Below are 57,671 nucleotides of genomic sequence, written 5' to 3' on the forward strand. Positions count from 1 at the left end.
CCGAAGAGGTTTTCGAGAACGTAATTCCAGTGGCAGTACATGTCGAGAGTCATGCCCCCGCCGTCTTCTGCGCGGTAATTCCAGCTGGGGCGTTGCGCGGGGATCAGGTCGCCTTCGAAAACCCAGTAGCCGAACTCGCCACGAATGCTCAGCACTCGCCCAAAGAATCCAGAATCGATGAGGCGCTTGAGCTTGACGAGCCCTGGTAGGTAGAGCTTGTCGTGCACGACGCCGTTGATGACACCCGCTTCTTGGGCGGCGCGAGCGAGGTCGAAACCATCCTCGACAGATTCGGCAATGGGTTTTTCGGTGTAAACGTGTTTTCCGGCGGCAACCGCTTTGAGGATGCCCTGCTTGCGAGCGCTGGTGAGCGCAGCATCGAAATAGATTGTTGCGGTCGGGTCTGCGAGAGCCGCATCGAGGTCTGTCGTGTATTCAGCTACGTCATGCAGCTTGGCGAGCTCGGCAATTTTTTCGAGGTTGCGGCCGACCAAGATCGGTTCCACTTGAATACGGTCGCCATTGGGCAGGAGAACACCGCCATCGGCGCGGATGGCGAGTAGCGACCGAACCAGATGTTGGCGGTAGCCCATTCGGCCGGTGATTCCATTGGCGATTATTCGCACGGTTCGAGTGGTCAAGGTCATCCTCTTCTCTGGGAATGCCGAGCAAATGCGGCAACGTAAGCGCTTACGAAAGCGCTTACGTTAACCTATAGTGCTTGGTAAGGGATGCGCAAGCAGAAAGGGCGAAACATGCCAGAAGCAGGGTTGCCGATCAGGCTTTCCGACGTCGCAGCACGGGCGGGAGTGTCGTTAGCCACAGTTTCACGCTCCCTCACCAACACGTCTGGTGTGAGTCCCGCGCTAGCGGAACGCGTTCGCGGGATTGCCGCAGACATGGGCTACGTGACGAATATGAACGCTCGGTCGCTAGCCGGGGGACTCGCGTCATCCATAGGCCTCGTTCTGACCAACATCGCTGACCCGTATTTCGCTGAAATTGCAAGCAGCCTCATAGCTGTTGCGGCAGACGATTCACGATCAGTACAAATTGCTCACGCGGTCACTCCCGAAGATGTGTTGGCCCAGATCAAGATTTTTAGGTCGTACCGAGTCGGCGCCATAGTTCTCGCAGGGTCGGGCTATTCAGACCCCGCTACCGAAATCGCGACCGGCAAAGAACTAGCAGCCTACGAACAATCAGGCGGACGGATCGCGGTCGTGGGCCGCCACGCGCTCGACGCGAGCGCCGTGCTTCCTGACAATATCGGAGCCGGGCGAGCAATCGCCGAACACCTCGTAGCCCTCGGCCACTCCAAGATTGCCGTTCTCTCGGGCCCGGAACAACTGAACGCCGTAGGCGACCGAATGCGCGGCCTCACCGAGGTTCTCGGTTCCCGCATGGTTCACATAAGTCAGCATGCGTTTAGCCGCGAGGGCGGAGCCGAAGGCGTGCGCGAGCTCTACGGCGACACGCTGGTCGCAGGCCCGAGGCGCCGGGACATCACCGCGATCGTGGCGCTCAGTGATGTTATGGCGGTCGGAGCCTTCAGCGAGCTGCGTGCCCTGGGCGTCACGATACCGACCGACATCTCGCTTACCGGCTTCGACGATATTTCTGTTGCAGATGTCATTTCTGACGGACTGACCACAGCGCGACTGTCGACACAGCACATTGGCGAAGCAATTTTCGAACTCACCTGCGGAGAAAATACTCAACGCCGTGATATCGAAATCGGCTTTACCCTGATCGAACGCGGATCCACGGCGCAGCCATAGAGGTGCGCCGCGGATAAATAAAAGTGCCCCCGGAGGGAATCGAACCCCCGACCTACGGTACCGGAAACCGGCGCTCTATCCCCTGAGCTACGAAGGCAAGGAGGCTAGCTTAGCAAGCAATCGCCCCAACATTTAGCACGATGTTCTGATGTCCACTTCAGCTAGTCGTGACATTATCGGAGGATGCTGCGCACCGTTACATCCCACCAAGAACTTGACCTTCGTGGTCGCACCGAAATGGTCTTTAGTATTGCGGTGTCTGCACACTGGCCTACGACATCCGAGTCCGTGGATTTTGTGTTGGATGGCGTAGCCCAACACCCGAAAGAGCTCGTCGATGCGCGCGGAACCCGCCTGCACACGCTGATCGCGGGCCCGGGGCGTCTAGTGGTGGACTACGCCGCCACCGTGGAGGCAACTGCAGCGGCTGCACCCCTCAACGAGATCGACCGGGTTGAATACTTGCGTCCGAGCCGCTATTGCGAGTCGGACGTGCTCACACCGAGTGCCCGCTCTCTCTTCCCAACGCAGACCGGGCACGAGTTGCTGCAGGCCGTGCGTGACTGGGTTTCGAAGAGTATGCGTTACACGCCGGGAATTTCTCAAGCGACAGATGGCGCTTCACATTCGTTGCTCACACGGCGGGGTGTGTGTCGCGATTATGCGCACCTGACGATTGCTATGTTGCGGGCGAAAGATGTGCCGGCTCGCTATGTTTCGGTTTATGCTCCTGGGCTCAGCCCGATGGATTTCCATGCCGTCGCTGAAGCGTATGTTGATGGTGCTTGGTGGATTGTTGACTCCACCGGGCTAGCCCCGCGCCAGTCTCTCGTGCGTATCGCCACCGGCCGGGATGCGGCCGACACGGCCTTCCTGACGAACCATTGGGCTGATCTGTTTCTTAAGAACTTGGTGATTACGGCAACAGCTGACGTGTTGCCGACTGATGACCATCAGTCGCCGGTTCAGCTTCCCTAGATTTAGCGTCCCCAGGTTCCGCTAGCGATTCTCCTCGATTAGAGGAGTCGCGCCTTACTCCAGAGCGGCGCGAACATCGGCGGCGAGTTCGACAACGTCGCCAGCCTCGAAGAATGCTTGCGAGCTCAGCGTTGCCCAGTAGGCGCCGTCGAATACTTGTGCCGTTCCAGTGTCACCGCTCACGGCAAAGTAGCCGTCGAACCCTGCCGCTTTTCCGCCAGCTTTCGATTTCAAACTATCGACGTTTGCGGGGGATGGTTGAGCCACCGAGACATCGATGGTGACACCACTGGTCGAGTTCTCCCAACGGCACGCGACGCCTTTCGAGGCGAGCGCCGTAGCCGCTGGCGATCCTGCCGCAGGGGTGAAGCTGTTCAGGAGCAAGAAGTTGGGGTTGAAGTCATACATCGCCTGCGGAGTGATCAAGTCGGTGCAGGCCAGATTAACGGCGGTGGCCTCCGGGTCGCTTGAGGCTGAACTCGATGGCTCAGGGGTCGAGGAATCAGAAGGAGTGCTCGACGGCGCACTCGTGCGCGTCGACGTTGGGCTAGTCGGCTCAGATTCTGTTGGCACGCAGGCAGTCAGCAGTAGAGCAGACGCGCTGAGTGCGATTACTGCCGGAATAACGCGAAGTCGAAGAGCCATAGTTCTATTCTCGCGACCTCTGCAGACAATGCGGTGCAGTGACCCGGCAGTGTCGTGAACTCCGAACAGAACGGCGGCGACCACCCAGTACTCTTAAGGGGTGAATCCTGCTGATCTTTCTTCCACCCTGCTTTCCGTTGTTACCCGCATTGCGGCGAACCGCGGCACGCCCGATCTGGGCCTGACCGTGAACGATCTGGTGTTAGAACGACCGCGCAACCGCGATCACGGTGATTGGGCATCCAATGTCGCTATGAAACTGGCGAAGCCGTTAGGGGCGAACCCGCGTGAGCTTGCCAACGAGATCGCCGAACAGGTACGTGCCATTGACGGCATCTCCGCAGTGGATGTTGCCGGCCCAGGCTTCATCAACATCACGCTGGATGCTGCAGCCGCTGGCGCACTCGCCAAAACCATTGTCGAGCAGGGCGATGCCTACGGCAGTAACGATTCGCTCGCCGGCCAAACCATCAACCTGGAATTCGTGTCCGCCAACCCCACTGGTCCGCTGCACATTGGCCACACTCGGTGGGCGGCGCTCGGCGATTCGCTAGCCAGAATTTTGAAGACCGCCGGTGCCGAGCTCGTGAGCGAGTTCTACATCAATGATGCCGGCAACCAGATGGACAACTTCGGTGCGTCGATTCTGGCCTCGGCCAAAGGCGAACCGACGCCCGAGAACGGTTACCCGGGTGCCTACGTTGCCGAGCTAGCTCAGCGCGTGCTTGCCTCGAACCCCGAGATCCTCGAACTTGAGCACGATGAGGCCATTGCGGTCGCTCGCGAGCGGGGCTACGAACTTCAGCTGGGTGAGATCAAGAAGTCGCTCGCGGCGTTCAACGTGCACTTCGACGTGTGGTTCAGCGAGCGTGACCTTCACGCGGTGATGGACGACGGCCAAAGCGCTATCGATACCGCCGTTGAGCGCTTGCGGGCTCAGGGGCACGTCGCCGACATTGACGACGCGGTGTGGGTCAAGACGACAGACTTCGGCGACGACAAAGACCGCGTCATCAAGCGCGGTAACGGCGTCTACACCTACTTCGCTGCTGATGCTGCCTACTACCTGAGCAAGGGCGACCGTGGCTACGCCCACAAGATCTACCTGCTCGGCGCCGACCACCACGGCTATGTTCACCGTCTCAAGGCGCTCGCGGGCGCGGCCGGTGACGACCCCAACAAAGACATTGAGGTGCTCATCGGACAGCTCGTCAGCATCAACGGTGCTCGACTGTCGAAGCGTGCCGGTAACATCATTGAGCTCGACGACCTGCGCGAATGGCTCGGAACGGATGCGCTGCGCTACTCGCTCGGCCGCTACCCCTCCGATTCGCCCCTCAACCTCGACCCCGAGATTCTGCAGAAGCGCACCAATGACAACCCTGTGTTCTACGTTCAGTACGCGCACGCCCGCACTCACAGCGTTGCTCGCAATGCGGGGGAGTCGGGAGTGGATCGCAGCGTCTTCGATGCCTCGCTGCTCACGAACGAAACGGAGAGCATCCTGCTGGGTGTACTCGCTGAGTTCCCGCGGATCGTGGCTCAGGCCGCCGAACTTCGTGAACCTCATCGCATTGCGCGCTTCGCCGAAGAACTCGCTGGCAGCTACCACCGCTGGTACGACCAGTGCCGCGTTACTCCGATGAACGACGAAGAAGTGACCGACGTTCACCGCACGCGCCTCTGGGTAAACGATGCTGTGGGCCAGGTACTGCGCAATAGCCTGTGGATGCTCGGGGTTAGCGCTCCGGAACGGATGTAGGTTCATGGTCGACGACGCGCGCCGCGATGACGTAAGCCCCGATGATGGCACACAGCCGACTCTTGACTTGGGGGCGCAACCCACGGTTGAACTCGTTCTCGGCGGCGGAACGACGCCGGAAAGTGCCCCGACTAAAAAGCGCCGGAGCGGTAAAGGCTGGTGGATCGCTGGCGGAATCATCGCTGTGATTCTGATTGTCGGCGTTGTTCTTGTCGAGACGGTTGGTCGCGCGGCTGCAGAGAATCTGGTGCGCGATGAGATTGTTTCCTCGCTCGGCATTGACTCAGCGGACGGCATTGCCGTAGATCTCGGCTCTGGCTCACTGGTGTGGCAAGCACTCACCGGGGGAATTGATGTTGTCACGATCGATCTCGATCGCGTCGAGGTCAATGGGCTCGAAGCATCCGCTCACATTGTCGCAACCGAGGTGCCGCTTTCGCCCTCGAAGCCTCTGGAGACCTTCTCGATGCGCGTTGCTGTGCCTGGTGCAGAGATCGACAAGCTCGCCACTACGCTCAGCGGAATTGAACTCGACTCGATTGAGCTGCAAGACTCGGCTATTCGCGTCTCGACGACTTTCCGGCTCCTCTTCATTAGTCTTCCCGTCGCGGTAGACCTTCTTCCGGTTGCTGCAGGGGATTCCATCGCGTTTGAACCGCAATCGGTGCTTCTGGGTGATCAACAGATTTCTGTGGCCGATTTGCGCGATAATCCGCTGGTTTCTGGGCTCGCCGGCAATTTGCTCAGTTCACAAAAATTCTGTGTAGCGTCGTCAATGCCTGCCGCGCTCACGATCGATTCGGTTGCCGTTGATGCTTCTGAGCTGGTCATCGACCTCAGCGCCGACGACATCGCGCTTGGTGATGACCAGTGGCAGCAATACGGCGTCTGCCCTGAGCAGTAACGCGATTCAACGCTAGCCGAGACTGCCGTTAGAGTGGTCACCATCCCCAACGCCTGGGCGGACACAATCCGCCGTTTTCCGTCTACATCTCTGTGAGGTGCGACTGTGTTCGCGAATCCGCTGGCGCCCGAGTGGCTTACCGCTCCTGCCGAAGCCAACTCTTTGCCGTCGACCGTCTGGTCGCATAATGCTGCGCGCACAGAAACCGGCGAACTAGCGATTGCCGGCGTTACGGCCACTCAACTTGTTCGCGACTTTGGCACTCCCGTCTATGTGATCGATGAGGCGGATGCGATTGCTCGCGCCACCGAAATCAAGGGCGCGTTTGATAGCGCGTTCGCTCGCATCGGTTCCAGCGTCAAGGTGTACTACGCGGGCAAAGCGTTTCTCTGCACCGAAGTTGCCCGGTGGATGACGGCTGCTGGCCTCAATATCGATGTTGCGTCCGCTGGCGAGATGGCGGTTGCGCTCGCGGCCGGCGTTGATGCGTCGCGACTGGGATTCCACGGCAACAACAAGAGTCTTTCCGAGATCGACCGTGCCGTGCGCGCGGGCATCGGCCCCATCGTTATCGACAGTGTCGTCGAAATCGGTCGGGTTGCTGAAGCCGCGTCACGGCACGGCCGAACCCAGCCGGTGCGTTTACGCATCAATAGCGGGGTTCATGCATCTACCCACGAATATTTGGCGACGGCGCGGGAGGACCAGAAGTTTGGGATTCCGCTGTCGGATGCTGAGGCGGTGGTAGCTCAAATCCGCACCCATTCGTCGTTGGATTTTGTGGGCATCCATTCGCATATTGGTTCGCAGATTTTTGATACTGCGGGTTTCGCTGAGGCGGCGCAACGTTTGCTTGAGTTGCACGCGCGGTTGTCTGCCGCAGCGCCGGTACCGGAACTCAATTTGGGTGGCGGTTTCGGTATTGCGTATACGTCGGCAGATGAGGCATTGCCGGTTGCTGAACTTGCGGAGTCGCTGGCGTCGATTGTTGAGTCGGAGTGTTCACGTCTGGGCATTGAGGTTCCGCGCATCGCGATTGAGCCTGGTCGTTCCATCATCGGGCCGTCGACGACGACGTTGTATACGGTGGGCACGATTAAGGATGTGCTCGTCGATGGTGAAGCGGTTCGCAAGTACGTCAGTGTTGATGGCGGTATGAGCGACAACATTCGTCCAGCGTTGTATGGTGCCGATTATTCGGCTCGTATCGCCAATCGCGTTTCTGATGCTGACCCCACGCTCGCCCGCATTGCGGGTAAACACTGCGAGGCTGGCGACATCGTGGTTCGTGCCGAGTACTTGCCCGGTGACGTTGAGCCGGGCGACATCATCGCAGTGCCGGCAACGGGTGCTTATGGCTGGGCGATGTCGAACAACTACAACTACCTTGCACGACCGCCGGTTGTGGCCGTGCTCGAGGGTAAAGCCCGCATTATTGTGCGCGGCGAAACCGAAGAAGACTTACTCAGCCGCGACGCAGGAATTACACCATCGGGAGACTCTGAATGATCGAATACCGCAACCTTCGCGTCGCAGTTCTGGGCGGAGGAAGTGTCGGTTCACAGGTCACCGCTCTGTTGCTCGAGCACGCTGACGAACTCGCTGCCCGAGCCGGTGCCGGTCTCGAAGTCGTCGGGGTTGCCGTCCGCGATCTTGACGCACCGCGCGACACCGACATCCCGAAAGAACTTCTGACGACCGATGCAGAGTCGCTCATCGTTGGCGCCGATATTGTCATCGAACTGATCGGTGGGCTTGAGCCTGCGCGCACCTGGATCCTCAAGGCGTTGCACTCCGGCGCTGATGTCATTACGGCCAACAAAGCGCTGCTCGCACATCACGGTGCCGAACTCTTCGAAGAGGCCGCGCAAGTTGGCGCCCAGCTCTATTACGAAGCTGCCGTTGCTGGCGCGATCCCGATCATTCGCCCGCTGCGCGACAGCCTTGCCGGTGACCGGGTGCAGCGCATCCTCGGAATCGTCAATGGCACCACCAACTACATTCTTGACCGTATGGATGCCACGGGCGACAGTTTTGACGATGCTCTCGCTGAGGCAACTCGCCTGGGGTATGCCGAAGCTGACCCTACGGCTGACATCGGAGGGTATGACGCCGCGCAAAAAGCTTCGCTTCTGTCGAGCCTGGCCTTCCACACGCGTGTGCCGCTCGACACGGTGCACCGCGAAGGCATCACGAGTGTCACCGCCGAGCAAGTGGTTGCTGCCCGCAAGGCTGGCTATGTCGTCAAGCTTCTCGCCATTTGCGAACGTGTCGTGGATGCCGCAACCGGCGTCGATGGCGTCAGTACCCGTGTGCATCCTGCGCTCGTCCCGCTGACTCACCCGCTTGCCGCCGTGCATGGTGCCAACAATGCTGTCTTCGTGGAGGCTGAGGCTGCTGGCAGCCTCATGTTCTACGGTGCCGGTGCCGGTGGGCTTGAAACGGCATCGGCCGTTCTCGGTGATGTTGTTTCGGCTGCTCGCCGTCATGTCATCGGGGGTCCTGGAGTCGCGGAGTCGACTCACGCTAACCTTCCGATCTTGCCGATTTCGAGCGTAATGACGCGCTACCAGATCACTTTGACTGTCGTGGATGAGCCGGGTGTGCTTGCCACGATCGCCGCCGTTTTTAGCGACCATAAGGTCTCGGTCGAGGCGGTCAACCAGACTGTCGGTGCCGTAACAGAGGGTGTGCCGAGCGCTACCCTTATTACTGTGACGCATGAGGCGACCGATGAGTCGCTTGCTGCAACGGTGGCAGCGCTCGCCGAGAGTTCGGTCGTGCGTGAAGTTGTGTCCGTTTTGAGAGTTGAGGGGCTTTAACCAGTGAATAGTGAAATCAAGAACCGGCAGTGGCGAGGCGTTCTTCATGAGTACGCCGATCGTCTGAACATCTCTGATGCGACGCCGATTATCACTTTGGGAGAGGGCGGAACTCCGCTGCTTCCTGCCCCGGCTCTTTCGGCACGCACCGGCGCCCACGTCTGGGTCAAGTTCGAGGGGATGAACCCGACGGGTTCGTTCAAGGACCGCGGCATGACGATGGCAATTTCGAAGGCTGTCGAGCACGGCGCTAAGGCTGTCATTTGTGCGTCGACCGGTAACACTTCTGCTTCTGCGGCGGCCTACGCTGCTCACGCCGGTATCACTGCCGCTGTTCTCGTTCCCGAAGGCAAGATTGCTATGGGAAAGCTCAGCCAAGCCATCGCTCACAACGGTGAACTCATTCAGGTGCAGGGCAACTTCGATGACTGCCTCGATATCGCGCGCGACCTCGCCGCAAACTACCCGGTGCACCTCGTGAACTCGGTCAACCCTGACCGTATCGAGGGCCAGAAGACGGCCGCGTTCGAGGTTGTTGAAGTTCTGGGCGATGCTCCTGACTTCCACATTGTGCCCGTCGGCAATGCCGGAAACTACACGGCATACTTCCGCGGTTACAGTGAAGAACTCGCCCGCTCGGCCACCACCAAACTGCCCCGCATGTTTGGTTTCCAAGCTGAGGGCAGCGCGCCAATCGTGCGCGGAGAAATCGTCAAGCACCCTGAGACGATTGCCAGCGCCATCCGTATCGGTAACCCCGCGTCGTGGGAGTTCGCTACCGAAGCGCACAAGGTCTCCAACGGCTACTTCGGTGCCATCAGCGACGCCAAGATTCTGGAAGCCCAGCGCATTTTGTCGGCTGAGGTCGGCATCTTCGTTGAGCCGGCATCCGCCATCAGCGTCGCCGGTTTGTTGGAACGTGCCGAAGCCGGCCAGATTCCTCGCGGCTCAACTGTGGTACTCACTGTCACTGGCCACGGTTTGAAAGACCCGCAGTGGGCCCTCAAAACCGCCAGCGGCGACGACATCACTCCTCAGGTTGTGCCGGTTGACACGGCAGAAGTTGCCAGCGTGCTGGGGTTGGCTAAGGCATGACCTCGCTGGTCGGTCGTAGTGTCGTCGTGCGTGTGCCGGCGACCTCGGCCAACCTTGGCCCGGGCTTTGACACTCTCGGGCTTGCGCTCTCCCACTATGACGAGCTCGTCGTCACCGCGGTCGAGGGTTCCGGTGTCACTATTGACGTCACTGGCGTCGGCGCGGGAATCGTCGCCACCGACGAATCAAATCTGGTCATTCAAGCGATTCAGCACTGCTTCACCCATTTCGGGCAGACGATGCCGGCGCTGCACGTAGCGGCGACCAACGTCATCCCGCACGGTGGAGGTCTCGGGTCTTCGGCGGCAGCAATCGTCTCCGGTGTCATGGCGGCCAAGGGGCTGCTTGCGGGCATCGTTGAGATGGATGCCGCTACTCTCCTTGTGCTCGCAACCGAGCTTGAGGGCCACCCCGATAACGTCGCACCTGCCCTCCTGGGCGGGCTCACTATCGCGTGGACCACCGACTCGGGGCCGCAGGCCAAGAAGTTGATGGTGCACCGTGGAGTGTCACCTCTCGTTCTGGTTCCGGACTTTCGGGTCTCCACAGCGCACGCTCGCAGTTTGCAGCCGGATGCCGTGCCCTACGCCGACGCGGTCTACAACGTGTCGCGGGCCGCGCTTCTCATTGCGGCACTTACCCAGAGCCCTGAAGTGCTCCTTGAAGCCACGGGCGATCGCCTCCATCAGGACTACCGTGCTGCAGCGATGCCGCAAACAACAGAACTGATCCGGATGCTGCGTTCGCACGGTCATGCCGCTGTTGTTTCTGGGGCGGGGCCTTCAGTTCTTGTCTTGGCCGATGACCCGGCGAGGCGTCTTGAAGCGGCGGCTCTCGTGCAAGAACACTCCGCCACGCCTTGGGAATGTCTCCTCTTAGCTGTGGACTTCAAAGGTGCTACAGTGAATGAGCACCAGGTAGAAGCTACGGCGTAGTCGTAGCATCCCGGTTGCACTTCACCCGTCGCATCCCCGAATTAGATTCCTGCGCATCCGCGTAGACATCGGTGAGCGACTAGCTCTCCACCATCGCTCGAAAGCGTGGTTGGGGAAAGGAACCCCTAGTAGTGACTGACGTCAATAACCACGCATCAAGCGTGGATTCCCGTGCCGCGCTGAGCGCGTTGCGACTGCCCGAGCTTCACGCAATGGCAGCCGAACGTGGCATCACCGGTGCATCAAAACTTCGTAAAGGAGATCTCGTGGAAGCAATTAACGAGAAGAACAGCAACACCGCAGCATCCGCCCCCGCAACAACCGAGGCACCCGCAGCGACTGAGGCTTCCGTAGCCCCGGCGCGCAAGCGCGCTTCACGCCGGGTCACGAGCGTTGATGGTGCCGCGATCGCAGGCTCTGAGTCTCCGGCCGGTGCCCCTGAGGTCGCGAAGACCTCGGCACCGAAGACCGATTCGGTAGCCCCTGCAGCAGATGCTGCGCCAGCTGCAGATTCCGCAGTGCAGAAGACTAAGACGGCCCCGCGTAAGAAGAAGGTCGATGCTGCGCCCGCAGCAAGCGAATCGGATTCCGCAGCAGGCGCCAACACCGCCACTGACGCGCCAGCAACTGACGCTGCCCCCGCAGCCGACGCCGCGCCCAAGCGCAGCCGTCGCAGCTCGAGCCGGGCCGCAGAAGCATCCGCTGACTCGAACGTTGACGCTTCGACCGGAGCATCGGCCGCAGCCAAGTCTGACAATTCGCAGAGCGAAGCAGACAAGGGCAGCAATGCCGACAACAACGGCGCCGACAACAACGGCGCCGACAAGAACGGCGCCGACAAGAACAGCGCTGACAAGAACAGCGACGCTGGCAAAGGCCGCAACGCCGGCCGCAACAAGCGTGACAACAACGCGAACAACGCGGAAAACGCTGGCGACAAGAACAACAACTCGGGCCGGGGATCTTCGGACTCCGATTCCGACAACGACAGCGATGGCGACAACAACTCCGACGGTGAGTCGGGTTCGGGGCGCAATCGCAACCGAAACCGCAGTCGCAACGGCCAGAACGCTGATGGCTCAGGTCGTCAGAACAACAACCGTCGCCAGAACAACAATGGCGGCGGCAACGAGCCCCGTGAGAACCGCGAGCCTCGCGAAAACCGTGAGCCTCGCGAACCGCGGGAGAACCGCGACAACCGCGGTGGCAACAACGACAACCGCAGTAACAACGACAACCGCGGTAACAACGACAACCGTGGCAACAACGACGACAACCGCGGTGGCGACGTTGATTCCGAGCGCGGTGGACGTGGCCGCTACCGTGACCGCAAGCGCGGCCGTGGCAACATGGGCGACGACTTCGAGCCAGAGATCACCGAAGATGACGTACTGATTCCTGTTGCCGGCATCCTCGACGTTCTCGACAACTACGCGTTCGTTCGCACCACTGGCTACCTTCCCGGTAACAGCGACGTTTACGTTTCGCTCGGCCAGGTCAAGAAGTACAACCTGCGCAAGGGTGACGCTGTTGTTGGTGCAATTCGCCAGCCGCGCGATGGAGACAACGGCCAGGGCCGCCAGAAGTACAACGCGATCGTTCGCATCGACTCCATCAACGGCTTGCCCGTTGAAGAGGCAGCGGACCGTGTTGAATTCGGCAAGCTCACTCCGCTCTACCCGCAGGAGCGACTGCGCCTCGAGACCGAGCCGACCATGTTGTCGACTCGCATCATCGACCTTGCTGCTCCGATCGGTAAGGGTCAGCGCGGTTTGATCGTTTCGCCGCCCAAGGCAGGCAAGACTCAGGTTCTTCAGGCCATCGCGAACGCGATTTCTAAGAACAACCCCGAGGTTCACCTCATGGTCGTTCTCGTTGATGAGCGTCCCGAAGAAGTTACCGACATGCAGCGCACCGTCAAGGGCGAAGTTATTGCTTCGACCTTCGATCGTCCGGCTGAAGACCACACCACAGTTGCTGAGCTCGCGATCGAGCGCGCCAAGCGACTCGTTGAGCTTGGTCACGACGTTGTCGTTCTGCTCGACTCGATCACGCGCCTCGGCCGTGCTTACAACCTCACCGCACCGGCTTCCGGCCGTGTTCTTTCTGGTGGAGTCGACTCCGCAGCGCTGTACCCGCCGAAGCGTTTCTTCGGTGCGGCTCGCAACGTTGAAGAGGGTGGATCACTCACCATCATCGCTACCGCGCTCGTGGAGACCGGTTCGAAGATGGATGAAGTTATCTTCGAAGAGTTCAAGGGCACCGGCAACATGGAGCTTCGACTCTCGCGCCAGCTCGCTGACAAGCGCATCTTCCCCGCGGTCGATGTCAACGCTTCCGGAACCCGTCGCGAAGAGATGCTTCTCGGTGCCGACGAAGTCAAGGTCACGTGGAACCTTCGGCGTGCCCTTGCTGGTCTTGACCAGCAAGCTGCGCTCGAGATCGTGTTGAATAAGCTGAAGGAGACGAACTCGAACGTTGAGTTCCTCATGCAGATCCAGAAGTCACTTCCTTCCACTAACGGCAAAAAAGAGGACTAACAATGTTCGAGTCAGTACTGTCGCTGCTGACCGAGCATGGGGAGCTCGAGGGTCAGCTAGCTGATCCCGAGCTTCACTCCGACCCGGTCCGCTCGAAAAAAGTCAACCGACGCTACGCCGAACTGTCGCGCATTGTGAAGGTTTACACAGTGTGGCGTCAGTTGACGGATGATCTTGCGGCAGCCACTGAAATGGCTGAAGAGGATGATTCGTTCGCTGCAGAAATTCCGGGCCTCACTGAGGAGCTTGAGGCTACTCAGGAGAAGCTTCGCCGCATCCTGATTCCGCGTGACCCCAACGATTCCCGTGACGTGATCATGGAAATCAAAATGGGGGAGGGTGGTGCAGAGTCGGCACTCTTCGCTGGCGACCTGTTGCGCATGTACTTGCACTATGCAGAGTCAAAGAAGTGGAAGACCGAGATCATCGAGCAGACCTCGAGCGACCTTGGCGGAATCAAAGACGTTCAGTTGGCTTTCAAAGGCAACTCGAGCGATCCCGCTGAGGGTGTCTGGGCGCACTTGAAGTACGAGGGGGGAGTGCACCGCGTTCAGCGTGTGCCCGCCACCGAGTCTCAAGGTCGTATCCACACGTCAGCTGCTGGTGTGCTCGTGTTCCCCGAGGTTGATGAGCCTGAAGAGGTCGAGATCAGCCAGAACGATCTCAAGATCGACGTCTATCGTTCCTCGGGCCCCGGTGGCCAGTCGGTAAACACCACTGACTCCGCTGTTCGTATTACTCACCTTCCGACCGGCATCGTCGTGGCTATGCAGAACGAGAAATCGCAACTGCAAAACCGCGAAGCGGGTATGCGAGTGCTGCGCGCGCGCATCCTCGCTCGTTATCAAGAAGAAGCGGATGCCGAGGCTAGCGAGTACCGCAAGAGCCAGATCCGCACGATGGATCGCTCCGAGCGCATCCGTACGTACAACTTCCCTGAGAACCGCATTGCTGATCATCGCACCGGGTACAAGGCCTACAACCTTGACCAGGCCATCAACGGTGCACTCGAGCCCGTCATCCAGTCATGCATCATTGCTGACGAAGAGGCGCGCTTGGCTGCAGTAGGAAACGACTCCTGAGCGAGGCAATGACTCCCGAGCTCACCATCAGTGTCGCTGACCTTCTGGTTAGCGGCACTGAGTTGTTGAGCGCTGGGGGAGTGCAGAGCCCAGCGGTTGACGCTGAGCTCCTTCTTGCGCACGTTCTTGAGTTGAGCCGTGGCGAGCTGCAGGTGCGTGTCGTAACGGGTGCGCTGGTTTCTGCTGCTCACGAGTCGAGCGCGCGGGCATTTTTTGCCCGCCGTGCAGCTCGCGAACCGCTGCAGCACATTACCGGCATCGCGCCGTTCCGCAATCTCGAATTGCGGGTTGGCCCGGGAGTTTTCGTGCCGCGCCCCGAGACGGAGACGGTCGTTCAGTTCGCGATCGATGCGCTCAGCGCCAGCGCAACTCCTGAGCCGATCGGTGTCGATCTCGGCACGGGCAGTGGCGCAATTGCTTTATCGATGGCTACTGAGGTGCCGCGCGCGCGAATCTTCGCCGTCGAACTTTCATCAGATGCTATGCCGTACACGAGTGAAAACTTTCGTCGCTATGGTTCCGACAATGCGACCCTCATTAACGCTGACCTCGGCGATGCGTTCCCTGAGCTTGATGGCACGGTCGACGTTGTTATTTCGAACCCGCCGTACATTCCGGCCGCGGCAATACCGCGCGATATCGAGGTTCGACTTCATGACCCCGCCCTCGCGCTCTACGGCGGAGAAGACGGAATGGATGTCGTCCGTCGGGTATCGGTGACAGCACAGCGTTTGCTGCACCAGGGTGGCACTCTCGTGCTCGAGCACGGTGAAGAACAAGCTGCGGCGATTGCCGCGCTGCTCACCGCGGATGGCTGGAATGCGGTGGCTCACCATAAAGACCTGCTGGGTCGAGACCGGGCTACAACCGCTCTTCTTTAAGCGTCACGCTCGTGCGTTGGCAAATTCGTCGATTGCCTGGTGCAAGCCGGCACCGTTCACAAACTGGTGGCTGGTGATCCCGAGTTTTTGCGCAGCGTCAACGTTTTCTGACATGTCGTCGACGAAGAATGCGTTGTGGGCGTCAACCCCGTAAGCCTTGAGCGTTCGTTCGTACACGGCGGGGTCGGGTTTGCGCGCGCCGTAATAGCTTGAGGTGCGCAAGTGATCCCCAAAGATTCCGACAAGCTCGGGAGCGAGCGTGGGGAGGTGCTCACCGAGCAGAGCGCCGTTGTTGGTTAGCAGCGTTGTCTGCCCTAGCTCAGCGGCACGTTGTGCGGCGGCGATGGAGTCTGGCCAGACGGTCATTGCTGAGGCGCGAATCTCAACCCAACGTGCGACGTCTACTTTTTGGCCGATTGCTTTCTCGAAGGCGGCGAGATATTCGTCTCCGGTACGGTACAGGCCTGCCTCGGCCCCAAATTCGCCGTCCTTGTGCCACCAAAGTTGACGCAACTCAAGAAAACTGAGCCCGGTCAACTCGCTCATGGCAGCCATTCGCGCTCGCCAGTCGTACTCATAGAGCACGTCATCCATGTCAAAAATGAAAAGCAGCGTCATTGTTGACCATCGCTCTCTGTTTGTCGTGATCAGTCTTTCACTGTTTCGACAGGTACCATGTTGGGGACATGGATGACCTTTACGATTGCGCTGACGAAGCCCAACTTCTCACCGGCATGCGACTCGCGCGCGTTGCTATTGGCCGCGGTGACCTCGTCGTTATCCCGACTGACACGGTCTATGGTGTCGCGGCAGATGCGTTTCAGCCTGAGGCTGTGCAAAAACTAATCGACGCGAAGCGCCGTACACGTCAGTCGCCGCCGCCGGTGCTCATTCCGGGTATTCCTACGCTTGACGCTCTTGCTGCTGAGGTGCCGGATGAAGTTCGCGCTTTGGTGGCCGAGTTTTGGCCAGGTGGACTCACCGTTATTCTTCCGGCTCAGCCTTCGCTGAGTTGGGATCTGGGGGAGACCCACGGCACTGTTGCTTTGCGGATGCCGTCGAGTCGAATTGCCTTAGAACTTCTGTCTGAAACGGGCCCGCTTGCGGTCTCGAGTGCGAACACCACCGGGCTGCCGGCAGCACGAACTGCCGCGGATGCTCAGGAGATGCTTGGCGATTCGGTGTCGGTGTACCTCGATGATGGTGAGGGCGGAGAACTTGCTTCGACCATCGTTGATGCCACTGGTTTGCTTACTGAGGACGGCAAGCTGCGCATTGTGCGTGAGGGCGTAATACCCGCCTCCGCTATCCGCGAGCTCATCGGGGTTGACCGATGCGAATAATCTTTTACCTGTTCATCGCGGGTGTCGCAGCGATCGTTACTTATGCTCTTGCCCTCATTGTTCTGAAGCTCAGCCTCAAATATCGGCTTTACCCTCAGGTTCGCCAACGTGACGTGCATACGAGACCTACTCCTCGCCTCGGTGGGGTCGCGATGTTCTTCGGTGTTGTGGTGGCGTTCGCGGTCGCATCGAGTTTCAGCAATTTCTCGCTCATCTTCGACGATCCGGGCAAAGTCCTTGGGCTTCTTGGTGCCGCGCTTATTATCGTCGTTATCGGTGTCGCTGACGATATTTGGGATCTCGACTGGCTCACCAAACTTGCCGGCCAGATTATTGCGGCCAGCGTGCTTGCTTGGCAGGGCGTTCAACTCACCACGCTGCCTGTTGGTGGCCAGGCCATCCTCTCGCCGTATGTCTCACTGATCATCACGGTATTCGCCGTTGTGTTGGTGATGAATGCGGTCAACTTCATCGATGGGCTCGACGGGCTGGTGGCGGGTGTCGCCGTTATCGCCAGTAGCGTCTTCTTCGTTTATGCCTACCTCTTGCAGTTGCAGGCGCAAACGGAATACTTCAACTTGGCGTCGCTGACGACTGCGATTCTTATTGGTGCGTGCGTGGGATTCCTGCCCATCAACTTTCACCCGGCCAAGATGTTTATGGGCGACGCGGGGGCGCTTCTCGTTGGTCTTCTCATGGCAGCATCGGCCATCTCTGTGACGGGCCAGGTGCCAGCGGGCTATCTCGACCAGCCTGACAAGTTCACGCTAGATTTTCTGCCCGCCTTTATCCCGATCTTGCTCCCGGTCGCGGTTCTCGTGATCCCGCTGCTCGATTTTGGACTCGCGATGATTCGTCGCATTCGTGCTGGCAAGTCTCCGTTTAGCGCCGACCGCAAACACTTGCACCACCGCCTGCTCGACATGGGGCACTCCCATCTCCATGCGGTGCTCATTCTCTACAGCTGGACTTTCGTGGCGTCAGTGGGCGTCTTGGGGTTCACCTTCGTGCCATGGCGCTGGGCCGCTCTCATGTTCATCGGCGGCCTCGCCGTGTGTGCGGGGATCACTTTGGCGCCCCTGAGTCGACGCAAGGCTCGCGAAGCGGCAGCACAGCGCAACGCTGCAGCCCTCGAATCACCAGCAGACGAAGCCCAATACGACGGTTTGGATGCTGCATCCACTGATACCTCGCCAACGCCACACCTGAAGGAACCAACCGCATGAAGTCTTCCGCCATCCTCGGCCGCGCTCTCGCCTACGGCGCACTACTGACGGTCGCTATCGCTGTGATCGGATCGATTATCGGTTTCCTCGTTGCTGGCAGCTCTGGGCTGGTTAGCGCCCTTATCGGCGCCGGGCTCACGGCACTGTTTATGGGGTTTACGGCGGGCAGCATTGTGCTTGCATCGCGGGCCTCAAACGGCGACTCGTCGAGCACGCTGTTCTTCGGAATAGTGCTTGGCGTCTGGTTGCTCAAGTTCATTGTCTTCATTGCGATCTTGGTTCTCCTGCGCGGGCAGCCATTCATCGAGCCACTGGTCTTTTTCTTCGCGATCCTTACCGCGGTCATCGGAAGTCTGGTTGTTGATGTGCTCGCCTTCGTTCGTGCCCGGGAAAGCTACGTGCCTGGAGTGCAACTTCCCGGTGAAGATATCTCGACGTCAAACTAATTCAGCGGATTCGTCTCTGGATTCGTCGTGAGACTAAATCTCTTGATAGAGTTTGATCTGTTCAAACCCCCACTTCCATCGCCGCGTGTTGACACGCCCCGATTCTGGAGACAGCGCTGTTATATAACGCTCTCGCGCTTCTAGCGCCCTTTGCCACCGATGACGGATCCGGCGATGGGGGCTTTCATGGCCCCACGTTGTTCGATTTTTATCCTCCTGCGATTTTCTTTGACGGCACGCCGTTTGAGATCAACCGCCTCATGGTCATCCGCTTCATTGCAGTAGCCCTCATTGTGGTGCTGTTCTGGATCGGTACTCGCCGCATGCGAATGATTCCTGGTCGCGGTCAGAGCCTTCTCGAGATGGCGGTCGGGTTCGTCCAGTCCAACATCGCCGATGGCGCACTCGGCAAGGTTGATGGCAAGCGTTTCATGCCCATCCTCGCGAGCATGTTTTTCATGGTCTTGGCGATGAACCTCACCGGTATTGTTCCCGGGCTCAACCTTGCCGGCACATCAGTTATTGGTGTTCCTCTAGTTCTGGCTCTCGTCGCTTACGTAGCCTTTATCTACGCTGGCATCAAAAAGCAGGGTGGCAACTTCTTCAAGGCGTCGCTGTTCCCGGCTGGCGTTCCGTGGTACCTCTACATCGTCGTTACGCCGATCGAGTTCCTCTCCACGTTTATCCTTCGCCCCGTAACGCTGGCGCTTCGACTTCTCATGAACATGGTCGCAGGCCACATGCTTCTCGTGCTCTGCTTCTCGGCAACACACTTCTTCTTGTTCACGGCCGGTGGGTTCTTCGGACTTTTCGGTATCGGAACCCTTGCTTTTGGCTTCATCTTCACAATCTTCGAGATCCTTGTTGCGGTACTTCAGGCTTATGTCTTCACATTCCTGACTGCCGTATACATCCAGCTCGCGCTGGTCGAAGAGCACTAGACCGATCCCGGCATTCGCCTGGATTAGAAAACCACGGAAGGAAACACAAATGAACGTCGCAGAGTTGACTGGAAGCATTGCACCCCTCGCATTCGGTGTTGCAACCATCGGACCCGCTATCGGTGTAGGCATCGTTGTTGGCAAGACCGTTGAGTCGGTTGCTCGCCAGCCAGAACTTCAGGGTCGCCTCACGGGCCTTATGTTCCTCGGTATTGCATTCACCGAGGCGCTCGCATTCGTTGCGATCGCAGTTGCATTCATCCCCTTCCCGTAATCACTGACTGACTAGAGGAGGCTGGGATGCTAACCGCAATACTGGCTGCTGCAACGGAGGGCGAATCGCCTAATCCGCTGATCCCGGAAATTTACGACATCGTTTGGTCGTTGGTTTGCTTTGCTGTCATCTTGTTCTTCTTCTGGAAGAAGTTCCTTCCGGCACTGACGAAGACGCTTGACGCTCGGTCGGAGGCCATCGAAGGTGGCATCAAGAAGGCTGAGATCGCTCAGGCTGAAGCCGCAGAGGCACTTGAGCAGTACAAGACGCAGCTCGCTGAGGGCCGTGCTGAGGCCGCGAAGATTCGCGAACAGGCGCGACTCGAGGGCACTGCAATTGTCAACGAGCTCAAAGAGCAGGCAACAATCGAGGCCGCTCGCATCACTGTGAATGCACAAGCCACGATCGAAGCAGAACGCCAAGCGGCACTCGTTTCGCTCCGCACTGAAGTTGGCTCGATGGCTATCGATCTCGCTTCCGGTGTTATCGGGCAGAGCTTGAGCGACGACAAGAAGTCATCGGCTCTCGTCGACCAGTTCTTGGCTGACCTCGAAGCATCAGAGAAGGCAAAGGCGAAGAAGTAATGGGATCAGCTACGAGAGAAGCGCTTGTTGCAGCGAAGGACGCATTGACGTCCCTTACTGCCAAGAACTCTCTGGCCACTGGCGCAGAGCTGTTCGAAGCCGGACGTGTTGTGGGCGGTTCCGCCCAGTTGCGTTCCGCTTTGGCTGATCCTGCCGCCGCTGCGAAAGACAAAACCGCAGTAGTCGGTTCGGTTTTCTCGTCGCTGAGCGCCACAACGCGCACCGTGCTTTCCGCCATTGTGAGCGCTCGCTGGTCCGATGCCGACGATCTGCTTGCCGGGATCGAAGAAATTGGCGTCCGTGCGATCGCGAAGTCAGCGCCGGCAAAGCTCGCCATCGAAGACGAACTCTTCGCGTTTGGCAGCACGGTTTCCTCAGACGCCGAGCTTGAGCTTGCTGTTGGCAGCAAGCTCGGCTCCGCTGAGTCGAAGTCTGCGCTGGTCCGGGATCTGCTCAAGGGCAAGGCTTCGGAGCAGGCAGTGGTCATCATCGACCAGCTCGTGCAGCAGCCTCGCGGCCGCCGAATCGGAGAGCTAATCTCGACAGCCGCAGACATTGTCGCTGACCAAGCCGGTCAGTCAGTCGCGACAATCACGACGGCTGCGCCGCTGAAGGCAGCGCAGCTCGAACGGCTGCGTACAGGCCTCACGAAGAACTACGGACGCGAGCTCAAGCTCAACGTTCGCATCGACCCCTCGATCATCGGTGGGGTACGCGTTCAAATTGGTGACGAAGTCATCGACGGCAGCGTTTCCACCAAGCTCAACGACCTCAGGATCCAACTCGCGGGCTAGCGAGTTAGCAGACCTTTCCACGGAATAGGAAAACACAATGGCAGAACTCAGCATTAGTCCGGACGAGATCCGTGACGCGCTCAAGGACTTCGTCAAGGCTTACGAGCCTGGCAAGGCAGCGACTACCGAGACAGGCACCGTCGTAGACGCTGCAGACGGTATCGCTCACGTCGACGGGCTTCCCGGCGTCATGGCCAACGAACTCATCCGTTTCGCCGATGGCACTCTGGGCCTCGCCCAGAACCTCGATGAAGACGAGATCGGTGTTGTCATCCTCGGTGAGTTCACCGGAATCGTTGAAGGCATGGAAGTTACTCGCACCGGTGAGGTTCTTTCCGCACCTGTGGGAGACGCCTTCCTCGGTCGTGTGGTCGACCCCCTCGGCGCCCCCATCGACGGCCTCGGCGAGATCAAGGCTGAAGGCCGTCGCGCGTTGGAGCTTCAGGCTCCTGGCGTAATGGACCGCAAGAGCGTTCACGAGCCTATGCAGACCGGAATCAAGGCAATTGACGCCATGATCCCGATCGGCCGTGGCCAGCGCCAGCTCATCATTGGTGACCGCCAGACCGGTAAGACGGCCATTGCGATCGACACCATCATCAACCAGAAAGACAACTGGGATTCCGGCGACGAGAAGAAGCAAGTTCGCTGCATCTACGTTGCTATCGGTCAAAAGGGCTCCACGATCGCTGCTGTCAAGGGCGCGCTCGAGGAAGCCGGCGCTATGGAGTACACCACGATCGTGGCTGCTCCTGCATCTGACCCCGCAGGATTCAAGTACCTCGCTCCCTACACCGGTTCGGCCATCGGCCAGCACTGGATGTACGGCGGCAAGCACGTACTGATCATCTTCGATGACCTCTCCAAGCAAGCCGAGGCCTACCGTGCAGTATCGCTGCTCCTGCGCCGTCCGCCAGGGCGTGAGGCATACCCCGGTGACGTGTTCTACCTGCACTCTCGTCTGCTTGAGCGTTGTGCCAAGCTCTCCGACGAACTCGGTGCCGGGTCGATGACGGGTCTTCCCATCATTGAGACCAAGGCAAACGACGTTGCTGCGTACATCCCGACCAACGTGATCTCGATCACTGACGGCCAGATCTTCCTGCAGTCCGACCTCTTCAACGCCAACCAGCGCCCCGCTGTAGACGTGGGAATCTCGGTTTCGCGTGTTGGTGGAGACGCTCAGGTCAAGTCGATCAAGAAGGTGTCCGGAACGCTGAAGCTTGAGCTTGCTCAGTACCGGTCGCTCGAAGCCTTCGCGATGTTCGCATCCGACCTTGACCCGACTAGCCGTCGCCAGCTTGCTCGCGGTGCGCGCCTCACCGAGCTTCTTCGCCAGCCGCAGTACTCGCCGTTCCCCGTCGAGAACCAGGTCGTTTCGATCTGGGCCGGCACCAACGGCAAGCTCGACGAGGTTCCTGTTGAAGACATCCTTCGTTTCGAGAGCGAGTTGCACGACTACCTCGCCCGCAACACCAAGGTGCTCGACACTCTCCGCGAGAAGAACGCACTCGATGACCAGCTCATTGCTGACATGGATGCCGGCGTCGAAGCGTTCAAGCTCGGTTTCCAGACGGGGGAGGGCAAGTCGCTCAACTCCGTAGGTTCCGAGCAGTTCGAAGAGATCGCTGAAGAAGACATCGCTCAAGAGCAGATCGTCAAGCAGAAGCGCTGAGCTCTGCGCCAGTAATCAGCGAACCAGTGATCATCGACCAACACGACAGAGAAAGTTAGAAAGCTATGGGAGCGCAACTTCGGGTCTACCGGCAGAAGATTAGTTCTGCCAAGACGACCAAGAAGATCACACGCGCGATGGAGCTGATCTCCGCGTCGCGCATTCAAAAGGCGAAACAGCGGGTTGCTGCATCGGGACCGTACTCACGTGCGGTCACGCGTGCTGTTTCGGCGGTGGCGACTTTCTCGAACGTCGATCACGTGCTGACGACCGAGCCTGAGACAGTCGACCGCGCTGCGGTCGTCATCTTCTCGAGCGACCGAGGCCTTGCCGGAGCGTTCAACACGAACGTTCTGCGCGAAGCTGGTGAACTTGGGGCTCGTCTTGAAGGCGAAGGCAAAGAGGTCGTTTACTACCTCGTCGGTCGCAAGGCGGCAGCGTATTTCGCATTCCGCAAGCGTGATGCTGAGCAGATTTGGACAGGTGGAACAGATTCGCCTGCGTTCGAAATTGCGAAGGAGATCGGTGACGCTGTAGTCAACAAGTTCTTGCAGCCGGCGAGCGAAGGCGGAGTGGACGAAATTCACATCGTGTACAACCGCCTAGTGAGCATGCTTCTGCAGGTTCCTGAGGTTGTTCGTCTTCTCCCACTGGAGATCGTTGAAGGTGTCGAGGCACCCGAAGAGTCGGAGATTCTTCCGCTCTACGAGTTCGAACCAGAGGTAGACAAGGTGCTCGACGCTTTGCTTCCTGTGTACATCGAGAGCCGTATCTTCAACGCCATGCTCCAGTCTGCCGCTGCAAAGCACGCAGCAACGCAGAAGGCAATGAAGTCTGCAAGCGACAACGCAGACAAGCTCATCAACGACTACACGCGCTTGGCTAACAACGCGCGTCAGTCGGAGATCACCCAGCAGATTTCCGAGATCGTGGGCGGCGCGGACGCCCTCAGCTCGGCTAAGTAAGAACCATAGATAGGGAAGCCATGACTGAAAAAGCCCCGGCCAAGAAGGCCCCCGCTGCAAAGGCAGCAACCACAAAAGCAGCAGCGACGAAAGCGGCAGCCGTAAAGGCCCCAGCCAAGAAGACGCCTGCAAAGAAGGCAGCGGCCAAGACGGTTCCTGCTGCGACTGTTGCCGGCATCGGTCGCATCTCGCGCGTAATCGGCCCAGTTGTCGACGTCGAGTTCCCGCATGATTCGATCCCCGGAATCTACAACGCACTCAAGACCAACGTCACCATCGGCGGCGAGACAACCGAGATCACTCTCGAGGTTGCTCAGCACCTCGGTGACGACGTAGTTCGCGCCATCGCGCTCAAGCCGACTGACGGGCTTGTCCGTGGTCAAGAAGTTCGCGACTCCGGCGAGCAGATAACCGTTCCCGTTGGTGACGTCACCAAGGGCAAGGTTTTCAACGTTACGGGTGACATCCTCAATGCGGATGAAGACGGCAAGGTCAACGGCGAGACCGTTGAGATCACCGAGCGCTGGCCCATCCACCGCAAGCCCCCGGCTTTCGACCAGCTTGAGTCGAAGACGGAACTCTTCGAGACCGGTATCAAGGTCATCGACCTCCTGACGCCCTACGTACTGGGTGGAAAGATCGGTCTCTTCGGTGGTGCCGGTGTTGGTAAGACCGTTCTGATTCAGGAAATGATTCAGCGCGTCGCCTCCGATCACGGCGGTGTTTCGGTATTCGCCGGTGTTGGTGAGCGTACCCGTGAAGGTAACGACCTCATTGTTGAGATGGAAGAGGCTGGAGTCTTCGACAAGACCGCTCTAGTCTTCGGCCAGATGGATGAGCCGCCAGGAACGCGTCTTCGCGTTGCCCTCTCGGCTCTCACAATGGCCGAGTACTTCCGTGACGTTCAGAAGCAAGACGTGTTGCTCTTCATCGACAACATCTTCCGCTTCACGCAGGCCGGTGGTGAGGTTTCGACCCTCCTCGGTCGCATGCCTTCCGCCGTTGGTTACCAGCCGAACCTCGCCGACGAGATGGGTATCCTTCAGGAGCGCATCACCTCGACGCGTGGTCACTCGATTACGTCGCTTCAGGCCATTTACGTGCCTGCCGATGACTACACCGACCCGGCTCCCGCAACAACCTTCGCCCACCTTGACGCTACGACTGAGCTCAGCCGTGAAATTGCGTCGAAGGGTCTCTACCCCGCAGTTGACCCCCTCACCTCAACGAGTCGTATTCTCGACCCCCGTTACCTAGGTGCTGACCACTACCGTGTCGCTACCAACGTGAAGCAGATTCTGCAGAAGAACAAGGAACTCCAGGAGATCATCGCGATCCTCGGTGTTGACGAGCTCTCTGAAGAAGACAAGATCACCGTTTCGCGCGCACGTCGCATCCAGCAGTTCCTCTCGCAGAACACCTACATGGCGAAGAAGTTCACCGGTGTTGAGGGATCGACTGTTCCGCTCAAGGAGACCATCGAGTCGTTCGATGCGATCGTCAAGGGCGAGTTCGACCACGTTGCTGAGCAGGCGTTCTTCAACGTCGGTGGCATCAACGATGTCGAAGAGCAGTGGGCCAGAATTCAGAAGGAGAACGCTCAGTAATGGCCGTTCTCAAGGTGAGCGTCGTCTCTGCCGATCAGGAACTCTGGTCGGGAGAGGCGAGCCAGCTCATTGCGCGCACCACCGAAGGTGAGATCGGTATTTTGCCTGGCCACGAACCGCTCCTTGCGATTCTGGCTAAAGGACAAGTACGCGTTACCGCTACCGATGGAGCCGAAATCACTGCGAACGCAGATAACGGATTCCTGTCAGTGGAGAACAACACGGTAACTGTCGTGGCGAGCTCCGCAGAACTGGTCTAGTTTCGTCTCATGCTAATTGCAATGGCCGGGCTGCCGGGCGCAGGAAAGACAACTCTCGCAGAGGTCGTCGGCGCCCGGCGCAAGATCACCGTTATGTCGGTCGACCAGATCGAAACCGCTATTTTGAAGGCCGGGATTAGCGCCGGGCAACCGACAGGGCTCGCTGCCTATTTGGTAGCGGCGGCGCTTGCCGAGTCCGTCCTTATGCACGATCGCGACATCATCATCGACGCGGTAAACGCCGTCGATCCGGCGCGTGAGCAATGGGTCGAACTTGCCGAACGCACCGGCTCTGGTATCCGATTCATCGAGGTAGTGTGCTCCGATCGAGACGAGCATAAAGCCCGTCTTGTTGAGCGCGCCGCTAAACGGGAGCAGTCCGCTGCCGTGGTCCGCAACGCTGTCGAGCACAATCTCGACGAGTACTCTCCGTGGACGGGTGCAAGCGGCGCTGTAGCGCGCATCACCCTCGATTCTGCGGGCCCGATTGGCGTCAACGTCGAACGTGCGGTTGCTTTCCTCGACGCGTGATTATTCTCCTTCCACCTTCAGAAACAAAACGTGATGGTGGGGCCACTGGCTCGGCGCTCGACTGGTCTCAGCTCTCGTTCCCCGCGCTCACCGCGCAGCGCCAAGCTGTAGCATCGCGACTAACAGCGCTTGCCGCAGATTCTGAAGCGTCTCGACAGGTGTTGGGGCTCAGCGTTAAGCAGCAGTTTGAGGTTCAGCGCAACCGCACTCTTCATTCTGCGCCCGTAATGCCGGCGCTCGATCGCTACACCGGAGTTCTCTTCGATGGGCTAGACGCGGCCAGCATGACGCCAGTAGAGCGCTCATTTGCCGACAAGACTGTTGTTGTGCACTCGGCGCTCTTTGGCCCGGTGGGGGCGGGAGATCCCATTCCGGCCTACCGACTCTCGCACAATTCGCGCCTTCCGGGGCTCGCACTGAAAGCGCACTGGCGACAGCCGATTAGTGAAGCTTTGAACGGTGTCGAAGGGTTGCAGCTAGATCTTCGTTCTGAGGCCTACGCCCAGCTTGGCGCCGTGTCACCAAACAGCGTTTATCTCCGAGTCGTTAATGAGGGTCCCGACGGTAAGCGCGTTGCGCTGAGCCACTTCAATAAGAAAGCAAAGGGCGTCTTCTCTCGTGCGCTCGTCAGTGCCGGGATCGCCCACCTGACCGTTGAAACTCTGATGGCATGGTCCCGCGGTGCGGGATTTCAGCTAGAGCCTGGTGCGCCAGGCGAACTCGACCTCGTTGTGCCCCACAGCGGCGTCTAGCTCGCGCGCCAGCATCCCTCAACATGATCGTCAACCATGCCAGCCGACTGCATGAGCGCATACATTGTTGTCGGGCCGACGAAGCGAAAGCCGTGAGCTTTTAGTGCTGTACTCATCGCTGTAGATTCCGGCGTCACGGCGGGAACATCTGCCAGCGAAGCCAAGCGGCGACTACGGGGTGGGGGAGCGAACTGCCAGAGTAGGGCGTCAAGGGCCCCGGGTGTCTCGCGCGTCAGTTCTAGCGTTGCTTTAGCATTGGTGATCGCTGCGGCGACTTTAAGACGATTGCGAATGATTCGGGGATCGGCAAGGAGACGAGCAACGTCTGCATCGGTATACGCTGCTATCACCGCCGGATCGAAGTGGTCGAAGGCGTCGCGCAGACCCTCACGTCGACGCAGGATAGTGATCCATGAGAGCCCGGCCTGAAAGGCCTCGAGCATGATCTTCTCGAACAGCTTGTGGTCGCCACGCATCGGTTCGCCCCACTCTGTGTCGTGGTAGTTGCGATAAAGCTCATCGTCACCAACCCAACCGCAGCGGCCCTGACCGTCTGGCCCGACGATAATCGACGAACGTTCGCTCATCGGTGAACGATTCCTTCATGGTCGAGTAGCCAGACTTTGGTGGGGATACCCTCACCGCCGCTGTAGCCGGTGATGCGCTGATTGGATGCGAGAACGCGGTGGCAGGGCACGATGATGGGGATCGGGTTTGCTCCTACCGCGCCGCCGACTGCACGGCCAGCCGTGGGGCGGCCTGTCGCGCGACCGATATCGGCGTACGACACCGCAGACCCAAACGGCAGTCGATTGAGCTCGTGCCAGACAGAACGCTGAAAGGCTGTACCGGCCGCGGAGAGCGGTAGGTCGAATGACCGACGATTGCCCGAAAAGTACTCCGCGAGCTGCGCTGCAGCGGCGTCGAGCACGACACACGAGTTCTCGACATCAGCTCCATGGGGCAGAAAGCCGTCATTTTCGATGGAAAGCCCGGTGATGCTCTCCCCATCGCTAGTCAGCTCGATTCGGCCGATGGTGAGGGAACCCGACGCAAGTAGCGAGTTTCATTCTGGACTGTGTTGCCTGTTTGCATATCTCGAGAGTAATCCTGACCGTTGACCTGCCGCTGGCTATTTTCGGACATCGCGGCGTTCCGGCTTCATCCTCTGGCTGTTGAGGATGAGTACTGCAGCCTGACCTGCGCTACAGCGTCTCGTCGTTGCGCGGCTCGATATTGATGCTCCGGTTGAGATCACTGATCGTGGCGTTGAGTGCCTCTAGTTGCTTCACCATATCTTCGTACGTCGCGGCGTTGGTTTCGATCGTGCTGTACAGCGCATTGAGCGATGTTTGACGGTCGAGCAGCTCGGCGCGCTCGTTGTTGAACTGGGCGACCGATCTAAAATCGCCGTTGTCGGCGCGCGCGTTAAAGCTATCGATGTCGCTATTGAGGGCGTCATACCCGGAGTTATAGGAGGCGTAATCGGTATCGATGTTGGCGCGCAGCGCGTCGAGCTCAGCAACCAGCTTCTTGCTAGCGTCTTGCTGAGCGGTGAACACTGCATTGGATTTTTCGTGCAGCGCAACGGTGGCAGCGCGATCAGTGAAGTACTGCGCATAGTGTTCTTCGAGTTCTGGGCTGAGCGTTGTGAACTCTGTGCCGATGATCGAATGCAGCTCGTTGGATCGCTCTCCTGGTTCTGTTTTTGCATAGAACTCTAGAGTGGTCGCAAATTCAGGATCGTCTTTCATTCTCTCGGCCTCCGCTTCGAGCAGGGGAGCAAGTCGAGCTTGTTCGGATGCCGAAGTACGGTCCCAGGCGGCGTGCAACATTTCGTGCGCCGCGACCACCTCTTCGATGCCGGCGAGACGCTCATCCGTCACATCGAAGAGGTAAATCGATTTCTGGCTCGGAAAGTAGCAGCCGAGAACGCCAAAGTTCTCTTCAACGTTGGAGCATGTGGTGTTGAATATCGGGTTCTCTTGGATCGTCGGCTGACTTGCATAGAACAAGAACTTGCCCTCGTCGGACATCCCCGCAGCTGCGACGTATTGTTCTACCGTCGCTGAAGGCTCGAATTGCCACACGACAAATTGATCAGAAATGCGCTGTTGATTAGTAACAATCCACACCCCGGAGGCGATTATGGCCACGTTGAGGGTGAGCGCAAGAACAATCGCGATTGCCCGCCACACAGTCATTGGGGATCGCTGATCACTATCGCTCAGTATCGGCGAATTATCCTCAGTACTCACGAAAACAACTCTATCTGAGCCGCGGGTAAGAGGGCGAACGTTCTGACGTTCTAAAGGCGGCTCCATGCTTCGGTTAGTACCGAACGCAGGATCGATTCTATCTCGTCAAATTCAGCAGGACCGATCGTCAGCGGCGGTGCCAGTTGAATCACAGGATCGCCCCGATCATCCGCTCGGCAGTACAGTCCTGCATCGTAAAGCGCCTTAGAAAGAAACCCGCGCAACAGTCGTTCGGATTCGTCATCGTTGAAGGTCTCTTTCGTCGCTTTGTTCTTGACCAACTCGATGCCGAAGAAATAACCGTCGCCACGGACATCGCCCACGATCGGCAAGTCAAGCAATCGCTCAAGCGCCGCCCGGAATTTGGGGGAGTTCTCACGAACGTGCTCGTTGATCTTCTCTTCTTCGAAGATATCGAGGTTCTCAAGGGCAACAGCGGCAGACACTGGATGTCCACCAAACGTGTACCCGTGATAGAACGTCGTCGCGCCATGCTTGAAAGGCTCATAGACGCGGTCGGAGACGATCGTCGCGCCAATGGGGGAGTACCCGCTGGTCATGCCCTTGGCGCACGTAATCATGTCGGGAATGTAGTCATAAGCGTCGCACGCGAACATGTGGCCAAGACGACCGAACGCGCAGATCACTTCATCGCTCACGAGCAAGACGTCGTACTCGTCGCAAATCTCTCGTACGCGCTGAAAATAGCCGGGGGGAGGCGGGAAACATCCACCCGAATTCTGAACTGGTTCCAAGAACACGGCAGCGACCGTCTCGGGACCTTCAAAGAGAATCATCTCTTCAATGCGGTTCGCTGCCCAGAGGCCAAACTCTTCTTCTGTGCCGTGGAAGCCCATTTCTTCAGCGCGGTAATAGTTGGTATTCGGCACGCGGAAGCCACCGGGCACGAGAGGCTCAAACATCTCTTTCATGCCGGGGATGCCGGTGATCGCGAGGGCACCCTGCGGTGTGCCGTGGTAGGCAACGGCGCGCGAAATTACTTTGTGCTTAGTGTGACGCCCCTGCAGCTTCCAGTACTGCTTCGCCAATTTGAAGGCGGTCTCGACCGCTTCGCCGCCGCCGGTCGAAAAGAACACGCGGTTGAGGTCGCCCGGCGCATAGCCAGCAAGGCGGTCAGCGAGCTCGATGGCTTTCGGATGCGCGTAAGACCACAGCGGGAAGAAAGCGAGCTCTTCAGCCTGCTTCGCGGCAACCTCGGCGAGACGCTTGCGGCCGTGACCTGCGTTCACGACGAACAACCCGCTCAGGCCGTCAAAGTACTTCTTACCTTTGCTGTCATAAATGTGGTGGCCCTCGCCGCGCACAATGATGGGGACACCGTGACCGTCTTCCATCACCGATTGGCGAGAGAAGTGCATCCACAGGTGATCTTTGGCTTTTTGCTGCAGATCGGCTTCATCGAACTCTGGCATGACAGTCACTTTCTTGAGGGGAGAGGGGGCGCCGGTTAGCGCGTGCCCCAGTTGTAGAACTGCTTGTGGAGGCGCAAGTAGACGAACGTCTCGGTGGAGCGCACGCCTTCTATACCCCGGATGTCGCGATTGAGGAGATCGATCAGGTCATCGTCGTTTTCGCAGACGACTTCAACGAGAAGATCAAAGCTGCCGGCAGTAAGCACGAGGTAATCAACTGCGGCGAGCTTGCCGATCTGTTCCGCGACCGCGGTGGTGTCTCCCGACACTTGGATGCCGATCATCGCTTGCCGAAAGAAACCCAACTGCATGGGGTCAGTGACGGCCACAATCTGCATTACGCCAGAGTCGGTGAGCCTCTGCACGCGTTGGCGAACCGCTGCTTCGCTGAGCCCGACGGCCTTACCGATTTCGGCGTAGGAACGTCGACCGTCATTTTGCAGTTGTTCGATAATCGCCTTAGAAACGTCGTCAATGTTCGCTGACTTGATTGCTGAACTGCGTGACGGGGTGCTCATGGCTCGATTTTGTCAGTTGAAACCGTCTTCTGCAAGCGATTCCGCATCAAATTACTCATTTCACAGTGGAAATCGTCAGTCCAGCGGTGGATTCCTGAAGGCAGGATCGGTATCTTGGTGGAATGAGTACTTCTGAGATCCGAAATTTCATCAACGGCGAATACGTTTCTGCGCGAACCGAGAACAGCTTTGATGTCGTTGATCCGGCAACCGAGCAGAGCTACGCAACCTCACCAGTGTCGACCGCTGCGGATGTCGATGATGCGTATGGCGCTGCAGCAAAGGCGTTCGAAACCTGGGGTGAGACCACCCCGGCCGAGCGGCAACTCGCGTTGTTCCGCATCGCCGACGCGATGGAAGCCCGAGCAGACGAATTCGCTGATCTGGAATCGAAGGACACTGGCAAGCCGCGCGCCAGCCTCGTGGCTGATGAAATTCTCTTGTCCGTCGACCAAATTCGATTCTTTGCCGGTGAAGCCCGCCACCTGTCAGGGATGGCATCCGGCGAGTACATGAAGGACCACACTTCGTCGATAAGACGTGAGCCGATCGGAGTAATCGGTCAGGTTGCACCCTGGAACTACCCGCTTAATATGGCGGTCTGGAAAGTAGCGCCGGCAATCGCCGCTGGCAACACAACGGTTCTCAAGCCGAGCGACACGACGCCATCATCGACGCTTCTTTTCGCAGAAGTTGCCGCCGAGTTCCTTCCTGCCGGCGTTTTCAACGTGCTTACCGGGGACCGCACTACGGGCGGACTCATGATCGACCACAAGACCCCACAGATGGTTTCCATCACAGGATCGGTGCGAGCAGGAATGGAAGTTGCGAAAGCAGCATCCGTCGATCTCAAACGGGTTCACTTGGAACTCGGGGGCAAAGCGCCCGTGGTGGTATTCAACGATGCCGACATCAGCGCTGCCGTCGCTGGAATCGGCGCAGCCGGCTACTTCAACGCTGGTCAAGATTGCACTGCAGCAACGCGAGTGATTGTTCAGGCCGAAGTGCACGACGAATTCGTTGCAGCACTCGTGGCGTGGACTCGCGAAAATGCTAAGACAGGTGCGCCAGACCAAGACGTGTACTTCGGCGCCGTCAACAACGCAAACCAACTAGCTCAGGTTTCGCGAGTGGTCGAAGAACTGCCGTCGCACGCCCACGTTGAACTAGGGGGTCAACGTCAGGGAGACCGCGGCTACTTCTATGAAGCGACCATCCTCTCTGGACTCAACCAAGACGACTCTGCGGTGCAGAATGAAATCTTCGGGCCCGTCATTACGGTGCAGAAGTTCAGCGATGAAAAACAAGCCCTTCAGTGGGCGAATGACGTGAATTACGGTCTGGCCTCCAGCGTCTGGACTTCGGACCACGGTCGGGCCATGCGATTTGCCAAGCACCTGGACTTCGGCTGCGTATGGATTAATACGCACATCCCGATCGTTGCTGAAATGCCGCATGGCGGTTTCAAGCACTCCGGCTACGGAAAAGACCTGTCGAGCTACGGCTTCGAGGACTACACCCGGATCAAGCACGTCATGAGTTTTATCGGACAAGCGTGATGCGCTCCCACGCGAAACGATGAAGCGGGCCTAAACTTGCGGCGTGAAGCTAGACCTCGACGACACGATAACTGCGGGCCAACGCCCCAGCGTGCAGCCGACTGAGCCCGACCTCGATGACACGATCATTATTCGGCTACGCAAGCAGCCCGATGTTGTGCAGCCATATTCGGGGCCGGCTCCGACGTTGGGCTTGACGTCAGGGGCCTCGGAGGCCTCGCCGGCGTCAGCGGCGGCCTCAACACCGGCGACCGCCGTGCAGCAGCCTCCTCGGGTTCTTCCGCGTGCCAACGTCAAGCAAGCCACGTCGGCACGTACCCCCGCGCCGCAATCCGCTGAAGCGCTAGCGCTCTATTACCGCGTGCAATTAGACGGCGCGTCTGGCGCACACAACCTTGAGCACCCGTGTGTCTTTGGGCGCGATCCCCGACCGCCCCGAATTGTTCGCGGAGTCGGGCCCCGACTCGTCGCGGTTCAATCGCCGACCCGGGAAGTCTCTGAGACTCACGTCGAAGTGCGCCAACTCGGTTCTTCAGTTATCGTGACAGATCTTCGTTCAACAAACGGTTCGATTGTTCAAGTTCCGGGCAATGCTGCGCAAAAACTTCGACAAGGTGAGTCAGTGGTCGTCTCCGCTGGCACGCTAGTAGATATTGGAGACGGAAACATCATTCGGATTCTGCCACGGCGGCGTCTGGAGTAACACGCGCAGGAAGGTAGCCGTGACCGAAATCGGCGGCAACAACTCTGGCCACACCATCGCCTTACCGGGGCGAGCAGATCAAAAATTTGGTTTCGCTTGGGCTGCAGGCACGCACACTGGCCATCGGCGCGCCGCAAACGAAGACAGCTATGTCGCTCGTTTACCGATGTTTGCCGTCGCTGACGGAATGGGTGGGCACTCCGCCGGTGATCTGGCCAGTGCTGCTGTTGTTGAGCGACTCGATGACGCCATCACGGGAGATTTCATGCCCGCTCGAGCGGTTGAGCGTGCGCTTGAGCGTGCGACGGACTACATCGGACTCATTGCCCAAGACAGCGAACTGGGCGTCGGCACGACAGTCACCGGTGCCGTCATTACCGAACAACACGATTCGGCATGCTTCGCGGTGTTCAACGTGGGGGACAGTCGGGTCTATTCCTTCGAAAATGACACCCTCACTCAGATCACTCGCGATCACTCAGTAGTGCAAGATCTTGTGGATGCCGGGCTCATCTCTCGCGATGAAGCAGACGATCATCCCGATGCAAATATCATCACGCGAGCGATCGGGTTTAACGCCGCTCCTTCTCCAGATTTTTGGATGGTGCCGATACACGTCGGACAACGACTGCTGATTTGCTCGGATGGTCTCACCCGCGAAGTGTCAGAATCGGAGCTATCGCGGCAGTTAGCTGAACGCCAGGAGCCTTCGGTCGCGGTTCAGGCGCTGATAGATTCAGCGCTTGACAGCGGTGGCCGAGACAACATCACCGCGATCATCGTCGACGTGCTAGAAGTACCTACAGTGGACTAAGCCGTAGGTCCTCCATACTGGGGACATACGTTCTGACCCCAAACAAGGGGCAGAATCCGGATATTGAGCTAATCGCTCACTTAGAATGGTCGAACTCGTCGACATGTTAGGGGTGTGCTGTGGCTCGAAGACTGCCTTCAGATCCCCCCGCCCTCCCGGGGTTCTCGCATGTTCACGTTTTGGGCTCCGGTGGCTTCGCCGACGTTTTCCTTTATGAGCAGAACATGCCCCGACGCCAAGTTGCCGTCAAGGTCATGCTGAGTGAGATCGTCAACGACCAAGTACGTCAGATGTTTCAAGCCGAAGCAAACCTCATGGCCCAGCTCAGCTCGCATCCGTCGATTCTTACGGTCTATCAGGCTAGCGTGTCGTCAGACGGTCGCCCCTACCTGGTGATGGAGTTGTGTTCTTCGACACTCAGCCAGCGATATCGCGCCGAGCGCCTGCCCGTTCCCGAGGTGCTGCGCATTGCGATCAAGATTGGAAGTGCGATTGAAACTGCGCACCGATCGGGCGTATTGCATCGCGATATTAAGCCGTCGAATATTCTGACCACTGCCTATGGCCACCCAGTACTCTCTGACTTTGGAATTGCGGCAACACTCAGCGAGTCCGAAAATCTTGAAGCTGTCGGTATGTCCATCCCATGGTCAGCTCCCGAAGTGCTGATGGACGAAACTGCCGGCACAATCGAATCAGAACTCTGGTCATATGCCGCGACCGTGTATTCGCTCCTGGCCGGACGATCGCCATTCGAGGTGCCCGGGGAGTCGAACAAATCTACCGACTTAATTTCGCGCATCAATCGAGCCAAGCCGCGACCCACCGGGCGCAGCGACGTGCCTGAGAGCCTTGAACGAGCCCTAAACCGGGCAATGTCTCGCAAACCGGAATCCCGTCAGGGCAGTGTCTTAGAGCTGATTCATGAGCTTCAGGCAGTGGAGTCCGAACTTGGGTTGTCGCAGACTCCCATTGAAGTCGCGATGGATGATTGGGCGCTCGCGACCGTCGCAGAGCTCGAGGACCGCACTCGTGTTCGACCTGGCCAAACGGCGACAATCTCATCATCACAGCGTCGTAAACGTCGTCGCCCGGCAGCTATCGATGAAAGTTTCGGGTCGTTTGACAGCGAAGCCGCTGGTGACAAGATGTCGCGTCGAAAGACCGGCACGAGCCCGATACCGCGCGGCGGGGGAAAGCAAGCCCTTGCGTGGGTTGGCGTGATCGTGGCAGCACTTGTCGTTGTTCTAGGAGCGGCGGTGACGTTCACGCAATTGCAGGCGGGCGCGAGCGGTATCCCGACCGTCAGCGATATTAGCGCGAAGGTCTCGAGCGACGTCGTGGAGTTTTCGTGGCTCGATCCGGGGCTTGAAGCCGGCGACTCCTACCAGATCACGACCACCGATGGTCAGCCACCCTTGCAGCAACGTGAACCCAACTTCGTCGTCGACGCGGAATCAGGGGAGAACGTTTGCGTCGCGGTAACGGTGACCCGAGACGGCAAGTCAGGGCCGTCGAGCGCCCAGAAATGCGCAGTGCTGCCATGACACTAGGGACATCTGGTCGTGGCTGTGGTTAGGGGCTTTCGCAAGGCGCGTCGATCAACGGTTGTCGGCGCGGTGAGTATCTCGGCGATCGTCGCTCTAGTAGCGACGGTCGCAGTTGTATCGACGGGCTACACCGCCCAACATGTCGATCTTGCCGATGGCGCCGTGTGGGTCGCCAATAATCAACAGCAGGCCATCGGTCGCGCGAGCACTGAAGTGTACGAGATCAACTCGGTTGTCGACGCTCAAAGCGCCGACCTTGAAGTCGTGCAACATGGCGAGAATGTTTTGCTCTTCGATCGGGCCGAGAGTGCGATCGACGTCGTCGACCCAGCGCTGTCTGAAGTTTCGGAGAGCGTTGCGCTTCCGCCGAACCAGCCCGAAGTCTACTTTGCGGCCGATAACGTTGTCGTCCTGGAGCACGGTACAGGCGAAGTGTGGATTCGCTCGTACGACGATTTTCTCAATTTCGATGCGGAGTCTCCCGCATCATTGAGCCTCGGTGCTGATGCGATTGTGAGCGTCGATGAAAATGGCGTGATGTTCGCCTTTTCCCCCTCAACTAGTCAACTGTTTCGGGTAAACGCCTCGATTTCTGACACCGCCGAATCAAGCGTCACTCTCGATCTCGATACCACGGCAGAGCTCAGCATTTCGTCCGTTGCCGGTGAGTGGGCCATTCTCGATTCGGACGCTCAACTGCTGTATCTGGATGGCAGAACTGTGGACCTGACCGGCCTTATCGATGGCGGAACTGGCCCGGTGCTGCAAGTGCCGTCGATTGACGGCGAACGATTTCTGGTCGGCTACAGCGAGGGTGTGCTGAGCGTTCCTCTCAGTGGTGCAGCTGCCGTTGGCCTCGCCACCGGCCAGTCCGGTATAGCGGCGCCGCCGTTGAGAATTGGCGACTGCGAATTCGCGGCCTGGACCAGTGGAGAAAACTGGCGACGATGCCCCACTGACGCCGGTAATGGTGTGATGTTGCAATTGGCTGAGATGGAAGCCAATGCGCAACTCTCTTACTCCGTTAACGGCTCACGCGCGGTGCTGAACGACCGGCTCAGTGGTCGAACGTGGGCTGTGCAGGATGATGGCGAACTCATCAACAACTGGAGCCAACTCATCACGACAGATGAAGAAGAACCAGAAGTTGAACAGAACCTTCTCAATCTGGAACCAGAAGTCGACAAAGTTCAGCAAGCTCCCGTCGCCGTCGATGACGTTTTTGGAGCACGACCCGGGCGAGCAACCGTGCTTCCCGTGCTATTAAACGACTACGACCCCAACGGCGATGTGCTCGTCGTTGAGACGCTGCTGACGATCGATCCCGCTCTCGGTCGAATTGACCGCATCAACGAGCGTCAACAGATTCAGATCACTCTTGAACCGGGTGTCAGCGGCCAAGTGAGTTTCAGTTACACGGTAAGTGACGGCCGTGGAGGGACTGCTTCGGCCAATGTTGTCGTCGAGATTCGTGCGGACTCTGAGAATTCGCCTCCCCAACAAATGCGCGCCACTAAATTCACGGTGCAAACCAGCGGTCGGATCTCCGACCAAGTTCTTGGCGACTGGGTCGACCCGACGGCGACCCTTTCTACCTGACAAACGCATCGGTGGCTTCACCAGACGCCGTGAGCTACCAACCGGGCGGCGACGTCGTGTTCTCAGATTCTGGGGCCGGCGGTGAGCTCAAGATTGTCACCCTCGTGGTCTCCGATGGCGATAGCGAAAGCTCGGGCAGCATTTCCGTCGCGGTCAAAGCTCCCGGCGAAGTACCGATTGAGGCAGATCCCTTCGTCGTGCTTGCGTACGCAGGCAAAGAAGTCACCGTTTCACCGCTGAGCCACGTTCGCGGAGGCAACGGCAACATCCGGCTCAATAGCGTTCCGGCAAAAACTGGTGCTCAGGTTGTACCGAGCTACGAGACGGGCACCTTCCGTTTCAAGAGCGATGAAATCCGCAGCCATAATCTCGAGTACGTCGTCACCGACGGCAATCTGACGTATACCGCGATCGTGCGCATCGACGTGGTGGCGCCCCCAGACGCGAACACGGCACCAATCACCGTGCCGAAAACGATCTTTGTACAGACTCTGCAGAATGAACGAATCGATGTCGCCGGCACTGATGTCGACCCCGCCGGCGGGGTACTGCTCGTCACAGAAATCATGAACCTGCCTGTGGGGTCTGGCGTACGTGCCGAAATCCTGGAACAGCGCCTCGTTCGTGTCAGCCTCGAAGATCCGCTGGATAACGGACCGGTGTCTTTCAACTATCGAATAAGCAACGGACTTGCGGATGCCGTCGGCGTGATCACTGTTGTCGAAATCCCGGCGCCGTCGCGGTTTCAAGCGCCGATTGCCAATGACGACTTAGTGACGGTTCGCGTTGGTCAAGCTGTCGACATCCGAGTGCTTCAGAATGACGAACACCCGGATGGTCTCGAACTCACCCTGGTGCCCAAGATGGCGCAAGACCTCCCCGACGATTCAGGTCTGCTTTTTGCCTCAGGTGAGGTGCTGCGTTACTTAGCCCCAGACCGCACCGGTAACTTCACGGCGGCGTATCAGGTTGCTGGCCCGGACGGCCAGTCGGCTACCGCCATTGTGCGAATTGCTGTGCGTGAACTTGACCCCGCGAGCAATAATCCTCCGGTACCGCCAACAGTGACCGCGCGGGTTCTCGCCGGCGATACCGTGCGGGTCCAGATTCCCTTAACTGCTGCAGACCCCGATGGCGACTCGGTGCAACTGCTGGGTCAAGCGACCAATCCGAGCAAGGGTGCGGTCTTAGAAGTTGATTCCAACACTTTCGTTTACCAGGCAGGGGAGTACTCCGCAGGCACGGACACCTTTAGCTATACCTTGATCGATTCTTTGGGTGCGCGAGCGAATGGTGAAATCAACATCGGTATTAGTCCGCGCCTTGACGGTGCGCGAAATCCGGTCGCCATCATCGACGAAGTTACCGTTAAACCGGGAATAACCGTGTCCGTCCAGGTGCTCGCTAACGACTCTGACCCCGATGGAAGTCGGCTGTCTGTCGTTTCTGTCGAACCAAACGACGGCGTCACCGTTGCGGAGATCGACGGCGACGTGGTGAATGTAACGCCGCCTGATATTCCCGGAGATTACGGAATTATCTATGTGATCGAGAACGAGACCGGTGGTTCGAGCCAGAACTTCATCCGGGTGACGGTCGATCCTGAGGCAAAACCGGCGTATCCAGTGGCCACCGACAGCGTATTGACGCTGTCTGACGTGCTTGACCGCAATCGAGTAACCGTTGATGTGCTTTCTGGGGTGTTCTTCGCCGACGGCGATCCCCGCACGCTCGCTCTGGCAATTTATGAGGGCTACGGTGACTTCGCTCGAGTTACCTCCGACAAGAAGATCGAGGTCTCGGTCGGGGACTCTAGCCAGATCATTCCCTTCCGCGTAACGAACCCTCTCGATCCCACAGCGTTCAGCTTCGCTTTCATCAAGGTTCCGGGCTACAACGACGCTCTGCCCCAGATTGACCGCCGTGCCAAGAAGCTGACGGTTAATAGCGAGAGCACGTTGGTAATTGACCTCAACGACTACATCATCGCGGTTGGCGAGAACCCTGTTCGCCTCACCGACTCGAGCACGGTGCTCGCGACCCACAGCGATGGATCTAACCTCGTGCGAGACGAGGACACGCTGGTGTACACGTCGGCCGAGAAATATTTTGGACCGGCATCCATTTCATTCGAAGTTACCGATGGGGTCTCGGCGACGGACCCTGAAGGTCGAAGCGCGATTCTTGTCTTGCCGATAGACGTACTTCCGCGTGACAATCAGGCACCAGTATTCGGCGGGGCGGTTATCGATTTTGAACCTGGCCAAGAAAAGGAAATAGACCTCGTCAAGCTAACGAACTATCCGTATGAGGATGACCTCGAGGAGCTCGTTTACTCGATTCTGAGTCCGCTTCCTGAAGGATTCACCTATTCGCTCGCGGGCACGGTACTCAAGCTCAAGGCCAACAACAGCGCAGTGAAAGGTACGCGAACCGCAATCTCCTTGGGGGTCAAAGACGATCTCTCTGAAGGAAAGTCTGGGCGAATCGAGCTCAATGTCGTCGCGTCGACGCGACCACTTGCCAGCCCCGCGGCCGATAGCGTGATTGCGAAACGTGGACAAACCACCGTCGTTGACGTGCTCGCAAACGACGCATCAACCAATCCCTTCCCTGGCTCGCCCTTGAGGGTCGTCGACATTCGCGGCCTTGGCGGAGGAGCAGTCCCTCCCGGCCTCACAATTGTTCCCAATAGCGACAACAGCAAGCTGACAGTGACAGTGTCCGCAGACGCTGTTCCCGGTGATGTGAATCTTCAATATCGTGTTGCGGACGGTACGAAGGATGAGTCCCGTTACGTCTGGGGCACAGTGGTCGTTTCCGTTCAGGACCGCCCCGACCCAGTCTCGAACCTTGGTCCGAGCGGATTCGGCGACAAGACCATCATGATGCGCTGGAACGCCGGGCCGTCAAATAACTCCCCGATCACGACCTACCGCGTAACCACGCGCGTGGGCACTGTTGTTGTAAATACGACTCAATGTGCTGGAACTTCCTGTGCGATTCCAACCACGGGAAACGGGCCAACCAACTCCGTCAAGGTGACCGTCGTCGCCGTCAACGCGATAGGTGAATCTGAGCCGGTGACGCTTGCCGATGCAGTGTGGTCGGACATCATCCCGGTTGCTCCGACGTCCCTGAGCGCTTCGCCTCTCGATCACGGTCTCAGGATCACGTGGAACGCGGTTCCGACGCCCGCTGGCGGTTCGCCCGTTGACCGCTATCGGGTTGTCGTCGGCGGTCTCGAGATTTCGCTTGGCCTCACCCAGTGTGATGCCGTTACATGCACCTGGGACACCCCGTCTACATGGGTGCTCGACAATGGTGTGGCGGTCGCCTACACGGTCAGCCCCCGAAATGCAGCGTACACAGCGCTATCGGTGTGGAACACCAGTGAGCCGCGCAGCGCAATCCCCGCAGGACCACCGATTGCTTTGGCAGCGCCTGTCGCCAGCGTCGTCAACGACTCCACCGCCACACTCTCTTGGCCAGGAGCATTCAACGAGAACGGTCGGCCGGTAACGGCCTATACCGCTGCCGCGTACACCGGTACTGCGCCGACGTGTGCGGCTAACGGCTCGATTACCGGCCATGGTGCCGCGCTCTCGGCAGTCGGAAGCGGAACAACGGCGACATTCTCTGGATTGTCTCCGAACCGTACTTACACAATGCTTGTGTTCGCTGACAACGGCCAGGGCTGCACCACCTCCCCAACGGTCATCGCGCACACTCCGCCCGGAGTAATTACCGCGCTCAATACTGCTGGTCCTGTGGCGAACGGCGTTCGGTTCGACTTCACCGTCAACGGTGGAATGATGGGAAGCGATCCGCTCACGAGCGATTACACGCTCTACTACCGCTTGAGCGGCGGTAGCGTGCCAGGAACAATCTTTGGTCCGGTGGCTCTGGGCTCCTTCTTGACTGCAGATGGCGGACAGCAGTACGGGCAAAACATTTCCGCTCAGGTGCTCGCGTGCCGCAGTTACGGATCAGCGCCCATCTGCCAGTCCAACTGGTCTGCGCCGTTCCCGCTAGGTGTTCCGGTTAATCCGTCGGTAGGCAACCTCACCTTTACGTCCGATGGTGACCTGCTTAATCAGAGCGGAACGTTCGAATGGCTCGACTGGCCAGCCGGGGCCTATGAATCCGTGCGTTATCGCTGTGGTGGCGTTACGCTCGACCCTTGGCAGACAGCCGACACCAGCACCCCCGGTGGCAGCTGCCACGCTGATGTTGCTCTGCTGGTCGCTAACCCGACTCTCGTAGTGCGCGTGACCGCTAACGGCGGACAAATCTATGACAGAACGTACAACGGATATGACTATGACTAGAGGTTCGGCATGACCATGACTCCCGATGAAGCCGCATGGTTCGCGGAAAGCTTCAACCGACTCGTCACTAACGTCGAGCAAATTTTGCTCGGCAAGACCTTTGTTGTTCGTCTCGGTTTTACTGCTCTTCTGAGCGAAGGCCACCTTCTGCTCGAGGACTACCCCGGCACCGGCAAGACTTCGTTCGCTCGTGCGATCGCGCAAAGCGTTTCGGGAACCACCAACCGCATTCAGTTCACTCCCGACCTGCTTCCTGGCGACATCACGGGCGTGAGCATTTTTGATCAGCGTGACAACGAGTTCGAATTTCACCCGGGACCGATCTTCGCCAACATTGTTTTGGCAGATGAGATTAACCGTGCAAGCCCCAAAACTCAGGCTGCGTTGCTCGAAGTTATGGAAGAAGGACAAGTCACTGTTGACGGGATCTCCCATCCGGTGGGGGCGCCCTTCATGGTGATCGCGACACAGAATCCGATCGAGCAGGCCGGCACCTACCGACTTCCTGAAGCACAACTTGACCGGTTTCTCATGAAGGCCTCGATCGGCTATCCCGACCGCGCCTCCACGCTTCGCATTCTCGATGGTGCCGGTGTTGCCGCCCATTCCGTGAAGATCGACCCTGTTGTTAGCGCGGAGCTTGTGGTGGAGATGGCACAGCTCGCCCGTACAGTTCACGTTGACCCCACTATTAACGACTACGTGAGTCGCCTCATCGAAGCAACCCGCAGCGCTACTGAAGTTCGGCTAGGGGTCAGCGTTCGTGGAGCTCTTGCTCTTATGCGGGCGGCGAAGACCCTTGCCGCATCCAACGGTCGACACTATGTCGTTCCGGATGACGTGAAAGCCCTCGCCGAGCCTGTACTCGCGCACCGTCTAGTTATTGATGCTGAAGCCGAGTTCGAAGGCGTTACGGCCTCGAGCGTAATCGCCCAAATTTTGATCGAGAATCCTCCGCCCACAGAGCGGCAAGCCGTGTGAGTTCGATTCTGAAGCGTCCGGCTAAGCGCGAGCCGCCTCAATTTACCGCACCGGAACAGTCAGGTCCGAGCGGCGAGTCCGCGCGCTCAGATGCTGACTTTCCGACGAGCGTTCGCGGGCTCGATAACGCCAGAACTCGATCGTTGGATACCGCACCGGGTTTCTCGCTGACCTTATTGTCGCGATAGTGCGCTTCGTTGGCGCCGCACGCAGCACCATTGCTCGCTACGCCGCCCGAATCACCCCTGTAGTTACGCCGCTCGGCTGGGTTGTCCTTGCGTTGATACCGACTACGCTCATCGCAGGATATTCGATTGCGTGGATGGAACTTATCGTCGTGGGCTACGCCAGCATCGCGGTGGCACTGATGGCCGCGATCTATCTTTTTGGGCGCAGCCAACTGACGATCAGCCTTCATGTCGAACGACGACGAGTTACTGTCGGTGAAGCCATCAGCGGCGAAGTCCGGGGAGTAAACGCTGGGAAGCGACGCAGCCTTGGAGTCGTCGCCGAAATTCCTGTGGCGGCAACGTTCGCCGAAGCCGTACTGCCCAGCATCCGACCTGGCGGTGCGGCCTCGCACGAGTTCCCGATCCCCACTCATCGCCGTGGTGTGATCAGTGTCGGGCCGGTGCGCACAATTCGCGCGGATCCCATAGGGCTGGTGCGGCGCGAACTGATCTGGACCGAGTCAGCCGAAGTATTCGTTCACCCGCGGACGATTAGCATTCCCAGCGTCAGCACCGGACTCATTCGGGACTTGGAAGGCAATCCCACGAAAGACCTTTCCAGCAACGACATTTCGTTTCACGCGCTACGCGAGTATCTTCCGGGGGACGAACGCCGAAACATCCACTGGAAAACAACCGCACGAACCGGCCGTTACATGGTGCGTCAGTTCGAAGAAACTCGACGCAGCCACCTCGTCATTGCTTTGAGCCTAGCCAACGCTGACTACGCCAGCGACTACGAATTTGAGATGGCCGTGAGCGTAGCAGGATCGCTGGGTGCTCAAGCGATCAAGGATGCCCGTACGATTACGGTTGTCGCGAGCGAGCAAACCCCACAATTTGCGAAACGAAAGATTTTTGCAGTGCGAACGCTGTCGACGTTGACCAGCACACGACTGCTCGACGACCTCACTCGCGTGAATAGCGCCGATACTGCTCTGCGAATCGTGGATGTTGCCCGCGTCACGTCTGAACAACGCGACGGTGTATCTGTGGCGTTTCTCATTTGCGGTTCAGCGGTCAGTTCCCAGCAACTGCGTGCAGCGTCAACGAAATTCGCCGCGAACGTAGAAGTCGTGGCAATCGTGTGCGATCCAGAAGCTGTACCGGGATTGCGCCGGGTCTCAGGATTGAGCGTGCTGACGATTGGGTACCTTGAGGAACTCAAACGTGCGCTCGCGCGATCGGCGGCGGTATGACGCGCCAAACCACCCCGACGTTCGCCGGTGTCAGCGGAGGATTGCTGTGGATATCACTCGCGCTCGCGTCAGCTGCGCTCTGGCCGATTTATCGAAGCCCAGCATTGATCGTGCTTGTCATCGTGAGCGTCGTAGCCGGAACGCTAGTTGCCGTCGTCGCTCTCTGGCGACGGTGGTCAGTGGGGTCTACGGCCTTGGCCACTGTTGTCATGTTCCTTATCATCGGTGTCCCGCTCGCCGTCCCGTCAGAGACGCAGTACACGGTGCTTCCGACGTTTGCAGGCCTTGTCGATCTGGTTCTTGGCGTCGCTCTGGGATGGAAGCAATTACTCACAATTTCGCTCCCCGTTGGCAGCTATCAGGCTCTGTTGGTTCCCGCGCTAGTTCTCGTGCTGGGGGCGACTGTGGTTTCGCTCAGTATCGCGTTTCGCACCAAGGTTCAAGAACTCTCGGTCATTCCACCCATCGTGGTCTTTCTCACCGCAGTAGCGTTCGGTCCAACCTACCCAGATCGTTCGGTGACTTTATCCGTCACCCTGCTCATTGTCGTAGCACTCGCCATGGTGTGGTTTCGTTGGCGACGTCGACGCGACACAGTGAATGCTCTTGAGGCTGCGGTAGACAATGCCGGGGTTGCTCGTCGCCGGCGAGAGTTTGGTTTTGCGGGCGCTCGTACCGTGATCAGCGCGGTTGTTATTCTCACGATCGCCGCTGGAGCCGCTGTCAGTATCGCAAACGCCCTACCCCCGCAAAGTGATCGCTCAGTTCTACGCACGGCCATTGTCGAGCCTTTCGATCCTCAGAACTATGTAAGTCCGCTCTCGGGATTTAGGCGATATTGGCAGCCGAGCACCGCGAATTCTGTGCTGTTCGAGGTTGCGGGCGTGCCTTTAGGGACGCGAGTGCGTTTGGCAACACTCGATAGCTATGACGGCGTTGTTTATTCGGTCGGAAGCGGTCGCGTGACGAGTGCGTCTGGTGCCTTTGCGCGAGTACCCGCGCGTTTCGACCAATCGGAGGTCGACGGAAACCCAGTCGCGATGACCATCACAATCGTCAACTACACCGGAGTGTGGCTGCCGACGGTCGGACTATTCGAAGAAATCAGCTTCGACGGTGCGCGGGCTGCAGACTTGCGCGACACTTTTTACTACAACGACGTCTCGGGCACCGCTGCCGTCACGGAGCTTCTCGAAGGCGGTGACAGCTACACGTACGAAGGCAAACTTCCAATTCAGCCGAGTGCCGAGGAGATATCTTCGCTCACTCCCGGCACGGCAGAAGTGCCTCCGATCCGAGTATCACCGGACGAACTCACTGAGAAGCTCGATGAGTATGTTCGCGGGATTTCGCAACCGGGAGAACGCCTAGCGGCGATGCTCAGCGGCCTAGCCGCCGACGGCTACATCAGTCACGGTGTTGGTGTTGATGAGCCAGCGAGCAGGTCAGGGCACGCATCGGACCGTGTAGCCGAGCTATTCACCGAACCTCGAATGATTGGCGACGGCGAACAGTACGCGGTCGCGGCATCAATCATGGCAAATGAGTTGGGATTTCCCGCCAGAGTCGTGTTGGGATTCGTTACCTCTGATCAGCAGATTCGTGGTGATGATGTCACGGCGTGGATCGAAGTGAACACGTCGGAGTACGGCTGGGTGACTCTTGACCCGAACCCACCCCTGCGGGAAATTCCGGAAGAAGATCCGGATGACACCGCGCAAGTCGCTCGCCCGCCCACGATTGTGCAACCGCCCGAAATCGAATCAGATACTGTCAACAGGCAGTCAACTCCCGATAGTGAACAAGCGCTTCAACCAGGCGTCGATCCCATTCTGCAAATAGTATTGGCGGTTCTTCGCACCGTTGGCTGGTCGTTGTTGGGGCTTCTCGTGATCGCCGCACCATTCTTATTGATCATTGCGGCGAAAGTGCGTCGCCGCCTTCTGCGCCGTCGTGCTAAATCCACGCTGGATCAAATCAGCGGCGGCTGGCAGGAGTTTGAAGACTCCATACTTGACCACGGCTTCTCGCCACCGCTGTCAGGAACCCGGACGGAGGTCGCCGCGGTTGTGCAAGCCCCTGCGGCCCATGAACTTGCGGTGAAAGCCGACCGCGCAATTTTTTCCGGAGCTGATCCACAATCAGGCGAGGTCGATGCGTTCTGGACGAACGTTACCGAACTCGAGAATCAGCTTCACAATGGACTGTCGCGATGGGCGCGGTTCAAGACCAAAATATCGCTGCGATCGCTCGGTGGATATAGTGTCACAAGTCTGTTTAAGCGATAGAGGACTACCCGTGATTTGTTCTTTCTGCGCGACGCAATTGCCCGCCGATGCGGTTTACTGTGCCGAATGTGGGCGACCTGCTATGTCTCGTCGCGCCCGCCGCACCGCCGATGCTGCACCCAAAAAACCTCAATCTGCACGAGCGAAACGTGCCGCTAGGAAGAGTCAGGCCGCTGACACCGTCGGGCCACGACGTCGACGCAAGAACGAGGAGAGTAAGCAGACCATCCCGGTTCTTGCCTCACCCTCAGAGCCGATCATCGACACAGTGACGGCGGTTCAGCTGCACGAGATCGTTACCGGGGCTGACGAAACTGAGGCAGCGTTTGCCGACACGGATGTTAGCGCTCACGCGGAAAAGTCATCGATTTCAGAAGGCGAAGCTCGCCATCGCGCTCAACATGAGCACACAGCGTCAGCGCGCGAATTGCGGTTGGGCGAGCCGCTGATGCTCTCATCGACGGATCCGCAGCCTGCCGAAGCTGAGGAGTACGCGCAAGCTGTTGACGGGTCAACGAGCGCTGGCACCAGCGACGTGGCGCGTCTATCGGGGCCAGAACTCCCGAGTGCGGGTGCGAGCGCGCAAGTTTTTCAGCAAGACGAAGACGCATCTTATGACGAGGTTCTTCCATTCGATGAGGACGGCCCGTACGACGAAGTAGCGAACCCTGCTGCAGTGAACTTCGATGTTCAGCTGGCCGGAGTCGCTGCGCTGGGGAAAGTGGACCTTACTCCACAGGCCAGCTGGCGCATTCTGCCGGCGCCCGATCCGCAGCAAATTGAGCGGACAGCTGAGGCAGGTGAACCGCTAGTGGCTCGTGAGCCCGCGACCGCAGTTGAGCAGACGGCAGAAGATTTGGCGGTTCCGGAGGAGTCGCCGATGGCAGACTACTTCGAGGTTGGCGAGCACCGCTTGCCGGCAGAGAGTGTGACAGCCGCCGACGACTCAGCGATTGCTGAGCCCCCTGTGTCGATAGCTGACTTGGTAGCCCCGGAACCGCGCGAACCAGTGATTGCCCCTGACGATACCCCCGCAGCTTTCGCTGCTGGAGGGACCAAGGAAAACGAGGAAGTCGAAGCAGTCGAGCCCGTCGTTGACGATTTCGATCACGTCGAGCTCGCCCATCTCGCGGCACCTCAGAACGCCGACCTTACGGATGTTGCAGATGTTGCAGAGATCGCGGGCGTAGCGGAGACAGAAGATTTGGTCGACGGCGTCGATTCTGCCGACGACGAATCGGCGCACTTTGAGTCTCCGGAAACCGACGCTGTCGGAAGTCTGGACGCCTCTGCTGCGTTGACTGGAGTCGATGCTGATTCTGACCCTGACAGCGATTTTGGCGGCGCAGGTCCTGCTGTCGTGCCGGAACCAGAACCAGAACGAGAACCGGAACCGGAACCGGAACCGGAACCAGAACCGGAGCCGGAGCCGGAGCCGGAGCCAGAACCAGAGCCGGAGCCAGAACCAGAGCTCGAAACCGAACTAACTAAGGCCCCTGAGCCGGAGCCTCTTGTCGAGCCTTCGCCTCTACCGCGATCACCGTTTGAACCAGATCTGAGCAAAGTCGGGCGGCCTGACGCGGCCGCTGGAATCTCCGGACCCACTGGGTCGAAGACCGTGCGCCCGCTGGGAGACGAGGAGCTCTTCTCGACTGCGGACCGGCTGCGAGCATCCGCGTTCGCGCCTGTTGCATCTGAGCGTGTCGACGATCAGCCTGCGCCGATAACTGCGGAACGCGGCGAGGACTCCGATATAGCGTCGATCAGCGGAACGGCACCTCGAGTGTCGAAAGTATTTGGAGAGCAGCCGGGAGCTGTGGCCCCCGAAAGTAATCCCGTTTCGGGAGCGACCGAATCAGCTCAGCCGCAGCGTTCGAGTTTTAGCGATTCGTCGGCAGCACCGGTCGCGACCGACGCGATGTGCGCTCAGTGCGGTGCTTCGTTGTCAGAATCAGATATCTTTTGTGGCACTTGCGGGTTTGTGAAGCACGGAGTTGGGCCGAGCTCTCGAGCAGCCAAGGCGCCCATGTCCGACGCATTTCCGAAGGAAATTGCGATGGCACATTCCCCTGATATCGCGCCTGCTGCGCCTGAGACGCTCACTGACGCTGTAGAGAATGTGGTTTCTGTCGAACCAGCGGAACCTTCCACCCTCGCGCAACCGCTGACGACGGAAACCTCGGCAGCTTCGGAAGAAGTGGACCAACCGCCAGTTGCGACGCCGACAGCAGCCATGGACTCGGCGTCGGAGATAAATTCGAGTGAACTTGTCGAGCAGGCCGCTGATGCGCACCCGGTTCACGAAGCTGCATTCGAACAGCTCAGTGCTGTGCCGCGTCTAACAGATGCTCAAGAGCCCTCGATGAAGGATGCAGTTTTGCCTGAGGCTACTGTCGGCGATTTAGGATCTTCCACTGGCGGGTCTGTTCTTGCCCCGCCGCCTATGTCTCACCATCGCGTTGAGCTGCCGATCGCTCCACCGACGCCTCTCTCCTCGCTCGCTTCGGGGGAGGAGGACATCGAAGACACCAGAATTGTCGAACGTGGCATCTCAGGAACACGCTATGTCCTTCAGTTCAGTACTGGCGACAGCGTGATCGTGACTGGCACCGGCCTCGTCGGACGAAACCCGATACCGGAGCCGTCCGAGAAGTTCGACATTGTGGTTCCGATAACGGATCCCAGTAAATCTGTATCCAAGACTCATCTTGAGTTCGGACAGCTAGCGGGAGCCTTTTGGATTAGCGACCGATACTCCGGTAACGGAACCGTCGTGCGTGAGCCAGGCGGAGAACCGAAACGTTGTGAGGCCGGAAAGCGTTATCGGGTAATGCGCGGCACGCGGGTTGAGATTGGTGAGCAGTTCTTCATCGTCAGCTAATGGTGCCGGGGACTCTCCCTCACACCGGTGAGCTGAGGCCCTTTCTCCACGAGCGGTAGTGAAAACCTCTGTCGGCTAAGGCCGGCTGATGAAGTAGGTATGTGACTGATACCAGAACCACTGACCCGCGAATCACGCTGCCAGCGGCGCTTCAGCCTGCCGCGCCTTTTCGGTTTCCTGTCGTCGCGGCGACAGTGCCTGTCGTCGCCTCTGTCGCGATCTGGCTGATCACCGGATCAATGTTTGCGCTAATATTCGCGGCTTTGGGACCGCTCGCTGCTATTGGCACGTATATCGATTCGCGGGTCTCTGCACGCAAGGTCTTGCGTGCAGAGACAACGCGATTCGCACGTGATCTCTCGTCGACGCAGTCAGCGATTGAGGCATATCACCGTCGCGAAAGTGGGGATCTAGCTGAGCTTGCTCCACCGGCAATTGTGTTGGTGGATGAGGTTAAGACTGATTCGTCGCGGTGGATGCGGGAGCCGCGTGAAGTTCTGCCAGTGCATCTCGGGTACGGCACAGTTCGCAGCAACCTCGTGATCGACGGGGGAGGAGCACGCGATCATGTGGATTCAACGACAGCGCAGCACTATCAACGTCTTACCGATCTGGCCGCTAATCTGCAGGATGCTCCGATCGCGGTGAATGCGAGACTGGGAATCGCAATCTTCGGCAACGAGCTGCTCTCTCTCGCTTTGGCGCGTGCTCTGGCGATTCAACTCGCACGAAGTCTGTCCCCGAAAACAAGCTGGCTGAGACCTCGCGGCGTATTCAGCGCTGAGCTCTGGAGCTCGCGCTTGCCTCACCGTGTGTTGCGAACGGATGGCGGCGTTCAGGAACCCACAATTGGTCACGAGCTTGCCAGCGTGCACTGGGGTCAGTTGGGAGATGATGCACCGAGCGTTTCGATCAGCGTTGTCTCGCTTGAGCAACAAGTGCCGAGTGGGCACCGGATCATAATTCACGCTGGCGGTGATTCTATTGCGGTTGTTGGTCACCCAGACAAGCATCAACGTCGAGAGTTTGCGCCATCATTCCTCGGCAGGGAACAAGCCTTAGTCTGGGCGCTCGCTGCTCACGAAATCGCCTCGCGGGATGGACTGGCCTCGAGTGATGAGTCAGTGCCAGACTCCCTCGCATTCGAGGAATTGCTGTCACAACTCGAGTTCAGCCCCGAGGGTACAGTCCGCCGCGCACATTCACTTGAAAGTCGACCAGCAGTGGGGTCGAATGGGCGGCTAGTCGTCGACCTTGTCGCACACGGGCCCCACGCCATCGTTGGCGGCACGACAGGAAGTGGTAAGAGCGAACTGCTCATCTCGTGGGTGCTTGCGATGGCCGCAGAGGCCTCTCCAGACGACGTGACGTTTCTCCTCATCGATTTCAAAGGCGGTTCCGCGTTCGCGCACTTGGCCCAACTACCGCACACTGTGGGAATTATCACCGACCTAGACGAGGCCGCAGCGAGCCGGGCGTTTTCTAGTCTCCGAGCGGAGCTCCAACACCGGGAGCGATCGCTTGCTCGTGCAAATGCGCGAGATATTTCTGAGGTTGACGCGCTCCCACGGCTCGTGATTGTTGTCGACGAGTTTGCGGCAATGATGGGTGACTACCCTGAACTTCACGCGCTGTTCAGCGACATTGCCGCGCGTGGCCGCTCGTTAGGCGTACACCTCATCCTCTGCACTCAACGACCGTCGGGAGTCGTTCGCGATTCCCTACTGGCAAACGCGGATTTACGGATATCGCTGCGGGTTAATAACGGGGCAGATAGTTCCGCTGTGATCGGCAGTGATCGGGCCGCCGAGTTACCCGCACGCATCAAAGGTCGCGCGTGGGTCGCGCACGGGTCGTCCTCAGCCGAACTCGTGCAGTTCGCGCTGGCCACTACGCACGATGTGCTTTCGGTGGCCGAACGATGGCCAGCCGATTACAGTCCTCGGCGCCCCTGGTGCGAACCTCTCGCTGAATATATACCGCTCGCTACCATCGCAGAACTTGGCGCGGCGAGGGGGAACACCGCTGCTGCATCTCCGCCTCGCGCTCGACAATCGGCACTGCCACAGAGTGCACGAGACGCCCGCGATGCTGTCGGCACGATTTCCGTCTACTTTGGCCTAACAGACTTGCCGGATGAGCAGCGGCAGGGTGTCGCCGAGTGGGCTCCAGAGGAGGATGGCAACCTTCTCATCCTGGGTTCCCCGGGAAGCGGAAAGAGCACGACGATTGCGACGATCGTCGCTGCAGCCACCGCTGATCCACCCGCAGGCGCTAACGCGCCCGCGAATGGATCGGAGCCCACAGCCGATCCTGCGGGCGTAGGGAGTAACATCACAGTGCTTGCGGGTGGGCTTGAACCGGCGGGATTCTGGGACACGGTGAGTGCGTTGCACGCTCAACTCGATCGCGCAATCTCGCAGCGAGACCATCCTCGTGGGATAGTGCTGGCGATCGATGATCTTGACGCAGTGATTTCGCGCTTTGACGATGAGTACCGCAGTACTGTGCTCGATCGGCTTGCTCGACTGCTGCGAGAAGGACCATCGCAGCGCATCTGGGTGGTGGCAAGTGCACAACGGGTGACGCCCGCACTGCAATCATTGGCCCAGCTGATTCCCCACGTGTTGCGACTTCGATTCGCCAACAGGCAGGAGTTTGTGCTCTCCGGGGGCGTACCAGCGGAATACACCGCATCACTTCCGCCCGGAGGAGGCAAATGGAAAGGGGCCCGCGTGCAGGTCGCGGTGAGCGCCCACTACCCTCCAGCGCCGCAATCGGCTGCGGTGGCGACGATTCAGCGTACCGAGAAGCTCGTCGTCGCGAGCAGCAGACCCGCTGCGACCACCGCCGCGCTCACGGCAGCTGGCTGGCACGTTCGCATGCTCGACGGCGCGCCAGGGAGCGAACGAGAGTTGCTCATCGCGGATAACAGTCGGCCGATTGCTCTCATCGGTTCAATCGACGAGTGGCAATCCCGTTGGGGCGCGCTGGGCCTTCTGAGAACGCACTCCACCGTTCTCCTCGATGGGTGCAGTCTGAGCGACTACCGGCAACTCGCCCGAACGCGGGAACTGCCGCCCCCACTCACCGCCGGCGCCGGACATTACTGGAAGATTAGCGAAAGTGGGGCTGAGAGGGTGCGGCTGCCCCTCTAGGGGTGGCCAGCGACAATCCTTGTGATCCAGAGCGCAGCGGCACGGTACCCGAATTGGGCACATTTTTGGGGCGAATTTGAGCGCGAAACATGGAATTATTACCACGCGCCCATAATGCCCCTCCTAACTGGGGCTACAACTACCCAAACTGCGCTCACTACCATCGGGGTAATTGGTGGGGCGAAGGAGAAACCGTGACGAGACCACTTCCGCAGGGTCAAGCGATCCAGCAGTCAGTGCTGCAGGCGAAGCAATCTCAACTCAGCCGCAGGCGGCTGTTGCAAGGAGCAGGACTAGGCGCATCAGCGCTAGCTCTCGCAGCCTGTGCTGCCCCTGGCGATTCGGGTGCGATTGATATTTCTGAAACTGACAGCTCGCTCGTATGGGCTAGCTGGCCGTCGTACATCGACGAAGACCTCAGCGGTCATTCGGCGACGCTAAAAACTTTTAAGAAAGAATCCGGTATCAGCGTTGAATACCGCGATGTCGTCAACGACAACGTCGGGTTCTATCTGACGATGAAAGACCAGCTTGCGTTGGATAAGCCCACCGGAGCAGACCTCATCGTCGTCAGCGAGTGGATGGCTGCGCGTCTCATCAGATTCGGCTACGCCCAGAAATTTGATCAGGGCAACATCCCGAACAAGGAGAATCTCAACAAGAAACTCGCGAGCCCGGATTTTGACCCGAAACGTGAATACTCGCTGCCCTGGCAAAGTGGATTCATTGGCCTCGCGTGGAACGCAGACGAGTACCCCAACGGACTAGTTTCAGTCGAGCAACTGTGGCGCGACGACCTCAAAGGTAAAGTTGTGGTGCTTGCCGAGATGCGTCACACCATGGGGATGCTTCTGCTGGCTCAAGGCGTCGATATCTCGAAGGATATTTGGGGAATCGATGAGTTCAAGGTCGCGAGCGCAGTGCTCGAGCAGCACCTCACGTCTAAGCACATCATCGGCGTAATGGGCAGTGACTACATCGAAATGTTCAAGTCGGGTGAAGCCCTCGCAGGGTTTGCCCGTGCGGGCGACGTCGCTGTTCTGAACGCTCAGGCCGGATATGAGAAGTTCAAGTTCTTGCTACCGGGATCGCGAGGAACGTTCTTTACGGACGCACTGGTAATCCCCGCCGGTGCGCAGCACAAGACCAACGCTGAGAAGCTCATTAACTTCTACTACGACCCTGCGGTCGCAACAGAGGTTGTTGATTGGATTCGCTGTGTGAGTCCCGTTGACGGCACGCTCGAGTACGCGATCGAGAACTACCCGAATCTGGCAACCAACCAGTTCACTTTCCCGAATGCCACCGCAATGTCGCGTGCTAGTACGTTTCGCACACTCTCGACCTCTGACGACCAGTCATTCAACGCGGAGTTCCGTCGCATCACTGGCAAGGGCTAACACCGCGTCAACCATCCAGCGCGGCGCACACCGTAAGCGTTGCGGCGCGCTGGCAGGTTCGCGTTAGCCGAGGTCGAAGCGAAGCTCGCCAACCGGTAGTCCCCGGCCGAGAACTTTCTCGGTGGTCGAGGAAAGCACAGCGGCAACAGCACCACTGTCGAGAGCGCCAGCCTCAGCGAGCAGAGAAAGCCCGACCGGCAAGAGCGGACGAATTGATCCGTCAAGAATTTTCAGAGTGACGGTGGTGCCGTCTGGTGCCGCCGCGATCAAAACGCCCTCGGCGCCGCGCTTAGCGATGATGCCTAAGGTGTTCATGGCCTCGGCGACCTGGGGCATGTCTAGTCCCCACGCATTCGCACGAATCGCGCTTATGAGGGCGTGGGCGTGTGGATCGCTTTCGACCGTGGCGGTTGCGACGCGTTGGATCGCCGTCGCCAGCGAAACAAGACTCATCGCAAAAACTGGTGCCCCGCATCCGTCAGTTCCCTCATGAGCCAATTCGGCCCCGGTAAACTCAACCACTGTGGTGCGGATTCGGGCCTGCAATGGATGTTCGTGCTCGAGGTAGCTCTCTAACGGCCAGCCATTGACCACGCACGCAGCCAAGAAACTGGCGTGTTTACCTGAACAGTTCATTGCTAGCCGAGTTGGAGCATCGGCCGCACGCCGCGCCTCCGAGTCAGCAGGCCAGTCGTGAGGGCACCGCAGGTCGTCAACGCTGAGTCCGTATGCCGTCAGCGTCGACTCTGCAACGTCCTGATGGCGCTGGCTGCCAGTGTGGCTTGCGCTGGCTAGAACGAGCTGTTCGTCAGGAAGCGTCACGCCCGAACGCAATACGGTGATGGCCTGCATTGGTTTAAGAGTCGAGCGCGGGTAGATAAGAGCATTGGGGTTTCCGAGGCGTCGCACCTCGCTCCCGTCGGGCGCGAGCACTATCGCGGCACCGAGGTGGCGAGATTCGATCATCCCCGACCGCTCCAGAACAGCGAGCTGCACGGTGTCGTCAGCGGTGAGGGCTTGGGCTGGGGGAGAAGAAACTGCGTTCACGGTTCCACGCTAGCGGCATCCACTCGTATTCCCGCGATAGCGTGTTGAAATACGGCCGACTCGAATGCGTCGCGCTAGGTTCGGGCGAGGGAGATTCTGATGAACATTGATCACAACTTTGAGGTGCGACTGGAGTGGTCGGGCAACCTGGGTGAGGGAACTACCAGCTATCGCGGGTACTCCCGGCACAACACGATCACGGCGGTGGGAAAACACAGCATCGATGGCTCTAGTGCCCGCGTCTTTCACGGGGCAGCCGATCGTTGGAATCCCGAAGAGTTGCTCATCGCCGCCCTTAGTCAATGCCACATGCTGAGCTATCTGCATGTGGCAGTCAGCCGCGGAATCGTTGTCACTGACTACCATGACGAAGTTTCGGGCACGATGAAGCAGACCGATAACGGTGGCGGGCACTTTACTTCGGTAACGCTGCGACCCGTGGTGACAATTTCGGCGGGCAGCGTAGAAGATGCGATGGAGGCGCACGCCGAAGCCAGCCAGAAATGTTTCATTGCCTCGTCGGTGAATTTTCCGGTGCTTCATCAGCCGCGCATCGTCGTCGCCGAATAGTTTCCGGTCACGCATCGCTCGTTGGCACCGATCCCGAAGCGAGCGGCGATTCCACACGCTACGTTCAGCAAGCGTGGGAGAGTATTGGGATCTCCGTGTTCTTGCTGTGAAGGGTTCCTGTGCGTAAAGCTATTCCGTTTTTGTTGACCATCGGCGTTGTGGCGTCACTTGCCGCGTGCTCGCCCGCCGATTCGACGACGGCAGAGGACTCGGGTGATTGTTCCGTCACGGCATCAGGCACTGCGTCAGAAGCCGTCGACGTCAGCGGAGACTTCGGCACCAAGCCAGAAGTGACCATCGATTTTCCCACCGATGTTTCGGAAACCGAGCGTTCGGTTGCAATCGAGGGTGATGGCGACCAAGTTGCGGTTGAAGGCGCTACCGCTAACGTGCATTTCACGCTTTACAGCGGCGCTACCGGTGAAGAACTCTCTGTGACGAGCTACGACGAAACCGGCATCGCCCCAATTCCTATTGATGCCGAGCAGTTTCTTGTTGGCATCGTCAAGACCATTCAGTGCTCAACCGCAGGCGCACGCGTCGTCGGAGTAATTCCTCCCGAGGAGTCCTTCGCTGATGATGCTGCCCGCGAGCAGCTTGGCGTTGCAGCCGACGACGACATCGTCTTCGTGGTCGACGTTGTCTCGGTTGACGCACCGGCCGGCCCTGCGCTTCCTCGCGCCGATGGTGAAGACCAGCCCGCTGAAGATGGATTCCCGACGGTCGAGCTAGATGATGACGGTCGCCCCACGATCACTATCCCGTCCACGGACCCTCCCGCTGAGCTGGGAATTGCCGTGCTCAAGCAGGGCGACGGTGAGACCGTCGAAGAGAACTCCGATGTCACGGTCCACTATGTGGGCATGAACTGGACCACTGGAGAGATCTTCGATGAAAGCTGGGCTCGCGGAACACCATCGACCTTCAACACTGGTCAAGTCGTTCCTGGTTTCAAGGCCGCGCTTGAAGGCCAGAAGGTTGGCTCGCAGATTCTCGCGGTTCTCCCTCCGAGCGAGGGTTATGGCGAAGCTGGCAACGAAGGGGCCGCGATCGGCGGCACCGACACGATTGTTTTCGTTGTTGACATTCTGGGTGTCGGCTAGCTCGCGCTCGTCGTTTCCATCAGTGCTGTTTGGCTCGCTAAGGTAGCGGAATGCGCAAGATAATTCTGCTGGGGTCCACCGGTTCGGTCGGCACTCAGGCGTTAGACGTCATCGAAGCAAACCGCGATCAGTTCGAGGTTGTCGGACTGGCGGCGGGATCGAATCGTGCGCTTGTTGCTGAGCAGGCGGCGCGTTTCGGAGTCGAGCACACCGCGTTTGGCGCTGAGCAAGCTGCCCAGATGGTGCGGGATGTTCCCGCTGATGTTGTCGTCAATGGCATTACCGGTTCAGTGGGGCTTGGGCCGACCCTTGCGGCCCTCGATTCTGGTGCGGTGCTGGCTCTTGCTAACAAGGAGAGTTTGATCGTCGGAGGCGACTTAGTGATGTCGCGGGCGAAACCTGGCCAAATTGTTCCCGTGGATTCCGAGCATTCGGCGATCGCACAAGCGCTACGTTCCGGTGAATCCTCGGAGGTGCGTCGTTTGGTTCTGACAGCATCTGGTGGCCCATTTCGTGGGCGCACCCGTAATTCGCTTCGTGACGTTACTCCGCAAGAAGCGCTCGCGCATCCAACGTGGGATATGGGCCTCGTCATCACGACGAACTCCTCGACGTTAGTCAATAAGGGTCTCGAGGTCGTCGAGGCGCATTTGCTTTTCGGGGTACCGTACGACCGCATCGCGGTGACGGTTCATCCGCAATCGATCGTTCATTCAATGGTCGAGTTTGTCGACGGTTCCACGATTGCGCAGGCGAGTCCGCCTAATATGCGCCTGCCAATTTCGCTCGCCTTGGATTGGCCGCACCGTGTTGCTGGCGTCGGTGTTCCGCTGGACTGGACAACTGCCAGCACGTGGAGTTTTGAGCCACTTGATAGCGAAGTTTTCCCGGCCGTTGAGATGGCGAAAGCGGTGGGTACTGCGGGGCTCACCTATCCCGCTGTGTTCAACGCCGCTAACGAGCAGGCAGTGCTTGCATTCCATGCGGGGGCGATCAGCTACCTGGATATTTTGGATGTCGTCGATCAGGTTGTGCAGACCCATGAGCCAACTGAGCTGAGTCTCGATGCCCTGCACGACGCTGAAGCGTGGGCTCGTCGTGAAGCTGATTCAGTAGTCGCCACGCGCAACTGATAGCGAAAGTCACCCCCAGTGCGGGGTAGATCTGCGGCTTCCACAGCACCGGCACAGGTCGGCGTCGGTGCTCATGGCTATTCTTAGCGAGTG

Annotated in this window: 49 protein-coding genes and 1 tRNA gene (2 of these 50 cut by a window edge); 40 read left to right on the top strand and 10 right to left on the bottom strand. The window is 58.8% G+C overall.

All coding sequences use genetic code 11. The features are described from left to right. On the bottom strand, window positions 1-647 hold the 5' portion of the coding sequence (locus ON14_RS10555) for a Gfo/Idh/MocA family protein (RefSeq protein WP_010205064.1). The gene continues 532 nt to the left of window position 1, outside the view; the window shows 647 of its 1,179 coding nt (coding positions 1-647); it begins with the start codon at window positions 645-647; the stop codon falls past the left edge of the window. A gap of 84 nt (window positions 648-731) precedes the next feature. Between ON14_RS10555 and ON14_RS10560 the strand changes: the two genes are divergently transcribed. Then, window positions 732-1,781 (top strand): LacI family DNA-binding transcriptional regulator, encoded by a 1,050-nt coding sequence (locus ON14_RS10560; RefSeq protein ID WP_081503557.1) that lies wholly within the window; start codon window positions 732-734, stop codon window positions 1,779-1,781. Window positions 1,782-1,805: 24 nt separating this feature from the next. On the opposite strand, the gene ON14_RS10565 is transcribed toward ON14_RS10560, so the two are convergent. Then, a tRNA-Arg gene (locus ON14_RS10565) sits at window positions 1,806-1,878 on the bottom strand. Window positions 1,879-1,964: 86 nt separating this feature from the next. Here ON14_RS10565 and ON14_RS10570 point away from each other — a divergent pair. Continuing rightward, complete coding sequence (locus tag ON14_RS10570; protein WP_010205066.1) at window positions 1,965-2,759, top strand: transglutaminase-like domain-containing protein; 795 nt, start codon at window positions 1,965-1,967, stop codon at window positions 2,757-2,759. 54 nt (window positions 2,760-2,813) lie between these two features. Here the strand turns inward: ON14_RS10570 and ON14_RS10575 are convergent, their stop codons facing one another. Then, window positions 2,814-3,404, bottom strand: coding sequence for a hypothetical protein (locus ON14_RS10575; protein ID WP_010205067.1), 591 nt, complete (start codon window positions 3,402-3,404; stop codon window positions 2,814-2,816). A gap of 100 nt (window positions 3,405-3,504) precedes the next feature. Here ON14_RS10575 and argS point away from each other — a divergent pair, with 100 nt between their 5' ends. The 9 genes from argS (at window position 3,505) to prmC (ending at window position 15,425) form a co-directional block, all read left to right on the top strand. Continuing rightward, a complete protein-coding gene (argS, locus tag ON14_RS10580) occupies window positions 3,505-5,166 on the top strand; it encodes an arginine--tRNA ligase (RefSeq protein WP_010205068.1) in 1,662 nt (553 codons plus the stop codon). A 4-nt stretch (window positions 5,167-5,170) separates the two neighbouring features. After that, window positions 5,171-6,070, top strand: a complete 900-nt coding sequence (locus ON14_RS10585) for an LmeA family phospholipid-binding protein (protein WP_010205069.1) — start codon at window positions 5,171-5,173, stop codon at window positions 6,068-6,070. 105 nt (window positions 6,071-6,175) lie between these two features. Next, window positions 6,176-7,579 (top strand): diaminopimelate decarboxylase, encoded by a 1,404-nt coding sequence (gene lysA, locus ON14_RS10590; protein ID WP_010205070.1) that lies wholly within the window; start codon window positions 6,176-6,178, stop codon window positions 7,577-7,579. Then, a complete protein-coding gene (locus tag ON14_RS10595; RefSeq protein WP_010205071.1) occupies window positions 7,576-8,892 on the top strand; it encodes a homoserine dehydrogenase in 1,317 nt (438 codons plus the stop codon). Before lysA ends, ON14_RS10595 begins: the two co-directional genes overlap by 4 nt. A gap of 3 nt (window positions 8,893-8,895) precedes the next feature. Beyond that, window positions 8,896-9,987: a threonine synthase gene (gene thrC / locus ON14_RS10600; protein ID WP_010205072.1), complete on the top strand. Its 1,092-nt coding sequence runs from the start codon at window positions 8,896-8,898 to the stop codon at window positions 9,985-9,987. Continuing rightward, the gene (gene thrB / locus ON14_RS10605) at window positions 9,984-10,922 is read left to right on the top strand and encodes a homoserine kinase (RefSeq protein WP_010205073.1); all 939 of its coding nucleotides are present in this window, start codon (window positions 9,984-9,986) and stop codon (window positions 10,920-10,922) included. Before thrC ends, thrB begins: the two co-directional genes overlap by 4 nt. Before the next feature lie 131 nt (window positions 10,923-11,053). After that, window positions 11,054-13,462 (top strand): transcription termination factor Rho, encoded by a 2,409-nt coding sequence (gene rho, locus ON14_RS10610; protein ID WP_010205074.1) that lies wholly within the window; start codon window positions 11,054-11,056, stop codon window positions 13,460-13,462. A 2-nt stretch (window positions 13,463-13,464) separates the two neighbouring features. Next, window positions 13,465-14,544: a peptide chain release factor 1 gene (prfA, locus tag ON14_RS10615; protein ID WP_010205075.1), complete on the top strand. Its 1,080-nt coding sequence runs from the start codon at window positions 13,465-13,467 to the stop codon at window positions 14,542-14,544. Between the two features lie 8 nt (window positions 14,545-14,552). Further along, window positions 14,553-15,425: a peptide chain release factor N(5)-glutamine methyltransferase gene (gene prmC, locus ON14_RS10620; protein ID WP_010205076.1), complete on the top strand. Its 873-nt coding sequence runs from the start codon at window positions 14,553-14,555 to the stop codon at window positions 15,423-15,425. A gap of 3 nt (window positions 15,426-15,428) precedes the next feature. Here prmC and ON14_RS10625 read toward each other — a convergent pair whose 3' ends face one another. Further along, complete coding sequence (locus ON14_RS10625; protein WP_010205077.1) at window positions 15,429-16,043, bottom strand: HAD-IA family hydrolase; 615 nt, start codon at window positions 16,041-16,043, stop codon at window positions 15,429-15,431. Between the two features lie 68 nt (window positions 16,044-16,111). On the opposite strand from ON14_RS10625, the gene ON14_RS10630 reads away from it, so the two are divergent. The 13 genes from ON14_RS10630 to ON14_RS10690 all read left to right on the top strand — a co-directional run bounded on the left by ON14_RS10630 (window position 16,112) and on the right by ON14_RS10690 (window position 26,823). Beyond that, window positions 16,112-16,768 (top strand): L-threonylcarbamoyladenylate synthase, encoded by a 657-nt coding sequence (locus ON14_RS10630; protein WP_010205078.1) that lies wholly within the window; start codon window positions 16,112-16,114, stop codon window positions 16,766-16,768. Beyond that, window positions 16,765-17,994, top strand: a complete 1,230-nt coding sequence (locus tag ON14_RS10635) for an MraY family glycosyltransferase (RefSeq protein WP_026037673.1) — start codon at window positions 16,765-16,767, stop codon at window positions 17,992-17,994. The genes ON14_RS10630 and ON14_RS10635 overlap by 4 nt, the downstream gene beginning before the upstream one ends. Further along, a complete protein-coding gene (locus tag ON14_RS10640) occupies window positions 17,991-18,440 on the top strand; it encodes a membrane protein (protein ID WP_010205080.1) in 450 nt (149 codons plus the stop codon). Before ON14_RS10635 ends, ON14_RS10640 begins: the two co-directional genes overlap by 4 nt. Before the next feature lie 197 nt (window positions 18,441-18,637). Continuing rightward, window positions 18,638-19,381 carry a F0F1 ATP synthase subunit A gene (atpB, locus tag ON14_RS10645; protein ID WP_010205081.1) on the top strand — a complete coding sequence of 248 codons (744 nt, stop codon included), beginning with the start codon at window positions 18,638-18,640 and terminating at the stop codon, window positions 19,379-19,381. 49 nt (window positions 19,382-19,430) lie between these two features. Further along, window positions 19,431-19,655: an ATP synthase F0 subunit C gene (gene atpE / locus ON14_RS10650; RefSeq protein WP_010205082.1), complete on the top strand. Its 225-nt coding sequence runs from the start codon at window positions 19,431-19,433 to the stop codon at window positions 19,653-19,655. A 26-nt stretch (window positions 19,656-19,681) separates the two neighbouring features. Next, complete coding sequence (locus ON14_RS10655; RefSeq protein WP_010205083.1) at window positions 19,682-20,239, top strand: F0F1 ATP synthase subunit B; 558 nt, start codon at window positions 19,682-19,684, stop codon at window positions 20,237-20,239. Continuing rightward, window positions 20,239-21,033 (top strand): F0F1 ATP synthase subunit delta, encoded by a 795-nt coding sequence (locus ON14_RS10660; protein WP_010205084.1) that lies wholly within the window; start codon window positions 20,239-20,241, stop codon window positions 21,031-21,033. Before ON14_RS10655 ends, ON14_RS10660 begins: the two co-directional genes overlap by 1 nt. A gap of 37 nt (window positions 21,034-21,070) precedes the next feature. Beyond that, complete coding sequence (atpA, locus tag ON14_RS10665; protein WP_010205085.1) at window positions 21,071-22,708, top strand: F0F1 ATP synthase subunit alpha; 1,638 nt, start codon at window positions 21,071-21,073, stop codon at window positions 22,706-22,708. 65 nt (window positions 22,709-22,773) lie between these two features. After that, window positions 22,774-23,673 carry a F0F1 ATP synthase subunit gamma gene (locus ON14_RS10670; RefSeq protein WP_010205086.1) on the top strand — a complete coding sequence of 300 codons (900 nt, stop codon included), beginning with the start codon at window positions 22,774-22,776 and terminating at the stop codon, window positions 23,671-23,673. 20 nt (window positions 23,674-23,693) lie between these two features. Beyond that, window positions 23,694-25,280: a F0F1 ATP synthase subunit beta gene (gene atpD, locus ON14_RS10675; RefSeq protein ID WP_010205087.1), complete on the top strand. Its 1,587-nt coding sequence runs from the start codon at window positions 23,694-23,696 to the stop codon at window positions 25,278-25,280. Then, on the top strand, window positions 25,280-25,540 hold the full coding sequence (locus ON14_RS10680; protein WP_010205088.1) for a F0F1 ATP synthase subunit epsilon: 261 nt from the start codon (window positions 25,280-25,282) through the stop codon (window positions 25,538-25,540). Before atpD ends, ON14_RS10680 begins: the two co-directional genes overlap by 1 nt. A 9-nt stretch (window positions 25,541-25,549) precedes the next feature. Then, window positions 25,550-26,071: an AAA family ATPase gene (locus ON14_RS10685; RefSeq protein WP_010205089.1), complete on the top strand. Its 522-nt coding sequence runs from the start codon at window positions 25,550-25,552 to the stop codon at window positions 26,069-26,071. Further along, window positions 26,068-26,823, top strand: a complete 756-nt coding sequence (locus ON14_RS10690) for a YaaA family protein (protein WP_010205090.1) — start codon at window positions 26,068-26,070, stop codon at window positions 26,821-26,823. Before ON14_RS10685 ends, ON14_RS10690 begins: the two co-directional genes overlap by 4 nt. On the opposite strand, the gene ON14_RS10695 is transcribed toward ON14_RS10690, so the two are convergent. The 5 genes from ON14_RS10695 to ON14_RS10715 form a co-directional block, all read right to left on the bottom strand. Next, entirely contained in the window at window positions 26,820-27,410 is a 591-nt protein-coding gene (locus ON14_RS10695; RefSeq protein WP_010205091.1) for a DNA-3-methyladenine glycosylase I, read from the bottom strand. The two genes, ON14_RS10690 and ON14_RS10695, sit on opposite strands and share 4 nt — an antisense overlap. Next, the gene (locus ON14_RS10700) at window positions 27,407-27,823 is read right to left on the bottom strand and encodes a methylated-DNA--[protein]-cysteine S-methyltransferase (RefSeq protein WP_443208539.1); all 417 of its coding nucleotides are present in this window, start codon (window positions 27,821-27,823) and stop codon (window positions 27,407-27,409) included. Before ON14_RS10700 ends, ON14_RS10695 begins: the two co-directional genes overlap by 4 nt. 205 nt (window positions 27,824-28,028) lie before the next feature. Next, entirely contained in the window at window positions 28,029-29,081 is a 1,053-nt protein-coding gene (locus ON14_RS10705) for a hypothetical protein (protein WP_202800946.1), read from the bottom strand. Window positions 29,082-29,131: 50 nt separating this feature from the next. Next, window positions 29,132-30,514: an aspartate aminotransferase family protein gene (locus ON14_RS10710; protein ID WP_010205094.1), complete on the bottom strand. Its 1,383-nt coding sequence runs from the start codon at window positions 30,512-30,514 to the stop codon at window positions 29,132-29,134. A gap of 35 nt (window positions 30,515-30,549) precedes the next feature. Then, a complete protein-coding gene (locus ON14_RS10715; protein ID WP_010205095.1) occupies window positions 30,550-31,032 on the bottom strand; it encodes an Lrp/AsnC family transcriptional regulator in 483 nt (160 codons plus the stop codon). 122 nt (window positions 31,033-31,154) lie between these two features. Here ON14_RS10715 and ON14_RS10720 point away from each other — a divergent pair, with 122 nt between their 5' ends. The 12 genes from ON14_RS10720 (at window position 31,155) to ON14_RS10775 (ending at window position 53,725) form a co-directional block, all read left to right on the top strand. After that, window positions 31,155-32,591, top strand: coding sequence for a gamma-aminobutyraldehyde dehydrogenase (locus tag ON14_RS10720; RefSeq protein WP_010205096.1), 1,437 nt, complete (start codon window positions 31,155-31,157; stop codon window positions 32,589-32,591). A 43-nt stretch (window positions 32,592-32,634) separates the two neighbouring features. Beyond that, entirely contained in the window at window positions 32,635-33,294 is a 660-nt protein-coding gene (locus ON14_RS10725) for an FHA domain-containing protein (RefSeq protein ID WP_010205097.1), read from the top strand. A gap of 19 nt (window positions 33,295-33,313) precedes the next feature. Then, window positions 33,314-34,108: a PP2C family protein-serine/threonine phosphatase gene (locus ON14_RS10730; RefSeq protein ID WP_010205098.1), complete on the top strand. Its 795-nt coding sequence runs from the start codon at window positions 33,314-33,316 to the stop codon at window positions 34,106-34,108. A 119-nt stretch (window positions 34,109-34,227) separates the two neighbouring features. Then, window positions 34,228-35,655, top strand: coding sequence for a serine/threonine-protein kinase (locus ON14_RS10735; RefSeq protein WP_010205099.1), 1,428 nt, complete (start codon window positions 34,228-34,230; stop codon window positions 35,653-35,655). A gap of 18 nt (window positions 35,656-35,673) precedes the next feature. Further along, a complete protein-coding gene (locus tag ON14_RS15715; protein ID WP_050993050.1) occupies window positions 35,674-37,257 on the top strand; it encodes an Ig-like domain-containing protein in 1,584 nt (527 codons plus the stop codon). Between the two features lie 11 nt (window positions 37,258-37,268). Next, window positions 37,269-41,588 carry an Ig-like domain-containing protein gene (locus tag ON14_RS10740; protein ID WP_050993051.1) on the top strand — a complete coding sequence of 1,440 codons (4,320 nt, stop codon included), beginning with the start codon at window positions 37,269-37,271 and terminating at the stop codon, window positions 41,586-41,588. A 9-nt stretch (window positions 41,589-41,597) separates the two neighbouring features. Further along, window positions 41,598-42,569: an AAA family ATPase gene (locus tag ON14_RS10745; protein ID WP_010205100.1), complete on the top strand. Its 972-nt coding sequence runs from the start codon at window positions 41,598-41,600 to the stop codon at window positions 42,567-42,569. A gap of 187 nt (window positions 42,570-42,756) precedes the next feature. After that, a complete protein-coding gene (locus ON14_RS10755) occupies window positions 42,757-43,998 on the top strand; it encodes a DUF58 domain-containing protein (RefSeq protein ID WP_010205101.1) in 1,242 nt (413 codons plus the stop codon). Further along, window positions 43,995-46,286: a transglutaminase-like domain-containing protein gene (locus ON14_RS10760; protein WP_010205102.1), complete on the top strand. Its 2,292-nt coding sequence runs from the start codon at window positions 43,995-43,997 to the stop codon at window positions 46,284-46,286. The genes ON14_RS10755 and ON14_RS10760 overlap by 4 nt, the downstream gene beginning before the upstream one ends. A gap of 82 nt (window positions 46,287-46,368) precedes the next feature. Further along, window positions 46,369-49,167 (top strand): FHA domain-containing protein, encoded by a 2,799-nt coding sequence (locus ON14_RS15250; protein WP_010205103.1) that lies wholly within the window; start codon window positions 46,369-46,371, stop codon window positions 49,165-49,167. 101 nt (window positions 49,168-49,268) lie between these two features. Further along, the gene (locus ON14_RS10770; protein WP_010205104.1) at window positions 49,269-52,325 is read left to right on the top strand and encodes an FtsK/SpoIIIE domain-containing protein; all 3,057 of its coding nucleotides are present in this window, start codon (window positions 49,269-49,271) and stop codon (window positions 52,323-52,325) included. A gap of 194 nt (window positions 52,326-52,519) precedes the next feature. Beyond that, on the top strand, window positions 52,520-53,725 hold the full coding sequence (locus ON14_RS10775; RefSeq protein WP_010205105.1) for an ABC transporter substrate-binding protein: 1,206 nt from the start codon (window positions 52,520-52,522) through the stop codon (window positions 53,723-53,725). Window positions 53,726-53,788: 63 nt separating this feature from the next. Here the strand turns inward: ON14_RS10775 and ON14_RS10780 are convergent, their stop codons facing one another. Further along, the gene (locus tag ON14_RS10780) at window positions 53,789-54,772 is read right to left on the bottom strand and encodes an asparaginase (protein ID WP_010205106.1); all 984 of its coding nucleotides are present in this window, start codon (window positions 54,770-54,772) and stop codon (window positions 53,789-53,791) included. A 99-nt stretch (window positions 54,773-54,871) separates the two neighbouring features. Here ON14_RS10780 and ON14_RS10785 point away from each other — a divergent pair, with 99 nt between their 5' ends. The 4 genes from ON14_RS10785 to ON14_RS10800 form a co-directional block, all read left to right on the top strand. Beyond that, window positions 54,872-55,342 (top strand): OsmC family protein, encoded by a 471-nt coding sequence (locus tag ON14_RS10785; RefSeq protein WP_010205107.1) that lies wholly within the window; start codon window positions 54,872-54,874, stop codon window positions 55,340-55,342. Window positions 55,343-55,461: 119 nt separating this feature from the next. Then, complete coding sequence (locus tag ON14_RS10790) at window positions 55,462-56,445, top strand: FKBP-type peptidyl-prolyl cis-trans isomerase (RefSeq protein WP_010205108.1); 984 nt, start codon at window positions 55,462-55,464, stop codon at window positions 56,443-56,445. A gap of 50 nt (window positions 56,446-56,495) precedes the next feature. Then, window positions 56,496-57,578: a 1-deoxy-D-xylulose-5-phosphate reductoisomerase gene (locus tag ON14_RS10795; RefSeq protein ID WP_010205109.1), complete on the top strand. Its 1,083-nt coding sequence runs from the start codon at window positions 56,496-56,498 to the stop codon at window positions 57,576-57,578. A 90-nt stretch (window positions 57,579-57,668) separates the two neighbouring features. Beyond that, window positions 57,669-57,671, top strand: partial view of a M50 family metallopeptidase gene (locus ON14_RS10800; protein ID WP_010205110.1) — the beginning only. 1,326 nt of this gene lie beyond the right edge of the window; only the first 3 of its 1,329 coding nucleotides appear in the window; it begins with the start codon at window positions 57,669-57,671; its stop codon lies off the right edge, out of view.

The organism is Salinibacterium sp. PAMC 21357 (assembly GCF_000247645.1).
Classification (GTDB): Bacteria; Actinomycetota; Actinomycetes; order Actinomycetales; family Microbacteriaceae; genus Rhodoglobus.

Bases quoted from the DNA above. Each gene is read 5' to 3' on its own strand.
- ON14_RS10560 (WP_081503557.1), top strand. From the start codon at position 732: ATGCGCAAGCAGAAAGGGCGAAACATGCCAGAAGCAGGGTTGCCGATC.
- ON14_RS10570 (WP_010205066.1), top strand. From the start codon at position 1,965: ATGCTGCGCACCGTTACATCCCACCAAGAACTTGACCTTCGTGGTCGC.
- ON14_RS10575 (WP_010205067.1), bottom strand. From the start codon at position 3,404: ATGGCTCTTCGACTTCGCGTTATTCCGGCAGTAATCGCACTCAGCGCG.
- ON14_RS10585 (WP_010205069.1), top strand. From the start codon at position 5,171: ATGGTCGACGACGCGCGCCGCGATGACGTAAGCCCCGATGATGGCACA.
- ON14_RS10595 (WP_010205071.1), top strand. From the start codon at position 7,576: ATGATCGAATACCGCAACCTTCGCGTCGCAGTTCTGGGCGGAGGAAGT.
- thrB (WP_010205073.1), top strand. From the start codon at position 9,984: ATGACCTCGCTGGTCGGTCGTAGTGTCGTCGTGCGTGTGCCGGCGACC.
- prfA (WP_010205075.1), top strand. From the start codon at position 13,465: ATGTTCGAGTCAGTACTGTCGCTGCTGACCGAGCATGGGGAGCTCGAG.
- prmC (WP_010205076.1), top strand. From the start codon at position 14,553: ATGACTCCCGAGCTCACCATCAGTGTCGCTGACCTTCTGGTTAGCGGC.
- ON14_RS10625 (WP_010205077.1), bottom strand. From the start codon at position 16,043: ATGACGCTGCTTTTCATTTTTGACATGGATGACGTGCTCTATGAGTAC.
- ON14_RS10630 (WP_010205078.1), top strand. From the start codon at position 16,112: ATGGATGACCTTTACGATTGCGCTGACGAAGCCCAACTTCTCACCGGC.
- ON14_RS10640 (WP_010205080.1), top strand. From the start codon at position 17,991: ATGAAGTCTTCCGCCATCCTCGGCCGCGCTCTCGCCTACGGCGCACTA.
- atpE (WP_010205082.1), top strand. From the start codon at position 19,431: ATGAACGTCGCAGAGTTGACTGGAAGCATTGCACCCCTCGCATTCGGT.
- ON14_RS10655 (WP_010205083.1), top strand. From the start codon at position 19,682: ATGCTAACCGCAATACTGGCTGCTGCAACGGAGGGCGAATCGCCTAAT.
- ON14_RS10660 (WP_010205084.1), top strand. From the start codon at position 20,239: ATGGGATCAGCTACGAGAGAAGCGCTTGTTGCAGCGAAGGACGCATTG.
- atpA (WP_010205085.1), top strand. From the start codon at position 21,071: ATGGCAGAACTCAGCATTAGTCCGGACGAGATCCGTGACGCGCTCAAG.
- ON14_RS10670 (WP_010205086.1), top strand. From the start codon at position 22,774: ATGGGAGCGCAACTTCGGGTCTACCGGCAGAAGATTAGTTCTGCCAAG.
- atpD (WP_010205087.1), top strand. From the start codon at position 23,694: ATGACTGAAAAAGCCCCGGCCAAGAAGGCCCCCGCTGCAAAGGCAGCA.
- ON14_RS10680 (WP_010205088.1), top strand. From the start codon at position 25,280: ATGGCCGTTCTCAAGGTGAGCGTCGTCTCTGCCGATCAGGAACTCTGG.
- ON14_RS10685 (WP_010205089.1), top strand. From the start codon at position 25,550: ATGCTAATTGCAATGGCCGGGCTGCCGGGCGCAGGAAAGACAACTCTC.
- ON14_RS10695 (WP_010205091.1), bottom strand. From the start codon at position 27,410: ATGAGCGAACGTTCGTCGATTATCGTCGGGCCAGACGGTCAGGGCCGC.
- ON14_RS10710 (WP_010205094.1), bottom strand. From the start codon at position 30,514: ATGCCAGAGTTCGATGAAGCCGATCTGCAGCAAAAAGCCAAAGATCAC.
- ON14_RS10715 (WP_010205095.1), bottom strand. From the start codon at position 31,032: ATGAGCACCCCGTCACGCAGTTCAGCAATCAAGTCAGCGAACATTGAC.
- ON14_RS10720 (WP_010205096.1), top strand. From the start codon at position 31,155: ATGAGTACTTCTGAGATCCGAAATTTCATCAACGGCGAATACGTTTCT.
- ON14_RS10745 (WP_010205100.1), top strand. From the start codon at position 41,598: ATGACCATGACTCCCGATGAAGCCGCATGGTTCGCGGAAAGCTTCAAC.
- ON14_RS10760 (WP_010205102.1), top strand. From the start codon at position 43,995: ATGACGCGCCAAACCACCCCGACGTTCGCCGGTGTCAGCGGAGGATTG.
- ON14_RS15250 (WP_010205103.1), top strand. From the start codon at position 46,369: ATGTCTCGTCGCGCCCGCCGCACCGCCGATGCTGCACCCAAAAAACCT.
- ON14_RS10785 (WP_010205107.1), top strand. From the start codon at position 54,872: ATGAACATTGATCACAACTTTGAGGTGCGACTGGAGTGGTCGGGCAAC.
- ON14_RS10795 (WP_010205109.1), top strand. From the start codon at position 56,496: ATGCGCAAGATAATTCTGCTGGGGTCCACCGGTTCGGTCGGCACTCAG.